This is a genomic window from Allosphingosinicella sp. (genome assembly GCF_059502505.1).
The window spans coordinates 164,793-222,463 of record NZ_JCACEU010000020.1; the positions used below are offsets into that span (position 1 = coordinate 164,793).

At 65.1% G+C, this 57,671-nt stretch carries 42 protein-coding genes (2 of these 42 cut by a window edge); 25 read left to right on the forward strand and 17 right to left on the reverse strand.

Annotated elements, in window-relative coordinates:
* From AC5JBD_RS16555 to AC5JBD_RS16570, 4 genes are all read left to right on the forward strand, one after another.
* On the forward strand, positions 1-688 hold the 3' portion of the coding sequence (locus AC5JBD_RS16555; protein WP_495722926.1) for a cysteine desulfurase. 527 nt of this gene lie to the left of the window's left edge; only the last 688 of its 1,215 coding nucleotides appear in the window; its start codon lies beyond the left edge, outside the window; it ends in the stop codon at positions 686-688.
* On the forward strand, positions 685-1,146 hold the full coding sequence (locus tag AC5JBD_RS16560; protein WP_495722927.1) for an SUF system Fe-S cluster assembly protein: 462 nt from the start codon (positions 685-687) through the stop codon (positions 1,144-1,146). Before AC5JBD_RS16555 ends, AC5JBD_RS16560 begins: the two co-directional genes overlap by 4 nt.
* Positions 1,146-1,508 (forward strand): HesB/IscA family protein, encoded by a 363-nt coding sequence (locus AC5JBD_RS16565; protein WP_495722928.1) that lies wholly within the window; start codon positions 1,146-1,148, stop codon positions 1,506-1,508. The genes AC5JBD_RS16560 and AC5JBD_RS16565 overlap by 1 nt, the downstream gene beginning before the upstream one ends.
* 133 nt (positions 1,509-1,641) lie before the next feature.
* The gene (locus AC5JBD_RS16570) at positions 1,642-2,196 is read left to right on the forward strand and encodes a hypothetical protein (protein ID WP_495722929.1); all 555 of its coding nucleotides are present in this window, start codon (positions 1,642-1,644) and stop codon (positions 2,194-2,196) included.
* A 34-nt stretch (positions 2,197-2,230) separates the two neighbouring features.
* Here the strand turns inward: AC5JBD_RS16570 and AC5JBD_RS16575 are convergent, their stop codons facing one another.
* Complete coding sequence (locus AC5JBD_RS16575) at positions 2,231-4,549, reverse strand: S8 family serine peptidase (protein WP_495722930.1); 2,319 nt, start codon at positions 4,547-4,549, stop codon at positions 2,231-2,233.
* Between the two features lie 104 nt (positions 4,550-4,653).
* On the opposite strand from AC5JBD_RS16575, the gene AC5JBD_RS16580 reads away from it, so the two are divergent.
* The 3 genes from AC5JBD_RS16580 to AC5JBD_RS16590 all read left to right on the forward strand — a co-directional run bounded on the left by AC5JBD_RS16580 (position 4,654) and on the right by AC5JBD_RS16590 (position 7,165).
* Positions 4,654-5,322, forward strand: a complete 669-nt coding sequence (locus AC5JBD_RS16580) for a pyrimidine 5'-nucleotidase (RefSeq protein WP_495722931.1) — start codon at positions 4,654-4,656, stop codon at positions 5,320-5,322.
* Positions 5,319-6,143 (forward strand): 2,3,4,5-tetrahydropyridine-2,6-dicarboxylate N-succinyltransferase, encoded by an 825-nt coding sequence (gene dapD / locus AC5JBD_RS16585; RefSeq protein ID WP_495722932.1) that lies wholly within the window; start codon positions 5,319-5,321, stop codon positions 6,141-6,143. Before AC5JBD_RS16580 ends, dapD begins: the two co-directional genes overlap by 4 nt.
* An 80-nt stretch (positions 6,144-6,223) precedes the next feature.
* Entirely contained in the window at positions 6,224-7,165 is a 942-nt protein-coding gene (locus AC5JBD_RS16590; RefSeq protein WP_495722933.1) for a DMT family transporter, read from the forward strand.
* On the opposite strand, the gene AC5JBD_RS16595 is transcribed toward AC5JBD_RS16590, so the two are convergent.
* On the reverse strand, positions 7,137-7,787 hold the full coding sequence (locus AC5JBD_RS16595) for a TlpA family protein disulfide reductase (protein WP_495722934.1): 651 nt from the start codon (positions 7,785-7,787) through the stop codon (positions 7,137-7,139). The genes AC5JBD_RS16590 and AC5JBD_RS16595 overlap by 29 nt on opposite strands.
* Before the next feature lie 23 nt (positions 7,788-7,810).
* On the opposite strand from AC5JBD_RS16595, the gene AC5JBD_RS16600 reads away from it, so the two are divergent.
* The 4 genes from AC5JBD_RS16600 to AC5JBD_RS16615 are packed head-to-tail and all read left to right on the forward strand — an operon-like array spanning position 7,811 to position 11,626.
* The gene (locus tag AC5JBD_RS16600) at positions 7,811-8,050 is read left to right on the forward strand and encodes a hypothetical protein (RefSeq protein WP_495722935.1); all 240 of its coding nucleotides are present in this window, start codon (positions 7,811-7,813) and stop codon (positions 8,048-8,050) included.
* A 28-nt stretch (positions 8,051-8,078) separates the two neighbouring features.
* Positions 8,079-8,939 carry a UTP--glucose-1-phosphate uridylyltransferase GalU gene (gene galU / locus AC5JBD_RS16605; protein ID WP_495722936.1) on the forward strand — a complete coding sequence of 287 codons (861 nt, stop codon included), beginning with the start codon at positions 8,079-8,081 and terminating at the stop codon, positions 8,937-8,939.
* 1 nt (position 8,940) lies between these two features.
* Positions 8,941-9,897: a zinc transporter ZntB gene (locus AC5JBD_RS16610; RefSeq protein ID WP_495722937.1), complete on the forward strand. Its 957-nt coding sequence runs from the start codon at positions 8,941-8,943 to the stop codon at positions 9,895-9,897.
* 46 nt (positions 9,898-9,943) lie between these two features.
* A complete protein-coding gene (locus tag AC5JBD_RS16615) occupies positions 9,944-11,626 on the forward strand; it encodes an MFS transporter (protein ID WP_495722938.1) in 1,683 nt (560 codons plus the stop codon).
* 194 nt (positions 11,627-11,820) lie between these two features.
* Here AC5JBD_RS16615 and AC5JBD_RS16620 read toward each other — a convergent pair whose 3' ends face one another.
* A complete protein-coding gene (locus AC5JBD_RS16620; protein ID WP_495722939.1) occupies positions 11,821-13,443 on the reverse strand; it encodes a hypothetical protein in 1,623 nt (540 codons plus the stop codon).
* 33 nt (positions 13,444-13,476) lie between these two features.
* Positions 13,477-13,701 (reverse strand): hypothetical protein, encoded by a 225-nt coding sequence (locus AC5JBD_RS16625; protein ID WP_495722940.1) that lies wholly within the window; start codon positions 13,699-13,701, stop codon positions 13,477-13,479.
* A 367-nt stretch (positions 13,702-14,068) separates the two neighbouring features.
* On the opposite strand from AC5JBD_RS16625, the gene AC5JBD_RS16630 reads away from it, so the two are divergent.
* From AC5JBD_RS16630 to AC5JBD_RS16650, 5 genes are all read left to right on the forward strand, one after another.
* On the forward strand, positions 14,069-15,253 hold the full coding sequence (locus AC5JBD_RS16630) for a caspase family protein (protein WP_495722941.1): 1,185 nt from the start codon (positions 14,069-14,071) through the stop codon (positions 15,251-15,253).
* A complete protein-coding gene (locus AC5JBD_RS16635; RefSeq protein ID WP_495722942.1) occupies positions 15,253-16,539 on the forward strand; it encodes a hypothetical protein in 1,287 nt (428 codons plus the stop codon). The genes AC5JBD_RS16630 and AC5JBD_RS16635 overlap by 1 nt, the downstream gene beginning before the upstream one ends.
* 82 nt (positions 16,540-16,621) lie before the next feature.
* Positions 16,622-17,659: a ComEC/Rec2 family competence protein gene (locus tag AC5JBD_RS16640; RefSeq protein WP_495722943.1), complete on the forward strand. Its 1,038-nt coding sequence runs from the start codon at positions 16,622-16,624 to the stop codon at positions 17,657-17,659.
* Positions 17,660-18,418: 759 nt separating this feature from the next.
* Positions 18,419-20,680 carry an AAA family ATPase gene (locus AC5JBD_RS16645; RefSeq protein ID WP_495722944.1) on the forward strand — a complete coding sequence of 754 codons (2,262 nt, stop codon included), beginning with the start codon at positions 18,419-18,421 and terminating at the stop codon, positions 20,678-20,680.
* On the forward strand, positions 20,677-21,534 hold the full coding sequence (locus tag AC5JBD_RS16650; protein WP_495722945.1) for an HNH endonuclease family protein: 858 nt from the start codon (positions 20,677-20,679) through the stop codon (positions 21,532-21,534). Before AC5JBD_RS16645 ends, AC5JBD_RS16650 begins: the two co-directional genes overlap by 4 nt.
* A gap of 93 nt (positions 21,535-21,627) precedes the next feature.
* On the opposite strand, the gene AC5JBD_RS16655 is transcribed toward AC5JBD_RS16650, so the two are convergent.
* The 4 genes from AC5JBD_RS16655 to AC5JBD_RS16670 all read right to left on the reverse strand — a co-directional run bounded on the left by AC5JBD_RS16655 (position 21,628) and on the right by AC5JBD_RS16670 (position 26,569).
* The gene (locus AC5JBD_RS16655) at positions 21,628-22,332 is read right to left on the reverse strand and encodes a hypothetical protein (protein ID WP_495722946.1); all 705 of its coding nucleotides are present in this window, start codon (positions 22,330-22,332) and stop codon (positions 21,628-21,630) included.
* An 87-nt stretch (positions 22,333-22,419) separates the two neighbouring features.
* Positions 22,420-23,193, reverse strand: coding sequence for a carboxymuconolactone decarboxylase family protein (locus AC5JBD_RS16660; protein WP_495722947.1), 774 nt, complete (start codon positions 23,191-23,193; stop codon positions 22,420-22,422).
* Positions 23,190-24,176, reverse strand: coding sequence for a hypothetical protein (locus tag AC5JBD_RS16665; protein ID WP_495722948.1), 987 nt, complete (start codon positions 24,174-24,176; stop codon positions 23,190-23,192). Before AC5JBD_RS16665 ends, AC5JBD_RS16660 begins: the two co-directional genes overlap by 4 nt.
* 59 nt (positions 24,177-24,235) lie before the next feature.
* Positions 24,236-26,569 carry a hypothetical protein gene (locus tag AC5JBD_RS16670; RefSeq protein ID WP_495722949.1) on the reverse strand — a complete coding sequence of 778 codons (2,334 nt, stop codon included), beginning with the start codon at positions 26,567-26,569 and terminating at the stop codon, positions 24,236-24,238.
* Positions 26,570-26,789: 220 nt separating this feature from the next.
* Between AC5JBD_RS16670 and AC5JBD_RS16675 the strand changes: the two genes are divergently transcribed.
* The 7 genes from AC5JBD_RS16675 (at position 26,790) to AC5JBD_RS16705 (ending at position 45,909) form a co-directional block, all read left to right on the forward strand.
* Positions 26,790-28,700 (forward strand): phospholipase D-like domain-containing protein, encoded by a 1,911-nt coding sequence (locus tag AC5JBD_RS16675; protein ID WP_495722950.1) that lies wholly within the window; start codon positions 26,790-26,792, stop codon positions 28,698-28,700.
* Positions 28,701-28,918: 218 nt separating this feature from the next.
* On the forward strand, positions 28,919-29,872 hold the full coding sequence (locus AC5JBD_RS16680) for a hypothetical protein (RefSeq protein ID WP_495722951.1): 954 nt from the start codon (positions 28,919-28,921) through the stop codon (positions 29,870-29,872).
* Between the two features lie 113 nt (positions 29,873-29,985).
* Positions 29,986-31,692 carry a phospholipase D-like domain-containing protein gene (locus AC5JBD_RS16685; RefSeq protein WP_495722952.1) on the forward strand — a complete coding sequence of 569 codons (1,707 nt, stop codon included), beginning with the start codon at positions 29,986-29,988 and terminating at the stop codon, positions 31,690-31,692.
* 610 nt (positions 31,693-32,302) lie between these two features.
* Complete coding sequence (locus tag AC5JBD_RS16690) at positions 32,303-34,495, forward strand: hypothetical protein (protein ID WP_495722953.1); 2,193 nt, start codon at positions 32,303-32,305, stop codon at positions 34,493-34,495.
* Positions 34,496-34,709: 214 nt separating this feature from the next.
* Positions 34,710-40,043: a phosphorylase family protein gene (locus AC5JBD_RS16695; RefSeq protein ID WP_495722954.1), complete on the forward strand. Its 5,334-nt coding sequence runs from the start codon at positions 34,710-34,712 to the stop codon at positions 40,041-40,043.
* The gene (locus tag AC5JBD_RS16700) at positions 40,040-40,678 is read left to right on the forward strand and encodes a hypothetical protein (protein ID WP_495722955.1); all 639 of its coding nucleotides are present in this window, start codon (positions 40,040-40,042) and stop codon (positions 40,676-40,678) included. Before AC5JBD_RS16695 ends, AC5JBD_RS16700 begins: the two co-directional genes overlap by 4 nt.
* A 122-nt stretch (positions 40,679-40,800) precedes the next feature.
* Entirely contained in the window at positions 40,801-45,909 is a 5,109-nt protein-coding gene (locus tag AC5JBD_RS16705; RefSeq protein WP_495722956.1) for a hypothetical protein, read from the forward strand.
* An 87-nt stretch (positions 45,910-45,996) separates the two neighbouring features.
* Here the strand turns inward: AC5JBD_RS16705 and AC5JBD_RS16710 are convergent, their stop codons facing one another.
* The 6 genes from AC5JBD_RS16710 to AC5JBD_RS16735 form a co-directional block, all read right to left on the reverse strand.
* Positions 45,997-46,353, reverse strand: a complete 357-nt coding sequence (locus tag AC5JBD_RS16710; RefSeq protein ID WP_495722957.1) for a hypothetical protein — start codon at positions 46,351-46,353, stop codon at positions 45,997-45,999.
* A 164-nt stretch (positions 46,354-46,517) separates the two neighbouring features.
* A complete protein-coding gene (locus AC5JBD_RS16715) occupies positions 46,518-48,557 on the reverse strand; it encodes a DUF3363 domain-containing protein (protein ID WP_495722958.1) in 2,040 nt (679 codons plus the stop codon).
* Positions 48,558-48,899: 342 nt separating this feature from the next.
* Entirely contained in the window at positions 48,900-49,418 is a 519-nt protein-coding gene (locus tag AC5JBD_RS16720) for a hypothetical protein (protein WP_495722959.1), read from the reverse strand.
* A 151-nt stretch (positions 49,419-49,569) separates the two neighbouring features.
* On the reverse strand, positions 49,570-49,983 hold the full coding sequence (locus AC5JBD_RS16725; protein WP_495722960.1) for a single-stranded DNA-binding protein: 414 nt from the start codon (positions 49,981-49,983) through the stop codon (positions 49,570-49,572).
* A 310-nt stretch (positions 49,984-50,293) separates the two neighbouring features.
* Entirely contained in the window at positions 50,294-51,220 is a 927-nt protein-coding gene (locus AC5JBD_RS16730) for a HEPN domain-containing protein (RefSeq protein ID WP_495722961.1), read from the reverse strand.
* Between the two features lie 55 nt (positions 51,221-51,275).
* Positions 51,276-51,590 carry a sigma-70 family RNA polymerase sigma factor gene (locus tag AC5JBD_RS16735; RefSeq protein ID WP_495722962.1) on the reverse strand — a complete coding sequence of 105 codons (315 nt, stop codon included), beginning with the start codon at positions 51,588-51,590 and terminating at the stop codon, positions 51,276-51,278.
* On the opposite strand from AC5JBD_RS16735, the gene AC5JBD_RS16740 reads away from it, so the two are divergent.
* Positions 51,589-51,717 (forward strand): hypothetical protein, encoded by a 129-nt coding sequence (locus AC5JBD_RS16740; protein ID WP_495722963.1) that lies wholly within the window; start codon positions 51,589-51,591, stop codon positions 51,715-51,717. The two genes, AC5JBD_RS16735 and AC5JBD_RS16740, sit on opposite strands and share 2 nt — an antisense overlap.
* A 181-nt stretch (positions 51,718-51,898) precedes the next feature.
* On the opposite strand, the gene AC5JBD_RS16745 is transcribed toward AC5JBD_RS16740, so the two are convergent.
* Entirely contained in the window at positions 51,899-52,861 is a 963-nt protein-coding gene (locus AC5JBD_RS16745) for a DUF2493 domain-containing protein (protein ID WP_495722964.1), read from the reverse strand.
* A 253-nt stretch (positions 52,862-53,114) separates the two neighbouring features.
* Positions 53,115-54,050: an ArdC family protein gene (locus AC5JBD_RS16750; RefSeq protein ID WP_495722965.1), complete on the reverse strand. Its 936-nt coding sequence runs from the start codon at positions 54,048-54,050 to the stop codon at positions 53,115-53,117.
* 803 nt (positions 54,051-54,853) lie between these two features.
* Between AC5JBD_RS16750 and AC5JBD_RS16755 the strand changes: the two genes are divergently transcribed.
* Positions 54,854-56,173: a serine hydrolase domain-containing protein gene (locus tag AC5JBD_RS16755; RefSeq protein ID WP_495722966.1), complete on the forward strand. Its 1,320-nt coding sequence runs from the start codon at positions 54,854-54,856 to the stop codon at positions 56,171-56,173.
* A gap of 229 nt (positions 56,174-56,402) precedes the next feature.
* Here the strand turns inward: AC5JBD_RS16755 and AC5JBD_RS16760 are convergent, their stop codons facing one another.
* Positions 56,403-57,671: the 3' portion of a serine hydrolase domain-containing protein gene (locus AC5JBD_RS16760; RefSeq protein ID WP_495722967.1), read on the reverse strand. Its footprint extends 78 nt past the window's final position; only the last 1,269 of its 1,347 coding nucleotides appear in the window; its start codon lies off the right edge, out of view; its stop codon occupies positions 56,403-56,405.

The following is a 57,671-nucleotide window of genomic DNA, read 5'->3' on the forward strand; positions in this document are numbered from 1 at the left end:
CGGCTCCGTCCTCGACGCCCGCCGCGCCGCCGATCTGGCGCACAAGGTCGGTGCGAAGCTCCTCCTCGACGGCTGCCAGGCGGTGCCGCGCATGCGCGTCGACGTCGCCGAGCTCGGCTGCGACTTCTACGTCTTCTCCGGCCACAAGCTCTACGGCCCCACCGGCATCGGCGTCCTCTGGGGCCGGGCGGAGCTGCTCGAGGCGATGCCGCCCATGCATGGCGGCGGCGCGATGATCGACAAGGTCTCGTTCAACGGCACGACCTACGCCCCGCCGCCGGCGCGCTTCGAGGCGGGCACGCCCCACGTCGTCGGCGTGCTCGGGCTGCACGCGGCGATCGACTATGTCGAGGCGATCGGGCTGGACGCCATCGCCGCGCACGAGGACGCGCTGGTGCGCGAGGCCCGCGCTGCCCTCTCGACCTTGAACAGCGTCACGCTGTTCGGCCCGGAGGACAGCGCGGGCATCGTCAGCTTCGCGATCCAGGGGGTGCATCCGCACGATGTCGGCACCATATTGGACGAGAGCCGGGTCGCGATCCGGGCGGGGCATCATTGCGCGCAGCCCTTGATGGAGCATCTCGGCGTCGATGCGACCGCGCGGGCGAGCTTCGGCGTCTATAATGGCAGGCAGGATGTCGAGGCGCTGCTTCGCGGCATCGAGCGGGTGACGAGAATTTTCGGATGAACGAAGAACGCAAGATCGAGATCGAGGAGGTCGATGCGGCCGCGCCGCCGCCGAGGGCGCGCGTGGATCTCGCCGAGACCTTCGGCCGCAAGAAGGATTATCTCGCCGGCTTTCTCGCGCAGCAGCCGGCCGAGCCGGCACCGGTCGAGCCGGGCGGCGACCTCTATGAGGCGGTGATTGACGCGCTGAAGGAGATTTACGACCCGGAGATCCCGGTCAACATCTACGACCTGGGGCTCATCTACGGCGTCGACATCTCGCCCGACAGCTCGGCCAAGGTGACGATGACCCTGACGACGCCGCACTGCCCGGTCGCGGAGTCGATGCCGGGCGAGGTGGAGCTGCGGGTGAGTGCAGTGCCGGGCATCCGGGATGCCGAAGTCGAGCTCGTCTGGGACCCGCCCTGGGACCCGCAGAAGATGAGCGACGAAGCCAAGCTCGAACTGGGGATGCTGTGATGAACGCCGAGACGAAGACCGTGCGCGCCCGCCCCGCCGCCCTCACCCTCACCCCGTCCGCCGAGGCGCGGATCACCGCGCTGATGGCGCGCGCACCCGAAGGCGCCGTGGGCGTCAAGCTCTCCACCCCCCGCCGCGGCTGCTCGGGCCTTGCCTATTCGGTCGACTATGTCACCGAAGAGAAGCCGTTCGACGAGAAGATCGTCACCCCCGGCGGCATCTTCTACGTGGACGGCGCTTCGATTCTCTATCTGATCGGCAGCCGGATGGACTGGGTGGAGGACGACTTCAGCGCCGGCTTCGTATTCCAGAATCCGAACGCCAAGGGCGCCTGCGGCTGCGGCGAGAGCTTCACCGTCTAAACGTCAAAAGGTTCCGGCCTGGGACGCGGTTCGGCGAATCGACGAACGGAAAGGCCACAGGGCAACCAAAAGAAGTCAAGCGGGTTCAGCATTTCAACAGAGGACGGGCGGCGGGCTGAGTTGGAGAGCCATGATGTTGAAGCCGTTGCTTGCCATTTCCCTCCTCGCCCTCCCGGTCGCTACAGCCACCGCGCAGACCCAGCCTGCCGCGCAATGGACCGTCGCCGGCGGCAACCAGGGTTGCGCCGTCCACACCTCCGCGCAGCAGGGCACCGTCGTCTCGATTCTCGCCGGACCGGGGCAGGACAGTCTGCTGTTTCTGATCCAGAACAATGCCTGGTCCTCGCTTGAGGACGGCGGCAGCTACGACATCGCCGTCGAGTTCGACGAGGCCGGCCCCTGGCAGCTGAAGGCAGTGGCCAAGACCGAGATCGACAAGGATGGCCCCGGCCTGATGTTCGCCGTGCCGCCCGGCCAGAAGCAGGGCTCCGACTTCATCACCGAGTTCGTCCAGGCGGCCGGCATGAAGATCGATGGCCAGGGCCAGCGCATGGGCTCGCTCCAGATCGGCAGCGGCCGCTCGGCGATGACCGCGCTCGCGCAATGCATCGGCCGCGTCTTCGCCAACCAACCCGTCACCACGGAAGAGCCGAAAGGCATCGGCGGCGCCCCGGCCATCACCATCTGAAGCTGAACCTCCTCCCCGCGCTGCGGGGAGGAATTCAGAAGCCGAGCGTGTAGCGCAGGGCGCCGCCGACGTCGCTCCGCATGGCCTCGATGTGGCCCGGATCGGTGCGCAGGAAGGCGTTCACGCCCAGCCGGCCGCCGAGCAGCCCGACGCTGTAGGCGAGCTCGTAATCGATCTCTCGCCCGGTCGGCGCGAGGCTGAGCTGCTGCGGCTCGAAGCCGACGGCGCCGCTGCCATAATCATATGACACGGGCACGTTGAGCGCGAAGCCGCCGGAGCTGACGCGGAGCGGCTGCATCACCCGGAAGGCAAACCTGTCACCCCCCGCGAAGGCGTTCGCCCTGGCAAGATCCAACGCCCAGGCGTCCGTCGAGAGACGCCCCTGATCGACCAGCGCGCCGCTTCCGGCCATCCGCGTCCAGCCGCGGCGATAGCTGGCGAAAGCGCCCCAGCCCCGGCCGAGATCGAAGGAGGCGGTGCCGTCGAGGAAGTAGCTGGTCGCGCCGCCGCTCGCGAAGGCGGAGCTGAAGCGGCTGCCGAGCATCGTCTCCTGCTCGTCGAGCCGAGACGCACCCAGCGACAGGTTTACCGGCCCGAACCGCCGGTCCGCGGTAACCGAGCTGATGCTGTAGGCGGGATCCTCGATCTGCTTCACCAGGCCCGGATTGTAGACCCTGCCGCGCTCGCTGGTGACGGTCAGCGCCACTGGCCCGACATCGTGGCGAACGCCGACGCTGCTCGAGGCATCGGCGAAGAAACCGCTGCGCGTCATCGGGTCCCGGGCGACCAGGAAGGCGTTGTTCTCATGTCCCGACAGGCGCTGCTGCAGCGTGCGGCCGCTCTCCGAGAAGCCGAACGCCACCGCCGTCCGCGGCGTCAGGCGGCCCAGCGCCATGCCGGCGATCGCTTTGGCCCTGCGGCTGTCGTCATAGGTGAGGCCCGCCTGCGCCAGCCCGACATGGGCCTGGCCAGTGAGGTTGCGATTGACGGTGATCGACACCGCCATCCGCCCCGCCGCAGCGCCGCCGGTGCGGTAGTCGCCGTGCAGCGACTGGGCGAGCGGCTGCTCCTGCGGCGCCCGCGCCAGCGAGTGGGCGAAGTTCATCGCAAAGGCGCGGGAATAGCCGTCCAGGATGACGGCGCCGACGACCGGTATCCTGGCATCGCCCATCGTCGTCGAGGTCTGGCCGCTGCCTGAGGAAGTCGGCGAGACCGGCGTGCCGCTGCCGGCGAGGCTGGTCTGGCCCATCGGCTGGAAGGCGCGCGCGATGTTGAGGATACCGTTGCCGAACACGCCGTCGCGGCCGGGCGCACCGGCGTCGTCGGCGCTTCTGAACAAAATGTCGACGATCTGAGCGCCGGTGAGGTTCGGGAAGGCGCTCGCCAGCAAGGCGGCCGCGCCGCTGATCACCGGCGCCGAGAAGGACGTGCCGCTCCACATCCCGGCGACGCCCTCGTGATCGAAGGTGCGCACGCGATAGCCGAGCGCGGCCAGATAGCTCGCGGCGCCGCTTCCCGCCCTGTTCGAAAAGTCCGAAATGCCGCGTGGATCGAACGCGCTCCCGTGGGAGCCCGCGATGATGACGAGACCGTTGCCGGCCCGCGCATTGTCGGTCGCGAAGCCGTCGGGATTGGCGCCTTCCGGCTCCTTGCCGTTATTGCCGGCGGAGACGACGACGACGATCCCGGCCTGGCTCGCGCGGCTGACGGAGTTGAGCACGGTCGTGCCCGCGCCCTCGCCCCCGAGCGAGACGTTGATCACGCGGGCGCCGTTGGTGCGCGCCAGATCGATGGCGCGCGCGATCGCGCTGTCGCTGTGCTTGCAGCCGTCATCCTCGTCGCAGTTGTTCGGATCGGCGGTATTGAACGACAGGATGGTGGATTCGAACGCGACACCGGAAATCTGCCCGCCGTCGCGGCCCGCCGCCGCCACCGCGGTCACGGCGGTGCCGTGGCCCTCCGTGTCGGTGATGCCGCGACTGGCGACCACGTCGGCGCTCGCCGGATCGATGCGGCCGGCAAAATCCGGCAGGTTCGGGTTGATGCCGCTGTCGACAATGGCGATCTTTACGCCCTGGCCGCGGCCGCCGGCATTGTAGGCGCTGATCGCGTTGGCCGCAACCGAGCCGCTGGAGCGCCGATATTCCGCATCGTCGAAGCTGGAGCCCGCCGGGCTGGGCGGCGGCGGAGGGGGTGGAGGCGGCGGCGGAGGAGGCGGAGGCGGCGGTGCGGGCGGCGCGATCGTGATCGGCGCAGGCCGGGCACCGCCGCCCCCGCCGCCGCAGCCGGAAAGCGCCAGCGCGACCACGCAGACCGAGAGCAGCAGCGCGTTCCTTCGGAGCCGATCGTTCATCGCAGCCTCGCCAAGCTATTCAGTTTCTTGGATGTTTTGTAGCTCAACATAGCCCGGAGATGCTTTCAATTTGCTGAAGGCTCAAAGCTGCTTAAGGGGCAGGCATGCTTCCCGCTCTGGCCCATATCGACAGCTGGATCTTCGATCTCGACAATTGCCTCTACCCCGCGTCCTGCAACCTGTTCGAGCTGATCGACGCGCGCATGACCGAGTTCGTCCAGCAACTTGTGGGATGCGGATTCGATGAAGCGCGCAAGATCCAGAAGGGCCATTTCCACGCTCACGGCACCACGCTCGCCGGCCTGATGGCGAGCCACGACATCGATCCGCACAGCTTCCTTGCCTTCGTCCACGACATCGACCTTGCCAGGATCTCTGCGGATCCCGATCTGGTGGCGGCAATCGATCGCCTGCCCGGGCGCAAGTTCGTGTTCACCAATGGCGATGCCGATCATGCCGCACGGGTGCTCGACAGGCTCGGCCTCGCCAACCTCTGGGACGGCCTCCACGATATACACGCAATGGGCTATGTCACCAAGCCGCATCCGAGCGCCTACCAGGCCTTGTGCGACCGGCACGGCATCGATCCAACCCGCGCGCTCTTCGCCGACGACATGGCCCGCAACCTGGCGCCCGCCAAGGCGCTCGGCATGACGACAGTGTGGATCGACAACGGATCCGAGCAGGGCGACCACGCCCATGATCCCTCCTTTATCGACCATCATGTCGGCGATATCGGCACCTGGCTCACCGAAATTACGAGGCCCCAATGACCGACGCGCTGCAATCGACGATCGAACGGGCCTGGGACGAACGCGAGAGCATCTCCGCTGCGACGGAAGGCGAGATCCGCGAAGCGGTGGACGCGGCGATCGAGGCCCTCGATTCGGGACGCGCCCGCGTCGCCGAAAAGGGGCCGGACGGCTGGCGCGTCAACCAATGGCTAAAGAAGGCGGTGCTGCTGAGCTTCCGCCTCAACCCGATGCGGGCCATCGCCGGCGGGCCAGGCGGCGCCAGTTGGTGGGACAAGGTGCCGTCCAAGTTCGAAGGCTGGGGCGAGAACCAGTTTGGCGAGGCAGGCTTCCGTGCCGTCCCCGGCGCGATCGTCCGCCGCGGCGCCTATGTAGCGCCCGGTGCCGTGCTGATGCCGAGCTTCGTCAATATCGGCGCGTTCGTCGGTGAAGGGACGATGGTCGACACCTGGGCCACCGTCGGCAGCTGCGCGCAGATCGGCCGCAACGTCCACATTTCCGGCGGCACCGGCATCGGCGGCGTGCTGGAGCCGCTCCAGGCGGGTCCGGTGATCATCGAGGATGATTGCTTCATCGGCGCCCGCTCCGAAGTCGCCGAGGGCGTGATCGTCGAGGAGGGTGCGGTGCTGTCGATGGGCGTCTTCATCGGCGCGTCGACGAAGATCGTCGATCGCGACACCGGAGAGACCTTCACCGGCCGCGTTCCCGCTTACTCCGTCGTCGTCCCCGGCACGCTCCCCGGAAAGGACGGCGGCCCGAGCCTCGCCTGTGCCGTCATCGTGAAGCGCGTCGATGCGCGGACACGCTCCAAGACCAGCATCAACGAGCTGCTGCGCGACTGATTTCGACGATAAGCGCTCCTTATCAGTTTGACCGCAGCTTTTAGAGTGCCGCGCCGCGACTATACCCTAAAGGGTCTCGCATGCGCGGACACGCGATCAGAACCCAGATGGGCACGGCCGAATGGCTGACCCTGATCGGCTTATCCGTGCTGTGGGGCGGCTCCTTCTTCTTCATCGACGTGGCGGTACGCTCAATACCGCCTTTCACGCTGGTGCTGGTCAGGGTTGCCCTCGCTGCCGCCGCTCTGCTGCTGTTCCTGAAACTCCGCCGCCAGACGCTCGGCTTCGACCGCTCCGTTCTGGCGGCATTCGTCATCATGGGGCTGCTCAACAACGCCGTTCCTTTCTCGCTGCTCGCCTGGGGCCAGACGCAGATCGGCGGCGGCCTCGCCTCAATCCTCAACGCGACCACGCCGATCTGGGGCGTGATCGTCGCCCATGCCTTTACGGAGGACGAGCGCATCACGCCCCTCAAGATGATCGGTGTGCTACTCGGCTTCGCGGGCGTGGCGGCGATGCTCGGTCCCGATCTGCTCGGTGAAATCGGCGGCAGCCTGCTTGCCCAGCTCGCCTGCATCGCCGCTGCGCTCTGCTATGCCCTCGCCGGAGTATATGGGCGTCGGTTCCGCAGGCTCGGCATCTCGCCGATCCACGTCTCGGCCGGTCAGCTCGCCGCCGCCGCCTTGCTGCTGCTCCCGGTCGCGCTCCTGGTCGAGCAACCGTGGCAGCTGCCGGCGCCGCCGGCCGAGGCTTGGGGCTCGCTGCTGGCCCTGGCGCTCTTCTCCACCACCTTCGCCTACGTCCTCTACTTTCGCCTGATTGCCACCGCCGGAGCCACCAACGCCTTGCTCGTAACCTTCCTGGTGCCGGTGACGGCGATCCTGCTCGGAGCGGTCATCCTCAGCGAGGTTCTCGAGCCGCGCCACGTCGCCGGTATGGCGCTGATCGGCCTCGGTCTCGCGGCCATCGACGGTCGCCTGCTGCGGCTTCGCTTCAGCTCTTCGCCGCAGCTTCCCCGATGAGCCCCGCGGCCCGGCTTGCCTCCCACTCCTCCATGCCGGTCATCCGCCAGACCTCGCGCCCCTCGGCGTCGTAGAGAATGGTGGTGGGGAGCGTATCGACCTTCAGCTCCTGCATCAGCGACAGGCGCGGATCGATATAGGGTTCGAGGTTGCGGAAGGCGCGCTGCGCGAAAAAGGCATCCACCTTCTCCTGCCCGTCCAGGTCCTGGCTGACGGCGAGCACCTGCAGCCCCTTTTCGCGTGCCGCGAGCGCGTCGAGCGTCGGCATCTCCGCGATGCAGGGCGCGCACCAGGTCGCCCACAGATTGACCAGCAACGGCCGGCCGCGGAAGTCGGCAAGGCTCACATTCTCGCCGCCGGGATCCTGGAAGCTGCTTCCCGGCGCCTGCGTTCCTGCAAAGGAGCGGTCGAGCCGGCCGGTGGGATTCTTCTGTACGGTCTTCGGCCCGGACCAGCCGCTCGGCGCAGGGCCGCCGCGCGGCGCGTCGCTGCCGCCGTCGCAGGCGGCGAGCACGATCGTGGCGAGGAAGGCGGGGAGGAGCCGCAATTGCTGTGTCTCCGGATGGGTGAAGGCGCTGGATAAATGGCGCTCGCCAGCCGGACAAGCGGCTTCGCTTTTCATGCGCCGCTGGCTAAGAGGGGCCGATGACGAGGCTCCTCACCGCTGCCGCCTTACTGGCGCTGCTCGCCGGCTGCGGCGGGCGCGAGCCGCTCCAGCCGGCAGCCGGTGAAAGCCTGCCGCCCGCGCCCGCCATGGCCGCCCGCGCGCCGACCACCGACGAGCTGCTGACGCCGCCGCCGATCGCCCGCCCGGAGCGGGTCGACGAGACGCTGCGCCGCTCCGAGGAGCGCGAGGACGACCGCTTCGACCTGCCCCCGCCGTAATCCGCGCACCTTCATCTTTGGAGTCCTGATGAAACCCGTCCGCCAGGCCGTCTTCCCCGTTGCCGGTCTCGGCACCCGCTTCCTCCCCGCCACCAAGGCCTTCGCCAAGGAGCTGCTGCCGGTCGTCGACCGGCCCCTCATCCAGTACGCTGTCGATGAGGCTAGGGAAGCTGGCATCGAGCAGATGATCTTCGTGACCGGCCGTGGGAAGGTGGGCCTGGAGGACTATTTCGACATCGGATTCGAGCTCGAGACGACGATGCGTGCCCGCGGCAAGCCGCTCGACCTGCTGGAGCCGACGCGTATGCCGCCCGGCGCCATCGCGTCCGTGCGCCAGCAGGAGCCGCTCGGGCTCGGCCACGCGGTCTGGTGCGCCCGCGAGATCGTCGGCGACGAGCCGTTCGCAGTCTTGCTCCCCGACGATCTGATGGTCGGCAGGCCCGGCTGCGTCGCCCAGATGGTCGACGCCTACAACAAGGTCGGCGGCAACATCGTCTGCGTGCAGGAAGTGCCGCGCGAGCGCACCGCCAGCTACGGCGTGATCACTCCGGGCGCCGCTGACGGCCGCCTCACGGAGGTAAAGGGCCTCGTCGAGAAGCCGAAGCCGGAGGACGCGCCGTCCAACCTCGCCGTGGTCGGCCGCTATATCCTCCAGCCCGAGATCATGCGCATCCTCGACGATCAGGAAACGGGCGCCGGCGGCGAGATCCAGCTCACCGACGCCATGGCCAAGCTGATCGGGCAGCAGCCCTTCCACGGCCTCACCTTCGACGGCGAGCGCCACGATTGCGGCGACAAGGTCGGCTTCGTCATCGCCAACATCGCGCTGGCGATGAAGCGCGACGACGTGGCGCCGGCGGTCCGCGCCTTCATCGCGGACCTGCAATAGCATGGAATGCGGCCTCCTCGTCGGCGACGGACCCGTCCGCCGCCTGACCGTAGAGGAGGCCGAAGCCTATCGCGGCCCCGGTTTCCTCTGGCTGCACCTGCACGGCTGGGACGAGGAGGATTTCGCGCTCCTCCGCCGGCAGGACACTATTCCCGACGTCGCCGCCAGCGCGCTGGTCGCCACCGAGACCCGGCCGCGCTGCGACCAGGTCGAGTTCGGCGCCATCGTCAATCTTCGCGGTCCCGGCGAGACCGACCCCAACGACAGCGACCGGCTCGTCTCGATCCGTCTCTGGGTGCACCATAATCGCGTCACGTCCGTGAGCCGTCGCCGGCTGAGCGCGACCAAGCGCGTCATGGAGCTGGTGGACGCCGGCAAGATTACCGATCCGGGCGACCTCGTCGCCGCCTTCGCCCGTCATATCAGCCTGGAGCTCGACCCGCAGGTTGCCGAACTCGGCGACTGTCTCGACGACATCGAGACCGGCCTCGAAGAGACCACCAGCCTCTACCGGCACCGGACGACGATCACGCGGGTGCGCGCCGACGCGATCGGCTTCCGCCGCTTCGTCGCGCCCGATCGGGACGCGCTCCTCACCTTGGCGGCGCTCGATTTCGACTGGCTGAGCCAGGACGACCGCCTCCACATCCGCGAGGCCGCCGACAAGTTCGCCCGCATGGCCGAGGAGCTGGAAGCCGTCCGAGAGCGCGCCGGGCTGCTGCACGAGCAGATCACCGACCTCCGCGCCGAGCAGCTCGACCAGCGTGCGCTGCTGCTGGCGATCGTCGCGCTCATCTTCCTGCCGCTGACCTTCATTACCGGCCTCCTCGGCATGAACGTCGAAGGCATACCTTATGCCAAGGAGCCCTGGGCCTTCTGGGGCGTAGTCGGCCTCTGCATCGTGCTCAGCCTGCTGGTCATCGGCTATTTCGCGCGCCTCCACTGGCTGAAGCGGTGAGCCTTCCGCCCCCGCAACTTCGGCAATCCTGATCCATTATCCGGGCATGGCCGACACCTCCCCGACGCGCTCCAAAGCGGCCTCCGCCTCCACCCTGTCCCCGCTTCGCAATCCCGTATTCCGGGCCGTCTGGCTGGCAAGCATGGCTTCCAATTTCGGCGGCATGATCCAGTCGGTCGGCGCCTCGTGGATGATGGTGTCGATCTCGGGATCGGCCGAGATGGTCGCGCTGGTGCAGGCGTCGGTCACGCTGCCGATCATGCTGCTGTCCCTCTTGGCCGGCGCGATGGCGGACAGCCTCGACCGGCGGCGGCTGATGATCGCGGCGCAGGTCTTCATGCTGCTCGTCTCGGTCACGCTCGCCGCCTGCGCCTGGCTTGGGCTGCTCTCGCCGTGGCTGCTCCTCGCCTTCACCTTCCTGATCGGCTGCGGCACCGCCTTCAACGGGCCCGCCTGGCAGGCATCGGTTGGCGAGATGGTCCCGCGCAGCGAACTTCCGGGCGCCGTCGCGCTCAACAGCATGGGCTTCAACATCGCCCGCAGCCTCGGTCCGGCGATCGGCGGCGCGATCGTGGCCGCGCTCAACGCTGCCGCCGCCTTCGCGATCAACGCCGTCAGCTATTTCGCCCTGATAACGGTGCTCGCTCGCTGGAGGCCGGTCGAGACCGAGGAGAAGCTGCCGCGCGAGCGGATCGGCGTCGCGATTGCCGCGGGCGTCCGCTACGTTCGCATGTCGCCCTCGGTGCGCGTCGTCCTCGGCCGCAGCCTCCTCTTCGGCCTCGGTGCCAGCGCGATACCCTCGCTGATGCCGCTGATCGCGCGGGACGTGATCGCCGGCGGGCCGCTCACCTACGGCCTCCTGCTCGGCGCATTCGGCGTCGGCGCCGTGGCGGGAGCGTTCACCAGCGCGCGCCTGCGGCAGCGTCTCTCGTCGGAAGCGATCGTGCGCTGGTCCTGCCTGGCATTCGCGATGGCGGCGGTGCTCGCCGGCCTCAGTCCGTACCTGCTCTCGACGATGGCGGTGCTGGTGGTCGCGGGCGGCGCCTGGGTGCTGGCGCTCTCGACCTTCAACGTCACGGTCCAGCTCCACTCGCCGCGCTGGGTCGTCGCCCGCGCCCTTTCGCTTTACCAGATGGCCGCGTTCGGGGGCATGGCCGCAGGCAGCTGGACCTGGGGCCGCACCGCCGAGGCCGAGGGGATCGCCTTCGCGCTCGGTGCCGCCGCGGTCGTGCAACTGCTCTGCGCGCTGCTCGGCTTCCGCCTGCCCCTGGCGCCCACGTCAGAGGTCGATCTCACCCCACTGCGCAGCTGGGCGCCGCCCGAGACGGCCGTGCCGGTCGAGGCGCGCAGCGGACCGGTGGTGATCACCATCGAATATGCGATCGCGCCGGAGAACCGGAAGGAATTCCTCGCCGCTATGGCTGAGCGCCGCCGCATCCGCCGCCGAGACGGGGCGCGGCACTGGACCTTGCTCAGGGACATCGCCGATCCCGACATCTGGATCGAGCGTTTCCATCTGCCGACCTGGGTCGACTATATCCGTCACAACAACCGGATCACTCATGACGATGCCGCCGTCCATGATCGGGTGAGGGCGCTGCACAAGGGTCCGGGCGCACCGCGCGTGCGCCGCATGCTGGAGCGCCAGACGGGGTCGCTGCCCGCCGGCCGCGAGCCAGGGCCGCGCGAGCTCGCGGAGCCGCTCACCGACGCGAGCCGCTCGGCCTGAGGGCGATCAATCAGGGAAGTAAAAGGATGGTGCCCAGGGGCGGAATCTCAGACCCGCGATATGCTTGCATTTCTGTGGGTTGTTGCGTCGGCGTCACGAGTTTGTACCCCCAGAAGTACCCCCAGCACCGGAAATGAACTGCGTTTGCGGCATCTCGTTTCACTGTTGCGCCAAGCAGCCTTCCTTCGAAAATCCTAGCCCCGTCGTGCTTTGGCGAAGTAGCGCTGCGGAGTACCCAGCGTCGCCTGCATCGCAGTGAACGGTGGGGCTCCGGGCTTATCCTGATCATATTCTACGGTCAGCATATGGCCCGGCACATGTGCCGCGATGGCGCTGTCGAGCGCGTCCAGTAGATGGCTGCTCGTGGGGTCCACAACGGCATGAGCCCGCACCCTCCGCTCCGGCTTCGTCGGCTCGATATCCTCGCGCAGTGAGAACTCCGTGACCCAGACCCATTTGGGAAACCCTATGCGCACCATGGCTTCCTTCAGCTCATCTGGTACGTCGTTGCGCAGAGCCCGCCAAGCGTGCTTCCAGCCATTACTGAGGTAGGTTCGGGCCACCAATTCGGCATCATCGGCGAAGAATTCGTCGTCGTTGCTCGTCTCCTCCTCCTCCGTTTTGGCCAGCTCGCCGCGGCTCTCCGTCATGAAGGCCACGATGCGCCGAGCAACGGTCTCTGCGCCTTCGGCTGGCATGAAGACAGTCTCGGGCAGGACCGGCAGAATGAAAGACGCATCTTCAAGGCAGGAGCCGTCGCCCTCCTCGGCACAGTCGGCACGACCGATGGCGAGGCGCCGGTACGGACCTGATTGGTCATCGTTGACCAGCAGGTAGGTGGCATAGTCCCAGATGTTAGGGCCAAGATCCAGCTCGGGCTCTGCGTCTTCGCCCGCCGCGGCCGAGGCGCCCCCAGGAGGATCGGTGACGCTTTGCTCCTTTGGCGGCGATCGATGTCCGACCGTGCCCACGGCCAGCACCGCGTGTTCGCCATTGTCGTCGTTGAGCCCGATGATCACGGGGATGCCGGAGTCCAGATATCGGCCAACGATCCGGTGAGCGGGCTCGTACCAGTCGCCTTCGCCGTTCGGTCGGTACACGAGAGGGTGGTAGCCCAATCCCTTCAAAGCTCGAACCATTGCGTCGGCAGTAAGTCGGCGAGACCCAGCTGGGAGCATGGCGGCAATGTCCACGTCGGTCGGAGTCAGAGCCGCAGCATTGACGTCGATGATGGAGAGCCAGGGTCCTTTGTGATGGTTGTGGAAGTGCCGGGCTAAACCCCAGATCACAGCCTGGGCACAGGAGCCGGTCCGTCCGTCCTGCTCCGTCGCAGCAGCCCCCGTAACCTTCAGTTCCGCGCCCAGCAAATGAACTGAATACTCTGAAGCCACGAGGAGTTCGCAGGGCTCCGAAAGCCCTGCCGGGACAGCGACAACTGCCCAGCTTACGGGCGCCCGCACCACGGGACGCAACACGAGAAAACCTAGATACGACTCCGCCCCTGCGGCTTCCAGCGCGGACGCAAGGTCCCCCGGCGCCAGGTCTTCGAGATCAGTCAGGTCTCGGTTAAAGACGTGCAGGCGCTTGCAGTGCTTGTTCGGTGCGGCGTAAACCCGGTGGTGAAACGCGGCGTAGGCACGTACATAATCGCGATCGAGGTAAGCACCCTCAAGGATGTAGTAGACGCCGCCCGCATTACGAAAAGCCTCTAGGATACCGTCGAGACAGTCACTTTCTCCCTCGGGATCCAGGCTGAGGCGGAGTTCGCGCCAGCCCTCGACACCCTCCAGGACGCCCGACTCATATGTGTTGATCATTGGCGGGCACCACCTTGCGCGAGCGAAGACGAGTTACGCTCGGCGAGTTCTCCCGACCAGCGCGGCGCAGGTGCCGGTCGCAGCTTCAGCGCGACGGATAAATTCCTTGTCGGTATCGGTGAGCCGCGAGCCAAACTTCTTACGGTGCACGGCAGTGATGATCACTGACGACTGGCTCTTTTTCGCGGTGAATCGATCCTTCGTGCCGCCGGCCTTGGCGCCGAACGGCTTGCTCTTGAGCTTGACGGTCTTTTTCATCGCAGAATCCTTGCGGCTCGTACGCCGTGGCCGGCGCACCTATCATCGACCCTCCGGAATCGCAAATGCCCTGGGGTGTCCTCCAGGTTAGGCGTCTCTCCGTCCAGACAACCCCCTTTGCGGGATCTTCGTTCCGGTTCGGGGTGGACCGCGCCGAAACCTGACCCTGCCGGATGTTGAATCAGCTTCCGCCCATATGCAAGAGTCTCTGTGAAGATGGGACGTACGAATATGGTGGATAACTTGTCACCGCCCCCCTCACAAAGGACGCAGTCACCAGGAACGGAGCTATCTTCACTTGCCGAAGGGGCGCTCGCCTGCTTGCTAGTGGAATGACAGTCGATCCGCTCCAGCGACCCCAGCTCTGATGTCGCACGACGCTGCCCTCATCCGTGAGGATCCGGACTCTGTTCCGGGGACACATGTGCTCATCGTGGGCATAGGGACCTACGACTACCTGCTCGACGGCGCTATGGCGGCTCCCGATATTGCTGCAGGTATGCGACAGATACCTGCAGCGGCTCGGTCAGCTCGCGCACTGGCCGACTTCTTTCTAGATGACTTCGACAATCCGGAGCGACCGCTCGGCAGCTTGGCGATGGTGCTCTCAGAGCCGGCCCCCGCTACGTACTCGCATCCGAAGGCGAACGTCACCGGCCCGCTCCCAAATGGTGATGTTGGGACCGTCGAGGACGCAATCCACCGGTGGGTTGAGCGCGGCACCGCTCGAGACGGGGATCTCCTCGTTCTCTATTTTGTAGGACATGGCGTTTCGGCAGGCACTCCGCTGCTGCTTTGTCGTGACTACGGGAAGAGCGCCTACAATCGCTTCGACGGCGCAGTGAACCTGACGACCTTACTTCTCGGCCTCGGAACTATGCAGAGCGGTGACCAACTCGTCATGATCGACGCGTGCCGAACCGATGATCGTGTCGCGAGATTGGTAGAGGGGGCGGCTGGCGCCCTCGGGCGGCCCGTGCTCACACCTTTGGCTCAATCAGACGACCGTTGGGGAAGGGCAGTGCAGAGCGTCCATTTCGCGACCTCGGCGCGCACGCAGGCATGGGCTGAGCCGGATGGCGAAACGCTCTACTCAGTGGTGCTATTAAAGGCTCTGCGCGGTTGGGGCGCCCAGCCCCGCTATGGCTATTGGGTGGGAACGGGCGGCTTGACTGAGGCCCTGGATGAGTTTGTCCCCCGCCTCGGCAGGTCAGGACGGGTGAAGCAGCAACCGGATTGGGTCCGCGTTGGTCAGTTCAAGATCTGCCTGCCTCGGGCGGCGATGGCGGATGCGTATGTTACGTGCGACCCCGACCAAGTTTGGACGACGCCGCTTCGTCTCACCGCCGATGGCACCGGCGTCGCCCTCTACCACCAGCATGAACCTTCGAGCTCGCTTCGTGAGTGGGCCGTTAGCGTACGGGCCGGGCAATATTCTTTCGGCGTCCATTTCGACGGCACCAGCGAATATGAGGATCTGCTGGTAGACAATCAGCTTGTGTCTCCTCCGGCCTATCCGGTACGCCTCAGGCCCTCGCGGAGAGCGAAGTGATGAGTTACAATCTCACCCTTAGCCTTGCTGATCCGGGCGGCTTCGACGTCATAGCTCGCATCATCGGCGGTGGCGCGTCCGCCGATACTCTGGGCCCACAGGTGCGCGAAATTGTCGTCCCTGCTCGGGGAACAATCGATGTGCCGCTCGAGACTGGGGCCTATTCGATCCAGCTGCTTCTCCCTTTCGGGCGCGTGTTCGTCGATTCCTTCGAGATCGCGCAGAGGGACCTAATGCTTCCAATCGACCTCCCGGAGGCGGCATTCACACCGAGTTCCTGGAACGAGGCATCGACGGAGGTAGACATCGCTGTAACAGCGGCCCTTCAAGCAAGCCCCAAACAGTTGAGCCCGCCCAGTCGATTGAAGCAGCTAGGTCGGCGAACCCGGCAGATGTTCGGTCGGGCTGGAAGGCCTCCGCAGCGGCCTTCCCGCGCCGCCGCGACTCTGCAGGTCTCGTCGCCGCAGAGCTTTTACCTTCTCGGCTGGCCGCACTCCGCAGAGACGTCGGAGTGGGACTTGCTCGCGGCTCCACCCTCGCAGTGGTCCTATACCAGGATGCTGCGCTCGGGGGTGCAGCGGATCGACCCAGAAGCCGACGCCGACGGAGCGGCATTGTTCGCCACTGACCAGGAGACAGGCCGAGCCTGGCTTTGGGCGGCAACCACATCAGCAGAGGAAGTCGCAAGCCTGCCGCGGCTGCGCGCTCGCGGCGGGCCCAGCGATCGCATCGCGGAAGTACTCGTGGACGTAGGAAGCGGAACTGAGGCGCTTCTAACCGTGGCGGCCCCGGACAGTGCCAACCGGGCGTTGCTCTCCTACTTCGGAGCCGCTCGCCTATCAGTCCTCACGACCCTGGTTGATGCGATGGAGCAGGATGGATCCATCGAGGCGGCAGTTGCCGGCCCCGAGGCGGACCCGCTTGCCGTTTGTGTTGCGGCTTACGTTCGACTCGCCACCTCGCGTGGGGCGCTTTCGCGGGAGTGGATGCACCGACTGGAAAAACTTGCGAAAGCGAACGCTGATATTCCCGACTGCCTGCTCGTCAATTGTCGAGCGTTGATGATGGATAAAGAACGGGATTCGGAGCTTGCCGCTCGCGAGCAGCTCAAGCAGGTCGTTGCAGCCGGTATCCCATACTTCTCCGCTGGGCTGCAGCTGCTCAGGGAGATGATTCTGCTTTCGGACCCAGACGAAGTGCATCCGCTGCAGGCGAAGGTCGAAGCGGTGGCTCGACGCTGCGACTTCACTCGATACGTCACAACGCTGCGCTACTCCGGAGGGTGACCTGTTCAGGCTGACAATGCTGCCCGCTTCCGACGGGGACTGCCTCATCCTCAGTTGGGGAGACGAGGGAACCGTGCGGCACATGGTAATCGATGGGGGACGCGCTGGGGCCTACCGCCACCTAAGGCCACGCTTGAACGATATGGCACGAGCGGGGGAGCCGCTCGCGCTTCTCGTCCTAACCCACATTGACGCCGATCACATTGCGGGTGCGCTCAAAATGATTGAGGATGATGCACCCCCGCTGACGCCCCGGCTGGTGTGGTACAACGGGTTCGATCAACTTGTACGGTACCAGCCGCTTGGGGAAAAGCAGGGCGACCAGTACTCCAAAGCGCTCCGGGGACGTAAATGGCCGTGGAACGAAGGGTTCGGGGACGGAATCATCTCCATTGAGACAGCGCCGGCGCGTATCGAAGTGGAGGGGCTGACCATCACGCTCCTCTCCCCCGACCTGGAACATCTCGCGGAGCTTCGGGAGCGATGGGAGGACTGGCGGGAGGAGCAGGCTGCGCTGGCGGCTCAGGAGGCGCTCGAGACCGAGGAGCGGGGAACTCACCTGGTTCCGCTTGGTCGCTCCCCCATGCCGGAGGTGCTGGACGTGGAGCTGCTAGCTGCGCCTGGGCCGACGGATCGCGAGCCCCCGAACGGCTCGAGCATTGCATTCCTCGCTGAGTGGAACGACTATCGCGTTCTCCTCGCGGGGGACGCTCATCCAGACCTGCTCGAAAGGGAACTTCGGCCGCTGGCGGAAAAAGAGGGCGGCCGATACCGGCTCGACCTCGTCAAGATCTCGCACCACGGCAGCAGAAAGAACACTACCCCTGACCTAGTCCGCCTGCTCGACTGTTGCAGCTTCGCGATCTCGAGCAACGGCAACCTTCACGGTCATCCCGATCCTCAAGCCATTTCGCGCTTGCTCCTTCATGCTCCTGAGAGACTGAAGTTTTTATATTTCAACTACGACACGGACCGGACGCGTCCCTGGGATAACCGGTCACTGCAGGCGCGATACGACTACCAATGCGTCTTTCCCGTGGACACGCCCGGGCTCGTGGAGATCGACATCGAGTCGGTGGGGCCGAGTCGGCGCAGCGGCGAGAACGATCAGTCTAATTAAGCTAGCTTCCGGGGCTGTATCAGGAAGGCTGCTTGGCGCGTCGCCGCGTTCACGTACAGTGGCCCCGTGTAGCGGCGCTATGGGCTCTCCTGGAACGTCACAGGGCCAAGGACGGAATTGCCGAGCCGCGATAATCTTGCATTTCTGCTGATTGTTGCCGGGCGGTGCGAGTTTGTACCCGCCAGAAGTGCCCCCGAGGCCGGGAAATAGGCTGCGTCTGCGGCATCTCGTTTGATCGCCGCGGCGAAGAGGGACGTTCCGACAGATTCTGGCCGCCGCGCGCTTTGCTAAGTAACGTAGTGGAATACGCAGCGTCCCTGCATTACAGTGCAGGGTGGGGCTCCGGGCTTATCCTGATCATATTCAATCGTCAGCATATGGCCCGGGACATGTGCTGCCACGGGCGCTGTCGACGCGGAGATCCAATGGACGCTACCCGCCTTGAGAACGCCGGCAGCTTTGTGCGGGTGCGCCCAAACGGGTTGAAGCGCGAATTGGATCTAGGGGGATGCGGTGAAGAGCCCAAGACTGCTTATTGCCGTTATCATCGCCGCCTCGGTCCACTCGAAGGCCCTGGCGGCTTCGCCGGCCCAATGGATCACCTCCTTCGCGACGGACAATACGGCACAGCTGCTTACACTGTTCATAGCGGCGGCTTCCGCGGTCGGGGTTCTCGCGACACTCCTGGGCAGGCGGTCCGCACGTGAGGCGCAGGCGCTTCGAGAGGCGCTTTCGCGGACCCGGGCGCAACTGGACCAGATGGCCGCCCGGCCGGAGCCGAACGAGTCTTCCTCCACCCAAAGCGACTCCACGACGGACGAGGCCACGGCTCAGCTGGACGTCGCCGCGCCGGATCAGCCGCGGCCTTCGCCGCCCCGAATCCCGCAGGGTCTTGCCGACGCGATCGTTCACGGAACGGCGATCCTGGTGGTCGGCGGCGGTGCCAGCGTTCGGCAGCAGGCGCCGAGTTGGAACGACTTCCTGGGATCGGTGGCGTCCGGCGATTCCGGCACTGGCTCCGAGCTGATCGCCGGTGCACCGGACCCGGTGTCGAGGCTGGCGCGCCTCCTCGAGCGCGGTGAGGTCGACGCCGCAGTGGATGTACTCGAGCAGAAGATCGGACGCGACGCGCTGGCTTCGCGTGCCCGCGATGCCTTCGCCGCGGCCGTTCCCAGTCCCGGGTTCGAGCGGCTTTGCCGCCTGCAGTGGAGCGGCTTCATTGCCACCACCATCGACGATTCCGTCGAACGCGCGGTCGGCGCCGCCAATGTGGTGACGGTGCGCTCCGGAATGGACTTCGAGCAGCTGGTTCGAACCGACAAGCAGTTCCTGCTGAAGCTGGGCGGCACTTTGTCGGAGCCGCAGACTCTCATCCTCACGCGCGCGCAGCTGAAGCAGACGCTCACCGAAGCGCCCGACCTGCGATCCCTGCTCTCTTCCTTCTTCACCGCCCGGCCGATCCTGTTCGTCGGACTGCCGTTCCTCGAGCTCGAGAGATTGTGGGACTCGGTCGGAATGTTCGGCCCTTCGTCGAGCGCGCATTACGCGCTGATCGAGCCCGACCCGGATTTCGATCTCCTCGCCGAGCGAGCCCGATCCAAGTACAATATCGAATTGCTGGAGGTCGGCACTCCGGGCGAGCTTGCCGATTTCGCCGACCGTCTCGCGGTGAAGGTCGAGGAGCGCGTGCGTTCGCTCAGGCACGCGCCGCGAGAGCTGAATGTCACCAGGAACTTCATCAGCGCAGTCAAGCTCGTCAACATCGGGCCCTTTTCGGAAGCCACCCTTCCGATCGCGTCGGAATGGACGGTCATCCTCGGCAACAACGGCGCCGGCAAATCCACGCTTCTTCGGGCGATCGCCCTGGTCCTCGCCGGCACTGCCGCGGAGGCGAGGCCCTATGCGCGTTCTCTCCTGAAGCGCGGGACCAAGAGCGGCTCGGTCGAACTCACTATCGACACGCTCCCGCAGCCCGTGACCTACCGGGCGCAGCTCTCGCTGGAAGGGGATCGGGTGAACGTCACCGCCGCCGTTTCCCCGCTCCAGGCCGGCGCCATATTGGCCTTCGGCTTTTCGGCGGTGCGGGGGATATCCGATCTCGGCACTGCGGAATCGGAAACGCTCCCCGACCAGCGGCTGCCGCGGGTAAGCGACATATTGCCGCTGCTGAGGGGAGGAGCCGACGGCCGGGCCCAGGATCTGCGGACCTGGATTCGCCAGAATTATTCGATCCAGCAGGACTCGTCCTTGCCGGTACAGGATCGCGAGCGCGCCCGGTCGCGGCTCGATACCTTGTTCTCGATCGTTGACCAGATGGCGCCGGGCTTCGACCTGCGCTTCTCGCGCTGCCATCCGACAACCGGTGAGATCCTCTTGTCGACGTCGGACGGCGAAATACCCCTGGAATATGTCAGTCAGGGGATGAGCTCGATGATCGGCTGGACGGGAACGCTGATCCAGAGGCTGTTCGAGATACAGGGCGACGACGACAATCCGGCCGACGCCCATGCGATCCTTCTCATCGACGAGATCGACAGCCATCTCCACCCGGAGTGGCAGCAGCGGCTGGTTCCGACGCTGCGCAACAGTTTCGCAAATCTTCAGGTTATTGCGACCACCCACTCGGCGTTGATGGTGGGCAGCCTCGGGCAGCAGGAAGTCGTCAAAGTCTCGCGCGACTCGCAAGGGCTTCACGTGGATCTGCTCGACAAGTCGTTCAAAGGCTATCGGGTCGACCAGATACTTACCGACCCCGCGTTCGACCTTGCCTCGGCTCGCGACCTGGACTGGGAAGCGCTGCGGGCGGAATATGCTGTTCTGCTGGGCAAGGACGACAGGACGGCGGACGAGGACGACCGTTACATGGAGCTCGATGCGCTCATGGACAGCGCGCCGCCGCCTTTCGAAGCGCATGCGCAGCGCGAGGCTTATGAGCTTTCCCGCCAGCGCGTCGACGCCGTCATAGAAGCGAGCAGCGCCGACCGCAGGCCGGCTCCGGGCGAGGCGGGAGGCGCGGGATGATCAGGGTCAGGTTCGATCCCGCAGCTCTGGACGGACCCGATCGCGCCTGGTGGGATGCCTGGGCCGAACGCGCCGAGGGCAAGACGCGCGACTATCTCGACAAGCGGTCAAGAGGCGAGAAGTGCGACTTCGACGGCAGCGTCTGGTCGGAACTGAAATCGTGGCTGCTTACCCGGGTCTTTCACGGCAAGTGCGCCTATTGCGAGACCAGGATCAGCGGCGGGTTCTTCGGCGACGCCGAGCATTTTCGGCCCAAGGGCAACGTCACCGTGCCGGGCGAGCAAGGCAAGCGCGATGCCCAGCTTGCGGACGGGAATGCTCATAGCGGCTATTACTGGCTCGCCTACGACTGGCAGAACCTGCTCCCTGCGTGCCAGCGGTGCAACAACTTCAAGTCGGACCAGTTTCCCGTCGAAGGCAGCTATGAGGCCGCACCCGCGCCGGCCACCCGCGATCTGAACGAAGCCGAAAGGCCGCTGCTGATCTATCCCTATGAGGAAGATCCTTCTCAATTCATCAGGTTCGGCAAGGGCGGCGTCGTGACGCCCGTCAACAATCATCCCAAAGGCGTTTACACCATCCGGGTCCTCGGGCTGGACCGCAAGGAGCTGATGGACGAGCGCTGGGAAGCGCAGGCGCAAGCGTTGCAGGCGCTTGAAGGTGAAATTGGCAGAATGCTGCACGAAGACGAACTCAGCTCCGAGCGGATCGAACGCTACATGGGTCCGGGAGCGCGCTTTTCGCGTGCAGTGCACGATTGGTTCGTCGAGCGCGTTCGACTGGTTTCGAAGCGAGCGCTGGACCTCGCCGATTCCGTTGCCCGGAATGCCAATGCCGGTGCGCTACGCGATTGATGCTCATCGCCGGCACCAGGGCGACTCACCAGCGGTAGGCAGATGTCCGGTTCCTGTTCGGCCGAGGAGTGTTTCAGCCGTTGGCGGGCCGGGTCAGCGGGCCACTGCCCCGGCAGCGGCGCTGTTCCGATCAGCGGCGGGGAGCGGCGGATTGGCGCCTTCGCAGAAGAACACGCTGATCGACTGCGGCGAAGGGTAGAATGTGGCCACCCGAGCGACTTCGATGCCGAGCGATTGCCGGATCATCTGCTCCAGCCGGGCAGCCGCAGCCCCCTCGCCCGGATTGTAGCGTATTTCGTTCCTGACGACTCGGAAGCTCGGCTGGGCATTGGTTTCCGGCTGCAGATAGCGGCGTTGCCAACCCCTCACCGCAGCAAGATGCCTGGTGCTGAACGCGATCGCGCGATCGCGATTGGCCGGTGCACTGCCGGCGCAGATCCACAGGTGAACGTCGAGCTGCTCCAACGGCATTTGCGCGACCTCGTCCTGAGGGAGCGCCGACGCTCCAAGATTCCGGGTCTGGCCCTGGGCGGATTGCAGCACTCGGTCGACGCGCGCCCGATCGCCCCGGCGAAGCGCTTCCTGGGCCTCGGTCAGGGCGTGCTGCAGATTGTCGGCCCTTTGCGTCTGCTCGCTAGCCGCTTCCTGCGCCGCCCGGTGCTGAAGTAGGAGCTGCCAGCACAGGAATGAGAAGCTGACGACGATTGCGATAACTCCGATCATCAGCTGGATTCGACGGCGGCGCGTTCCCGCTTCGAAGCGCGCCAGCGCCTCCAGTACGTCGGTGGCGGGGGTCACCACGGCGCGTCGGGGAGCGGCGGTCGCCCAGGGGTATTTCCCCCGGGCGGCCGCGGTGGAAGCCCCGAAGCCCGAAGGCCGTCCGGACTAGGCGGAGGCAGCGCTTGCAAGGACCGCCTCGTTCCGCTGACGAATGTCCTCCGGCACCATCGCCGCGTAGGCGCCCAGGAAATTGGCTTCATCCTCGGCGGTCTCGTCCGGCACCTGCAGAGCCGTGAACCACCTGTTGAGGAGGCAGAAATGGCCGATCAGCCAGGTGAGCTCGACGATCTGGGTCGACACGTGCCGGTCCATGGCCTCGGCGGCGAGCGCGGCGAGCCGCGAGTCCTGCTGATTGTGCGCCGCGAAGGCCGCCCTCAGCCGATCGAACAGCTCGTCGGTCACCTCGTGCGGATTGCGGGTGACCAGCACCGTATAATCCAGCACGACCTTCTCCAGGTCGGTGTATACGTCCGGGTGCTTCTCATGCTCATGGAGATGCAGAAGCTTTCGATGACCCTCTTCTTCCCGCCCGGCCCCCTTGAACAGCGCCATTCCGATGAAAGAATGGTGGGTGATGGAATAAAGCGCTTTGTTGACCAGCGAGGTGCGGGAGATCACCAGCTCGCGCAGGAAGCGGTCCAGGAACCCGGCCGTCTGCAGCTCCCCTTCGAACGTCTTGGGATCGAAGATGAAGGTGTTGGCATATTCCACTTCCGTCTGCGTCAGGCGGGGACAATAGCCCATGACCTTGATGAGATTGTTCGGGAAATGGCCCCACGTGAGCTCCGCTTGCTTGAAAGCGGCGGCGGTCTTGTCGTCGACCTCGTCGATCTGCAGCGGCCGGATTCGCGTCCAAGGTCCCTGGGTCATATTCGTCATTCCGTTCCTCCTGTTCTCGAAGATGCCGCCGCTGCGACGGAGATGAGCGTGAGCAGGCAATCGCATCCCCAGCCGACCAGCCAGACCTTGTCGATCTGCTGCGGTGACCCTTCCATGTCGCGGAAGCTTATCGAGCCGTCGGCATCCTGCCGCCGGGCCTGCCACTGGACCGTCTCCCGAGCCAAACAGACGAGCCTGTCGTCGCCGGTGTGCGCGTGGAGCATCAGCGAGGACCAGCCGATCTTCGTCGCCAGGGGCAGTGCGGCCGGACTGTCGTGCCTGAGGACAAGCTCCGAGTAGAGCGTGGAGGCCGCCAGATGCTCGGCCCGGCCAGTCAGCCGGTACAACCACAGGAGACCTGCCATGGGCGTGGCAAACATCGCCGGCCGGGCGAAGGGATCGGCGACGTCGAAATAGGTGTTCCGGTCGTTGGGATCGGCAAAGGGCCGTCCGTCATCGACAAGGGCACAGAAGCGGCTGCGGCCGGCCTGCTCCTCGATCGTGGTTCGAAGGAATGTCGCAGCCCGTTCCGCCGCAGCGATTTCGTTGTTCCACGCCAGGCCCATCAGCGCGGCGCCCGTCCGCTGCACGTCGGAGGGCGCTTCGCCGTCGGCTGCGCTTCGAAAGCCTCCGTCGGGAGCCTGGAAATGCATGACGGAGCCGATCACCGCACGGCCGATGTCGAAGCGGCCGAGGAGGGCAGCGCCCCACGCCGTCCAGCCGGCTATATACGGCGCCCAATCCTTGGCCATCGCATCTCCGGCCGTGTCGAGCACGCCGCTCGCGAAGAACCTTCGAACGAACTCGTCAAGAGTGGCGTTCGCGAGGTCCAGCCGTCCGGCAAGGGCGAAGGTCGCCGGCATTTTGTAATAATATTGAATCCCGTCGGGAGCGGATCTGCTGCTGCCGGTCTCGTCGAACTCCGCCGCCAGATAGTCGAGCAGTCGCTGCGCCGAGGAGCGAGTGACGTCCAGCGCGCTCACCGCGTCGCTCCGAGGATCCGGTCCGGGCTGCTCAAGCAAAGCGCGGCGCGGGGCACGGATCAGATCCGCGAAAATTGGAAGTTCAGGAAATCGCCGGCGCTCTCCAGCGACAGCCCGACGAAGGGCTCGGTGAGGTCCACCGGGATCCGCAGGCGGCGCGGCGCGGCGGCATAAGCGGGCTCGGCCAGGTCGCCGAAGTGGCTGACCGGCTCCTCGATCGCCTCGGCCGAATGATCCCACCACAGGATGCTCTCGCCGTTCGCCACGAATATGGCTCCGTCGATCCCGCCCGGCGCCTGCTGCACGCCCCGTGCGGCTGCGCCGATCCGCTGCAGGAAGTCGGACGAGGCTATGTCGCTCTTGCGTCGGCCGATGAAGAGCCGGGTGCTGCCCTGCTGCCAGTCCACCGACCGGTCGAACAGATGGTAGGGCCGCTCCGCTTCCACTTCACCCCCCGCCAGCAGGACCGGAAAACCGCTCCGGCTGGCCGGCATGTCGAATGCGAGCTCGTGAAGCTCGCTGTAGGCACGGCCGCCGATGCAGCGCTTGGCCTCGTTATAGGATTCCTGGGTCCTGTAGAAGACCAGCGCGACTTCGTCCGGAAGCAGTCCGTCGTCCGCGTTCGGGAGAACTGCCGGGAGATAGGCCGTCAGTCCATACAGGCGCTGCATCTGCACCGTCATCGGCATGAACACGGTTGCGAGGCGCTGGCGGAAATCCTCATGGGAAGCACCCGCGTGCTTGCGTCCGCGGAACACGCGCACGGCGCCGGCGGGAACGGGCAAATGCTTGTTGCCGCCGCTCGCCCGCGGCGGGGCTGTCGAAGAAGGCCCGATCCGCCGCCAGCCGTCGACGAGCAGCTCGTTCAACGTCGCCAGCGACGATGCCGCTGCCGGACCATCGGCCGGCGCTTGCACCAGCTGCTCTGCCGCCGAGTCCAGCCGTTGCGCCAGGTCCGGCACGGCTTCGCGCAGCCGAGTCGCCAGGAAGCCGGCCTGGATGGCAGCGTGCATCCGCCTGACTCCGAACTCCTGCGGCTCGTTCTCGGAAGCCATGCGATGGTCCCGGCTGAACGGTGCGGTGACTGCGATCTTCGATGATGCGCTGGACGTGCTGAAGATCGCGAACACCCGGCGCCGCGCGAGATCGAGCGCCTGGGGTGCGGTGACTCCGCCCGACCACATGATCTTGATCCCCAACAGCTCGCCGAACCTGGTCAGGCTTTCGATTTGGTCGAGGTTCAGGACGCCCTCGGGGCTCTTCTCGGACTTCACCAGCCGCCGCGGCGTGACCCGGTCCGGACCGTCGAACAAGGCCACGGTTGCGCCGGCGCCCCGGGCCATCTTGAGCCACCGCCGCGCTGCCTCTTCGCAGCGGTCGACGTCGAACACCTCCGTCGCGGTGACCAGCGGCGTATCCACGTAGAAGGCGGGGATCGCGGTCCAGCCGGCGGTCCAGCGGGTGATCATCTCGATCGCCTGCTCCTGCTCCTCGAGCGTGAGTGGGAACAGACCGTATTTGCCGCCGTCCAGCCCCTGGCCGCGGGCAGCTTCGAGGCCCGTCCAGATCGTCCTCGCGCTCGCCTCCACGTCGACGGCGAAGCGAGTCGTCAGAACCACGCGCAGCGGAACCGCAACTGCAAGCAGCCGATTGAGGTCCTCAAGGCGCAGCACCTCGAGCAGCCCGGCCGCGCTCAGTCGCCGCCTCGCATAGGGGAGCGGCACGGCATCGATCGCCACCTCGGGGACCTTGAGCTCGGCCGCGGTGCGGATGAAGCCTTCGATCTGGAGCAGCTGCTCCTCGGTAGCGATCCGCCCGTCGAATTCGACCAGCAGCGAAAGGCGGTGGAGCGGCGCGGCGCCGATCAGGCCGTCCTTCCTGCCCTGCTCCACCTGCCGGACAAGCTCGGCCACCTCGGCCGTGCCCGATCCGGGCGCCGCTCGAAGCCGGACCGTAAGGGGCCGCGGCCGGCCTCCCGGAGTGTTCAGAAAGGGCTGAAAGGCGGCGATCACCTGCTCAAGCGACGCCGGAACCGCCTCATATTCCGGCAGGTGCCCTGCCATTCGCACGTTGACGCGGGTGCCCACGTTGGTGGTCAGCAGCAACCGCCCCGCCGTGGCCGAGCTCAGCGTCCGATACTCCGGCGGCCCAATCGGCGTCTCGCCGGCACTCGTCATCCGTTCGCCGTCCAGGATCACGCCCAGACGCAACGGATCGGCGGCAAATTCCGCCCGCGCCGAAGCCTTCGCCGAAGAATAGGCGGCTTCGAGTACCGAGGTCGCGGCACTGCCCTCATCGCTGACGGCAAACAGCGGCCCGTCTTCGTTGCTGTCATAGTCTGCGAGGCGACCGCGCGCAGCCTCACGCCCAGTGTCGACCCACGCCCCCGCCATTCGCCTTCTCCCGCAGGCAATCGGCAATTAGTTGCTCCGGTTCTGAATATTCGCAAGCGTTATTTTTTGCCTGATCCCAATCTCCATGGCCAGACTTGGCATTGGCTCGCGTCGATTGTATTCTCGCTCGATCGAGCTGCCGCCCCTTGAGTTGTTTCTTTGGTGCAACCTCTGTGGCGGACAGCCAGGAGCCGCAGACAGCCGAAAGATCGGAGCCACAATGCGCAGTCGAAGCACAAACGGCGCGATCACCGCCACCGTTCTCGCCGGAACCGAGGTGGTGCTGATCGGGCTCGATGTGGATCCGGCGCAGCGCTCCGGCCTGCTCGGCTTCTCGATCTGGCGGCGGCCGGCCAGCGGCGGCGCTTTTGAGCCGCTGATCGGCGGGCGCCGGTTTCGGGATGCGCCGGTCCCCGAGCGTGGCGGCGTGCCGCTCAGCGAGGCGCCGGTGCAGGACTTTATGTGGGGCGACTATGTCGTCGAGAGCGGAACCGCCTATGTCTATCGGATCAGCGCCGCCTACGGCCGCCCCGGTGCACTGGAACATCGGCACGCGCTGGAGGTCGAAGTCCGGACCGAGGTTCCCGACGATGGCCGGCACGGAATCTACTTCAATCGCGGAGTCGCGGCCAGCCAGGGCTACATGCGCCGCTTCGGCGAACATGCCCGCTGGTATCGTACCGAGCAATTCGGCCGCACAGCCTGGAGCCGGTTCGTACCGCCGAAAGACGTCCCGGGCGGAGAAGCGTTCGGATGGCTCTCGCGCGGCCTGGGCGAGGCGATGGAAGAATTCGTGCGCCGGGCGGCGCTTGACGAAGGCCGGGACGGGCCGTCTCCCCGCTACGCCTTGAGAGCGGCCGTTTACGAATTCACCGATCCGGACCTGGTCCGCGCTTTCGTCGATGTCCTCGAAACGGGTGCCGACGTGAAGATCATCCATCATGCGGCCGAAGTAACGAGCCGCCGTCTTCAGCGCACCAGCGGGGTTACGACCACGGTCGACTACGACGACCCCGCCCGTGATCCGATCGCCTACAAGAACGCCGAAGTGGTACAGGCAAGCGCGCCGGACCCGATCTGCGCCGAGGCCCTTGCCGCGGTCAATGCGGTCGGCGTGCGCGAGCAGGAGAGTCAGCGCGCCCTCGAAGCCATGCTGATCCCGCGAACCAACACGACGATCCAGCACAACAAGTTCATCATCCTGCTCGAGGACGGCGATCCGGTCGCGGTGTGGACCGGATCGACCAATTTCACCAAGGGCGGCATCTACGGCCAGTCCAACGTCGGCCAGGTGGTACGCGATCGAACGGTCGCCCGTCAGTTCCTGGACTATTGGACAAGGCTTGCGGAGGACCCGGCCGAGCGCCGGTCCGGCGGCGCCGGGGCGGAAGGGGGCTTTGCGGACTGGGTCGGCTACCAATATCCCGACCCGCAGGGCCTTCCCGAGCGGGGCACGACGATGGCGCTGTTCAGCCCGCGGCCTTCGGAAGCCCTGCTCGACTGGTACGCGGAGCTGTTCGGGTCTGCGCGCCGGTCTGTCCATTTCACCACCGCCTTCACGGTGGCGGAACCGTTCCTTGCGCAGGCGGTGCTCCCGCCGCCGGAGGGGGCGCTGCGCTACCTGCTCATGGAAAGCGTCGGAGGCCGGCTTCGCGAGCCGTACGAGCGCATGCGGATTCTGCCGGCAAACCGGATTGCCTGGGGCGACCGGCTGGGAGCGCCGGTTGCTTCGGCCGCGGGCAGCTCGGGCCAGCTGGAGGAAGCACTCACCGGCCTGAACAGCCATGTGAACTACATGCACACCAAATTCATGCTGGTAGACCCGCTCGGCGACGATCCGGTGGTGATAAGCGGATCGGCGAACTTTTCCAAGGCGTCAATCGTGAGCAACGACGAGAATATGCTGGTCTATCGAGGCGACCTTCGGATCGCCGATATTTTCCTGTCAGAGTTCATGCGGATGTTCCGGCATTTCGAAAGCAGGAACCGCCGCAACGCCATGAGCCCAGAGGCAAGGGCGGGATCGGAGTTCCTCGCCGAGGACGACAGCTGGTCGGAGGAGGCTTTCACTCCGGGCCATGCCAACTTCCTGGAGCGCCAGCTCTTTTCGAGCGCGTCTGCTCCATCATGACCTTGAACCTCTCCAGTTCAGACTTTCGGTCCGCCAGATCGAGGCTTTTGCCTTCGGCTTCTCTTGCGTCCGCCGCAGTTTATCTCATCCTTATCGACGGCATTGACTTGGGAAGGACTCGCCGAGCCTTCATCTGCTCTTCTGCCGCACGTTCAACGCTGCATCGGCTAAGCTACTGGAACTGATTCTTCGTAAATCACGTCTGGAACGGAGAGAGCATGGCCCACGAAATCGAACGCGAAACCCGGACCGTCCAGCAATCGCTCGAGCGCCGGTCCGAGTCCTTGAAGCAGGATGCCGAAGCGAAGCAGGAGGACAGCGGCGGCGGCATTCTCGACCGCGCACGGGTCTATCTCTCGGGGCCCATGGACTTCGTCCCATCGCGTGAGGAGGAGAAAGCGAACGGCTGGAGAACCAGGGTCAGCGAGTTCCTGACCCAGCGCATGGGCACCACCGTCTTCGATCCCTGGAACAAGCCCGAAGTGTCGGGAATGCAGCATTACGGCAAGGAGGACGAATTCACCGTCAACCGCCGCGGCCTGTGGACCTATGACGACGACGTCGAAGGCCGCCGCTTGAGGGACAGCCTTTGCGAGGAATTCTGGCCGACCCTTCACATCGATCTCAGGATGACCGACCTCGCCGACTTCCTGATCGCCTACACCCCCACCAACGTCTACAGCGTCGGAACCGTTCATGAGATCGCAACCGCAAGGATGCAGCACAAGCCCGTGCTGATGGTCACGCCGCGGCTCGAGCCGACGCCGCAGCTGGCGGCACTCCAGTCCCACCTCCGCTCGCGCGACGACGTAGACGGAACCAGGCTTCTGGAAGAGATGCAGAAAGCCAGCTCGGACCGTCCCAACCCGACCGCCGCGCCAAGCCTGTGGTACATGGCCATGCTCGAGCATGAGGATTACTTCTTCGACGGCTTCGGTTTCGCCGAATATTTCGACGACATGAAATGGACCTGGTACGAGCCGCTCGACGGCCGCGAGCAGCGCAACCCGCCGAAACGGCCTCTCCTGCCCTATCTCGAAAGCCTCAACCGCGAGATCCCGAAGCGGTTCGACAATGCCCTCGGGCGCGAAATCGAAAATCCGGAGTGGCTGATATTCCAGGAGCCGGCAGTGGTTCGACGGCCGCCGGAGCGCGGCGGCACAGGAACGTGACGCGCTGACCGAAGCGGCGCCGTGACTTGCGCCGCTCCGGCACCTTCGGGCCGGGCCGCGGCCTGGTGCCGTCGCCGAGCCGAGCTGATCTCTTGCCATAGGAGGAGCCGCAGATGAGAAGGCAAAGCACGAACGGAGGGCTCGCTCTTCATGGCGTGAGCGGCAGCCATGTGGTGCTCCTCGGCTTCAGCATGGACCCGCGCGACTGTGAAGGGCTTGCGGGCTTCGCGATCGAACGCACCGACCTTACCGCCGGCGAGACGCAGTGGCTGATCGGGAACAAGGCCTTCCAGGCGACGGCGTCGCAGGGAAGGGTCGGCGGCGGCTTCTCAAGCCGGCAACATCCGATCCAGGGCTTCACCTGGTCGGACTACAATCTCGATCGCGCGCATCGTTACCAATATCGGGTGGTGGCGCTGAAAGGTCCGCCCGAGGATTTGCGCGAGTTTGCAGAGGCGTCGATCCGGATCGAAACGGAGACTCCGGAGAGCGGCGACCACGACGTCTACTTCAACCGCGGCGTTGCCGCATCTCAAGCCTATTCGCGCAGGTTCGGCACCCGCAGCCCCGACGCCGTCGGGGAGGAGGCCTATTCCTGGCTCTCTCGCGGCCTGGCCGAAGGGATCGATCAGTTCATCGGCAGAGCCGCCGACGACGGGTTCGGCCTTCGCGTCGCAGCCTATGAGTTCAGCGACGAAAAGGTTCTCGCGTCCCTGAAGGCCGCCATCGACCGCGGAGCCGATGTCAAAATCGTCTACGACCGCCGCAAAGCCGCGCCGGGGGACGGCAATGCCAAGGCCGTCCGGAGCGCGGGCCTGGAGCAGGTCTGCACTCCGCGCCAGCAGGGCCGAAGCCATATCTCCCACAACAAATTCATCATCCTGCTCCGCGACGGAGCGCCCCAGGCCGTCCTGACCGGCGGAACGAACTTCTCGAAGGGCGGCATCTATGGCCATTCCAACGTCGTCCACGTCGTGGAAGAGCCGTCCGTCGCCGCCCGCTACTTCGACTATTGGGAGCGCCTCCAGAAGGATCCGCGGGTGGCCCAGCTCGCCAGGGAATTGAGTGCGGATCTGGCCATCCCCGCCGGCGAGCCGCCGTCCGGGACCACGGCCATCTTCAGCCCGCGCCGGGAAACGGATGCGCTCGATTATTATGTCGGCCTGGCCAGAGGCGCTAAGGATGCGCTGTTCGTCACCTTCGCCTTTGGAATGAACCGGCTTTTCCAGGACGTCTTCGAAAGCGCCGAGACGCCGCTGCGCTACGCGACCATGGAGCGGGACGCACGGCCCCAGGCGGATCGGCAGGCCCATGAGGCCGAACGGGAACGCATCCGCCAGCTCCGGCTACTGCCGGAAAATCGATTTGCGATCGGCTCACACCTCACGCGCAGCGCGTTCGACCGCTGGCTGGGCGAGCACCTCAGCAACCTCAACCGCCACGTTCGCTACATCCACAACAAGTTCATGCTGATCGACCCGCTCGGGGAGGATCCGATCGTCGTCACGGGATCGGCGAATTTCAGCACTGCATCGTCGACGGGCAATGACGAGAATATGCTGGTCATCCGCGGCAACCGCCGTGTGGCCGACATTTACCTGGGCGAGTTCATGCGCATCTACGCGCATCATGCATTTCGCGAGTTCGCCCAAAGCCGGGGCCGAAGGCTAAGGCTGCAGGATCTGCGTACCGACGACTGGTGGCGAGCCTATTTCGGGGATACGCCGCAGTCGCGGCAACGCGCCTACTTCTCGCAGACGTTTCAGCCTGATGGTCGCACTCAGACCCGCAGCATCGGGGCAGGAACGATCGGCTTCTAAGTGGGTAGCTTCCGCTGCTGTACCGCAAATCCGGCTCGGCAACTCCCGGCGACCACGTGCAGCGGCAAAGGAGTAGCACCGCTATGCACTGGGACCTAGTGAGACCAGGGGCGGAATCGAAGAGCTTAGATAGCCGGCGGGCCGAGCCGATCGTTTCGACGGTGGCATAAGTTCGTACCCCCAGAACTACCCCCAATGTGGAATTTGACAGGGGTTGGATTCCTGCTTGAGACAGACCGAGCCTTGGCTGCGGCAGCGCGCTCAGGCGCGCATAATCATCAGTCCGGTAGGCGCGAAAGATGGCTCAGAGGGCAGGTAGGTAAGTCAATACTTGCGCTGCATCCCATAGCTTCTACTGCAAGCTAGCAGCACGAGAGTGGGTTGATTGATCGAAAGCGATCATCGCGTTTGCTCGCTGGCGCTGGGGGATTGAGCGAGGAAACCAGCTTCCCTAAGCCAACAGCAAAGCTGGTGAGACTGTCTCTTACGCCTCCGCCGGCATGTCGCTTGAAGGTCGGATGTGAGCAGCCTCTCAATCAGATGTCGATATCGACCCATCAGGATCGGCTGGTGCGTCGAACGAGGCGACTTCGACGCCTTCCGCCGGTCCATGCGAAGGTCTTTCTCGCTGTGGGGAGGCCGCTACAATCCGATCATTCCTATCGACGAGCCCAAAGAGGCACGCAGTCTAATCGATTTATTCCGGGTGGACTGCCTTTATCCGGCGTCGAACACGGATGCGGTGAAGGCATTCATCGACGCCCAAGTCCATTTGCCGTGGCCGGATTATCAGCGCGGGTTCGTTATGGACCGGGGCCAAGGTGGAAAGACGTCGACATTCGCCGACCTTGTCGCCCCCACACGAATGTTGTTCGAGGAGCATTTCAAGAACAATCCGCAGGCCGATCCGCTGGTCGTGCTGCATGAGTGGAGCGACGAGGATCCGCTCGCCGACCTCCTACTCGCGACGTTCGGGGCATTACCCGCCGTCGAAGAGACTGCGCAGGACTATGCCGGGCTAATGAAGCTACATCTTCGCGCGCCGGTCCAACGCGTGGCGCCCGACCAGCCTATCGCGCTGCTCGAAATGGGTCAGATGTCCCTTGCCGGCTTCAATGGCGTCGGTCTCCAGCAGCATTATGCCGTTCAATCCTCCTGGCGCCATGCCGGTTTCTACATGGGCGATGCAACGGACTTTGAGGACATAGTCACCTTTTGGAACCTGCGCGCGACAGACATTCCGCTGTTCTTCTACGATCCCGTCCATGCAGCCCGGCTTGGCCACCTCCGGGATCAATGGCTGAACCGCGTCCCGCAGTTAATCAATTCGGCCAGGCAGCGGGGAATGGCGATCTGGTCGCGCACCGAGCGCGCGCCGGAGGAACTCTCCGGCTTCGGGGAGACCCGGATGTTCTGCCGGGTCAGCCCAATGCTCTGGAACGGGCTCAATGTGAAGGCGCCGATTATGATATTCGCGGAGGAGAACGCGCTGGCTTCCGTCGACGACAGTACCGAGCCGCCCAGCATCTCCTTCGCCATCCCAAACTCGCCGTTAAAGGACGAAGGCGGTCTCTCGTCGCAGCAGTTTGTGGTTTCGGTAGAGCCCGGCATCGGGCTATTCGGCAATGAGCGGTTCACATTGCATCTGCCGTTCCTTCCCGCGCTCAACGGATTTTATGGGCGCAACGCCATCATTCACTGGAACAAGGCGAGAGCGGAACCGGGCTCGCTTGGCGCCATCGTCGGCGGATCGACCCACGATCTCAGGCTTCGAGCAATCGAGATCCGTCAGCTGTTCGAAGCTATCTTCGCGACCGTCGGTATTGCGGCGTCCCCAAGTTCTGCTGGACTCCTCTGCAATCGCCTTATTCGGCAAATGGGTGGGGTCGACGGCTGCCGTGTCTTCCGCATCGGCGGGGTCCGCGACCTAATCGAGGGATATTCGCCGGATCAGAGTTTCACTACGAGCGCGGCAAAGCAGGCGATCAGGGCCCAGGGCACTGATCACCCGCTTAGCAACTATGACGATCTGTACATCGAGCCGCGACCGCCCGGCTCACGGCTAACCAACGACGCAGTGCTCGCGCACCTGTTGCGTAAGGAGGTCTTCCGGCCGGGGCTCAAGCTCGACTGTCCGAGCTGCCAGCTCGATTTCTGGAGATCGCTCGACGATATCAGGACGAACGCGCAGTGCGAATATTGCGGACATACGTTCCATGTTGGGCCGCAACTGCGCGACCGTGACTGGGCCTATCGGCGGTCGGGCCTGTTCGGACGGAATGACAATCAGCAGGGCGCAATTCCGGTGGTCCTCACGCTCCTGCAATTGCACCACATGCACGAGCCAAACTCGTTCGCGATGACGACAGCGACGACGCTGGAGCCCAACGGGGCAGACATCCGGAAGTGCGAGACCGATTTCGTTTTCCTCGTCAATCGAGGCCGAGACCATCGGGTCCAGCTCGCGATCGGCGAATGCAAGACGCGCAAGCAGATCACGGAGGACGACGTCCAGAACCTCCTTCGGATCGCCCGCGCCTTCCCGACGGACCGGTTCGACGTGTTCCTGGTCTTCACGAAATTTGCAGATTTCAGCGAAGAAGAACTGGCGCTAATTGCAGCCGCCAATGAGGAATACGTGCGGCGCGTCATTATCCTCACGTCGCGAGAGCTCGATCACTGGCACCCTTATGAGCGCGCAGCCAAGCTGTTCGACATCGATCCGATCATCATCGATCTGGAAGGTATGGCGGAAGCGACACATCGAATCTCATTCGAGAAGACGCTCCGAAACACGGAGTAGGGTCGCGCGCAGACAGCTCCGCCGCATTCGCTTGATCTAGCGTGACATGTGCCGCCTCCCTATTATCAGGGAAAGCCGCTCACCGAGCAATCGTGCTCGCGGTGGGTGAATCGGGCATCGGTCGGGCTATCGGCTGAATTTGGAGCGGCGCAGGGCCGACTAGACGATGTACCGCAATGCGTCCGAAGTCTTAGAGGAAGCGAAGCAGCGCGGCATGCGTCGTGCTTTTTTTGTAACTGCGCTGCTTCTCGAAATGAAGGCCGTCCGGGCGCATCTCACCGACATGGGGTCTGTGCAGGGTCGCCACGGTACGATCTACGAATGCGGCAGCTTTTCCGACCGGGGACAGGAATGGCTCGTCGTTGTCGCTGAAACCGGCGCGGGCACCCACAACGCGCACAGCGTGGTGGCGGAAGCTCATATCCTGTTCGACGGCTTCGAGGTCCAGATCCTGGTCGGCGTCGGCGGATCGCGCAAAAAGGACGACGCGCCGCTTGGTTCAGTCGTCGCTTCCGAAAAGCTCTACTGGCCCTATGGCGGCAAGGCCGGAAAGGGCGGGTTCTCCTATCGACCAGCGGCCTATCCCCCCGATCTTCGGCTTGTCGGCATCGCCAAAAAGATCCGCCGCGAGGACGACTGGCTGACGCGCATTCGGCCGCCCCGCGGCGGGATGCTGCCTCCATTCGACGCCTATCCGGTCGACTATCCGCCGCTTGGGTTAGTCGCGCCGATTGCGTCGATAGAAGCGGTCCTCGACGACCCGAAAAGTGATCTCGAAGCACTCATCGCCCGCGGCTATGGCGATACCCACGTCGTCGAGATGGAAGGCTATGGCGCGGTCTATGCCGCGTTTGCCGAGAGAACGCCGAGCATCGTCATCCGCGGCGTCTCGGACATGACACAGAAGAAGTCCGGGCGACGGGACGCGCTGCTTCAGCCGATCGCCGCCAGCCACGCCGCCGCCTTCGGTTTCGAGTTGCTCAGCCATTGGGGCCAGCTTGAATCCGCGCCGGCCCCGGCGCCTACGAGCGGTCCTGCGACCGGCTCGTTCGAGCCGATCACGCCGCACCGGGACGTCGAAGGGGAAGCGGCCCTGCCAGGCGAGAGTTCGGGAGCCGAAGGTTCGACCACGCCGGCGAATGGATCCGGGAGCAAAGGCGCGGTCACCCCCGTCGAGAATTCGGGAACGCCAGCCCCTGTTCAGCCGCGCGTGTCGCTCGTGCTGAGCGTCTCCGCCGACTTCGGACCCGAAGACGGCGAACGGATCGCGCGACTCGAGGAGTCTTTGCGCGCGATCGCCGCCGACGCCGACATCGAGATCGTCCGGGCCGAAGCCGGCTCGCTTCACCTGTTCATCGCTGATCCCAACGCCGCGCTCGCCAAGGTCAACGCCGAGCGCTTGCGGAAGGAGCTGGCTGAACGCGAGGACGTCGACGTTCTCGGCATCGTGCCGCTCGCTCACTTCGAGACGCTGGCGCCGATCCGCGCCGCTTTCCGAGCCGCTTCGGGCGATCTCCTTGGTTGGCCTTCCACATTGCCTGACGGCGAGCGCATCGCGCGTCCCGAGCAAGACGCGCTCCGGGCACGGCTCGATGGCTACGCCTCGTCGACCACCGCACTTCTCGGCGATCCCGGCGCTGGGAAATCGGCGCTGCTCGCGACTTTGGGCAGCGAATATGCGGCGCGCGGATGGCCCGTTCTCGCTATCAAGGCCGATCTGCTTCAAGCCGATATCCAGACCGAGTCCAATCTTCAGGCCTGGCTCGGGCTCGATGACCTCCCCAGCACGCTGATCCGCAAGCTGGCCGACATCGGACCCGTGCTGCTGCTGATCGATCAGCTCGACGCGCTCGCCCAGCATCTCGACATCCGAGTCGGTCGCTTGAACGCGCTGCTCAACCTGGTCCGCAAGCTGGGCGGCACTGACAATGTCCACATCGTTCTTTCGTCGCGGACGTTCGAGTTCCAGCACGACGTCCGGCTGAAGTCGGTCACTGCGGAAAGCGTGATGCTCCAGCTCCCCGGTTGGAGCGACATCCTCGCCCTGCTGGAGGCGCGCGGAGTCAACGCCGCCGGCTGGCCGGCGGACGCACAAGACGTGATGCGGCGTCCGCAGGCCCTCGCCACCTATCTCCAGCTCAACGGCCGCTACAGCTCGGAACCCTTCGCGAGCTACCAGGGGATGCTCGAGCGCCTGTGGTCCGAGCGCGTACTGGTCGGCGACGCGGCCGCGGCGCGCGAGCAGCTCGCCGCCGACATCGCCAACCAAATGGCCGCGAAGGAAAGCCTGTGGCTGCCGGCCGCGCGGTTCGCGGAACGCACCGCCGATCTCCGCGGACTCGAAGCCGCCGGCATCTTGACCACTCTGGACGGGACGGTTGGCTTCTCCCACCAGACCTTGTTTGAGTTCGCGCTCGCCCGCGGCTTCGCTCGCGAGCCCGGCCGGCTCTCGACGTTCGTCTTGGAGCGGCAAAGCTCGCTCTTCCTACGCCCCAAGCTCTGGGCGGGACTGACCTATTTGCGTGCGGTCGATTGTGGTGGGTACCAAGAGGAAGTCGAGACGCTCTGGCGCACCGACACGCTGCGCCCGCACCTGCGCGTGTTGCTGATCGACTTCCTCGGCGCCCAGCAAAACCCAACCGATCGCGAGGCGCTGCTGATGGAAGATGCCTTGACGCGAGACAAGACGAGGCTCCGCGGTTTTCGCTCGTTGAGCGGCAGCGAAGGCTGGTTCTGCCGTTTCCACGCCAGCTTCATCGCGCAGGCGATGACCGCTTCGGAAGAAGCCGCCAATCTCCAGATCGAGATCCTCTCGCGCGCGATGACCTTCGCGCCCGAAGCGGCCTTGAAGCTGTTGCGGTCGCAATGGCTCCCCGACCCCCGCCATGACAGTCGCGCTTGGTGGGTGCTCCAGTCAGTCCCTCGGTGGACCCCAGAAATGCTGGACGTCGCGCTCGTTATCGTCGAGCGCACCGACATCGCCGCGACGATGATCGACCATGTCGCAGGAACGATAGGGGTGGAGCAGCCCGAGCTAGCGTTGAAGCTCGTCCGCGCGCGACTGAGCCGCGATCTGTCGGCCGCGGTCGCGGCGGCCGAGACCAAAGCGGCGACGCCCAAGCCGGAATTTTTGACCGAAGCGGACGAACTAACGTGGCGCATGCGCGAGGATCCGCGCGAGCCGATCAAGCGCCTAATCGAATACGGCGACGACTGGGACAGCCTGCCGGCGCTCGCCGAGGAAGCGCCGGCCACATTCCTCGACGAACTCTGGCCCTGGTATCTCGCCGCGTTCGAGTCGCTGGCGCGGGTGGCGGGCGAGCGTGACTCCCGTGTTGGCTATGCACTGACTTACGACGCCGACTACCGGTTCGAGGGCGAGGCCGACATTGGGTTGCCCCAGCATGCGCTGCTAAGCGCTGCACGCATCGCCGTCGAACAGGCCGCAGAACACGAGCCCGATCGATTCGCTCGCTGGGCGGCTGAAAACGCTGGCGTCGCGTTGACCCCTGTTCAGCGCCTGATCGCGCACGGCTTCGCACACGAAACCGAACGCTACGCCGACGCCGCGCTCGATTTTATTATGGGGGACGAGCGCCGCTACTATCTCGGCTCCATCCACGACCCCCACGGCACCGCCAAGGCGCTTGTTGCCGCGGTCGCGCCGCATTGGTCCGTCGAACAAGTTACGCGCTTCGAGGATCAGGTTCGCGCTTATGCGCCTCCGCCGCCAGAGGATATTAGTGATCCCAAGGGCAAGATGGTCTGGCGCCATTCCGCACGGCGGACCCAGCTCGACCTCCTGCGTTCGCTTCCCGCGCAACGGCTGTCCGCTGCCGCCCGCCGCCAAGTTGCGGAGGAGGAGCGCCGCTTCGGCACGCGCCGTTCAGGCGCCACCTTCACCGGACCGCAATGGATCGGATCGCCGCTCGAAGCGGATGGGATGGCCAAGGCGTCCGACGCTGACATCGTTAACGCCTTCCGGGCGCTGCCGGACGCAACGGGGTGGGATCATCCGCGCAACTGGATGACCGGCGGCAACATCCAGCTCTCGCGAGCTTTCGCGACATTCGCCAAGGACCATGCCGATCGCGCAATCCGCATTCTCGCCGAGCTCGACAAGGACAACGGCACGCGCGCGGCCGGCTATGTACTAGACGCGCTGTCTGAGGACGGCGAACCGGAGATGGTTTTCAGCCTGCTTCGCGACGTCGTAGGGCGCGGGTTCGACAGCAGCGAATTCCGCCAGTCGGCCGCGCGCGCTCTGGAGCGCCTGCAGCGACGTGGCGCCCGGGTGTCTGACGAATTTCTCGCGCTGCTCGAAAGGTGGATCGCGGTGCCGCCCGACGGCCCGGCCCCGGGCGACGATGCCGATGACGAGGAGAGCGGCCAGGTCGATGACGATGGTGACGAGGCAGAGCCCCCGTCTGGTGGCGAGGCCACCGGAGCCGCCGAGCCCGCTCGTGCGGACGAGCACGACACTGCGTTGGAGCGCAGTCTGCTGTGGGGCTATGGCGGCTACGCGGTCGTTCCCGGCGGCGAATATCCGGTTGTCGAGGCGCTGGTTCATCTCAGGCTGATGCGAGACGAACCAGCCGAGGCGCTCGCCACACTCTCCGCCTATCTGGCGCGTGAGAAGAGCCTCGAGATCTGGGACGGGCTGGCACGTTTCCTTCCCTATTTGCGTGACGACGATTCAGGCGGGCGCGACGCCTTTCTCGATCGACTCTTCGCCGACGTTCCTGGACTGGTTGGCAGCCGCTCGGTTTCGCACTTCCTCGCCAATGCGCGAAAGCAGGACCCCGCACTCGTTGATCGGCACCTCGACGCTTGGCGCACCGCGTCCAGCCGCCAAGCCCGACAAGCTTATGGCGAAATCGTTGGCTTGGCGGCGATCGTCGACGCCGATCTGCCGTGGGCGGAGGAGCGGCTGGAAGGCATCCTCGAGGACGACACCGCAACCGACGCGCGAGCCGGGGTTGCGCTCTCGGCCGCCAATCTGTTCGCCGAGGGGTCGGATCGCGCCCGCGCCACCCGTTTGCTCATCCGCCTGCTCGAACGGGGCGGTAAGGGCGTGTGGCAAGCGACGTTCGACATCTTCCGCGCTGTCGACGAGCTCGCTCCCGACGAGCCGACGGTCTCGCTCCTTCGCGCGATTTCCGAACGGATAGCCGAGGCTCCGCGCCTCGATGCGACGTTCGTCGTCGAGCGCCTATCGACGATGCTCCCACACCAGGCGCCGCTAGTCGCCGAGCTGGCGCTGGGGCTCGTCGGGAAATGGCGATCGGAGCTAGGAGATGTCCGCACGGCCACCGCGGTGGCGACCGCGCAGCTCGTCGACCTAGCGATCACGCTCCACCGGCTCGGGCCCGACACGCGCGAGATCGGCACCGGACTGATCGAAAAGCTGATCGACACCGACGCCTACGAGGCGCGACAGATGCTTGACGAGATCGACAGTCGCTTTCGCGAAACCGCGCCGGCCATGAATCGGCGGCGGCTTAGACGACGCGTCGCCGCATCCGCTCGGCGGCGGAACCGGTCATGAGCGATGCTGCTCGCCCGCCGCGCATTCGCGCAAAGGTAACGAACGACTTTGTCGATCATGTCCACAACGACCTCGCGAATGCCGCCTTCTACCTGCGCGAGCGCGTGAACGCGGCCCTCAACGGAGACGAACGGCGCGACGGAGTCTTTCTCGACATGATGGCGGCGGCGGCGATGATCGCGTTCACCCTCGAAGGTTATATGAACTTCCTCGGCGAGCGCGTGATTAAGGATTGGGACGAATGGCAGTCGCCTGTCGAGAAAGTGAAGGCGATCCGGAAGGCGCTCGCCATGGACGTGGACTGGAACAAGCGGCCTTATGCTACCGTCAAGCAGATTGTCGAGCTGCGCAAGCTTCTCGCCCATCCGCGATCGCACCGCGCACAGCCGCGCGAGTTCGAGGCGGTCGGTACAGACAGCGAGCTGCGCAAGATGTTGCGGGAATACAAGCCGCCCTATGAAAAGATGATCACACAGGCGTTCATCAACATCGCCTACGAGGATGTCGAGGCGATCTGGCATGAAATGCTCAAGGTGGCGAAGATCGACGTGCACGAAACATGGAGCGGAGGCGCACAAGGGTTCGAATATATTGAGCATGTCACGTCCGACGACGACGCGGGCGGCCGCCGCTAGACGATTTGGCATCGCAGATGTTGAGAGCCGTTGCGCCAGCGCTCATCCTGGTGACGTATCAGCGGTTCGCATTGCTCGAATAGAGCTGCGTGCAGGTCGAGAACTTTGAAGGATTCGACTTCATGGCCACCTACGCCTCTACCGGAGCAGCAGGTATCGATGTGGAGGTCGACTATGCTGCCTTGCTGGCGGTGTGCCTCATTGCCGAGCGTGGGGATCGGGCGCTTCCACCCGGCGCATCCCCTTGGAGCCTGTCGCTTCAGCGTCGCGATGGCCCCGCGGGCTTCGATGACATCGTTCTCGAATGGCGACGCGATATTGAAGTTGGCATCACCTTTGTCCAGTCGAAGCGGACATTCTCCGTTGGTGATAACGCCGAGTTCCGCGACCTTGCCCGAGCCTTGGCAGCCTTTGAAGACGAGCGAGACTGGTCCGCAGCCATCGTCACAAGCTCGCTCACGCCCGCGATAAGTGACGTTCAGTCACTGCTGGAATCGGCGCGCTCATCCACGAGCAAGGCAGACTTTGATCGGACATGGGCAGCGGAAGGCGCGCTTAATGCCGCCAAACGGCAGGTGCTGCGCGGCTTTGCCAAAGCAACAGAGGGGCTCGACGAGGATGCCGCGTGGAATGCCATGCGGCGATTGCGCCTGATCGAGCACGATCTGTCGCTGCCTCAATCGCGAGATCGGCAGTGGGCGATCAACCTCCTGAGTCAGCAGCTCATCGATCCTTCGACGGCGGACGCCGCATTTGGCTCGCTCCGATCCACCCTTCTTGCCGCCGCGCAGTTGGCGCCGACGTTTAACAGGGCAACGCTGCTTGCACGGGTTCCTGGTCTCGCTGCCAAGCCGACGGCTCGCCTCCGCCCGGCAATCGATCGGATCCTCGCGGAATCGAGCAGCGCTGCGCGCGCGATCAACGATCGCCTGCAAGGAGCAGGACACGCGGTCACCTTGCTTCGGCCGGACAGCTGGAGTTCGCTTCAAGAAGCGGCTGGCACGAGCCGCATCATCCGTCTGACCGGCGACGCCGGCTGCGGGAAGTCCTCACTGCTCAAGCGCTATTCCGCGACTTTCGGCGGCAACACTCTGGTGCTGAGCGAACGGCAGATCGCCGAGAGAAGCTGGTCGCAAGCCGCCGCCAACTGGGGCACTTTTATCAGCGCCGAGGAGATAATCGCGAGTTTGGCGTCCTCCGGGGCCTGCCTATTGGCTATTGACGGCGCAGATCGCATGCTACTCGATCCCCGTCGGGAATTGGTCTTGGAGCTCTTTAGCGCCATCGCCGCCTCCCCACTCGGTGAGCGCTGGTCGATCATCACGAGCGGGCGCGATTTCGGGCAGCGTGACCTTGTTCGCGACGCCTTACGGGAAGCAGGTCTCGAGGTCGGCGAACGCGTAAGCGTCGGATCGCTGGATGATGCGGATGCGGCTACGGTCGTATTGGCATTTCCCGCCGCGAGAGCCCTGCTGTCCCGGTCGGACCTGGCGGGGCTCAATCGCAATCCCTTCATGCTTCAGCAGCTGCTGGTGCCGAACGAGCTGCCGACTACTTTGACCGAGATCGGCTTGGCCGATGCGTGGGCGACACGCGGAGCGCGTACAACTCCCGCAGCACATGGACGCGATACGGTCGTCGCTCAGCTCGCGGCGGCACGCGTCGCGGCTCCCGCAGTTGTTCCGAGCATTGCGAACCTCGATCCCGAGGGCATTGCGCGCCTCGTCGAAGAGGGATCAGCGGCGCGGTTGCCGCTCCGGGACGGCATCGTCTTCACGCACGATGTACTCGAAGACTGGGCGCTTGCGCGCGAACTGCAGCGGGACTGGCGACGTATGGCGGACCGGCTGCGCTCTGCGGGCCAGCCCTTATGGTGGCAGCGCGCCGTCCGGCTCGCAGCGCAAATGCTGCTGGAGGCTGGGCGCGACGAGGATTGGCGTTCGCTGCTGGACGTGCTCGATCAGGATGATCTCGATGCCGCGTGGGGGCGTCTGGTGCTCGTTGCGCCTCTGCATTCGGAGAGTGCGGCGGATCTGCTGCCAAGGATCCAGCCCATCCTGCTTGCGGACAACGCGCGATTACTCGGCCGGCTGCTGGAAACGTTGCGGGTTGCCGAGACACGCATTCGGGAGGGCCTGCTGGACTCACCCCTCTTCGAGGGAATGTCCGAGGCCGAACGCTTCCGGTTGGCTGCGCAATTCAAGACACCGGTCTGGAGACCGTGGGTTGCTTTCATGCGCTGGGCATTGCCGCACTGGCAATCATGGCCGGACTCCTTATTGATGGGCCTCGTCGAACTGGCGGAGATTTGGACATCGGCTTTAGAGTGGACGCCGAGCTGGATATCGGCACACATCGCGGAGCACGTCACTGCCTGGCTGACAAAGGTCGAAGACTACCGTCATCCAGAGGGCTCGCGCCTCGGCCACGATGAGCGCGAGAGGCCCTTCGAACTTGAGCTCCGCTATCATGGCTGGGAGGAGCTTGAGGCCACGCTTCGTCGCGTACTGACCATGACGGTGGCCGCGGCGCCGCAGCTCGTCGAGAGCTATCTCGAGCGCGTCACGTCCAACTCCCGCCTGAGAGGTGCCCGCACATGGCTCCTGGAAAACCCACGTCAGGTGCCGGCTCACCTGCCTGGCCCATGGACGGTGATGATGCGGACCGAGCTACTGCGGCGGCGGCGGCAGCGTCGCGACGGCTTGCTGGGTCCGTCGAGCTGCTTCGATTCCCCGATGGCCTTCAACGAAGCTGGGATCAGCGACCATACCTCCTTCTATCCTAGCTCACCCCTGCAAGGTGGGTGGGATCAGCTGTTCGAGCACGATGCCGACGCAGCTCTGGCGATGATGCACCGGCTCGAAATGCGGGCGGCGGTGTTCTGGCGTAATTGGGCCAAGCGCTACGATGGTCGGCGCCCGCGCCCTTTGATTCTGCACTTGCCGTCGGGGCCCATCCAACTGTGGGGCGACGACACCGTCTACCGCTGGTCTCGGGCGACTCTTGGTCCAAACGCGCTGGGTTCCGCCTATCTCGCGCTCGATGACTGGCTGGAGAAGCAGCTGGGTGGCGACGCCCGATTGGCCGAGTTGCTGCCGCGGGTCTTGCAGAACAATGGCCTCGTGGCGACGGCCGCTCCGATCATCAATGTGGTGGCGCAGCGTCAGAATGACCGGCCAGCTCTGTCAGCGATCGCCCCGTTCCTCTCGGCACCGCGACTTTGGAGCTACGATGTCCGCCGTCATCTTGAGGATCAAACCCCGACGCATCGCATTCCGCTCGTCGGCGGCCCTCGGTATCGGCATCACGTCGATGCGGCGGAGGCAGTGTGGCAGCGATACCGGCAGCGCGGGCCGTTGCATCACCAACTGCTGCTCCCGTTTCACTTGCTGGCCGATCAAGAGGCGCAGGCCTTACTCCAGGAGCGCCGCGTTCGGTGGCAGCTCGACGACTTGGCCGACTATGATGACGAGCTCGGCAATGATGTATGGCGAGCCGAACATGAGGCCACGTTGGCGCGCTTCCAGAGTGACGCCGATCCCAGCTCGATGAAGATTGAAGAGGGGCCCGAGCCGAACCAGATTGCGGTGCGAATTGAGCCGCCGGAAGATAGCGCCGCAGAGGCCGAGGCGGTGAACCGCGAGCAGAGCCGCGCCGGAGCGCTCAGTAGTCTCGCCGTTTGGGCCCATCGTTCGCTCGAAGAAGGTGCGGTTGGCAGCGCCCATACCCTGACGACAGCCCTTGAGTCCTTGGTGGCGCTTGAGCGACCAGATGATGCCGAGAGCGCTGACATGCCCGGCCGCTTCTCTCGCGCGGCGGCGGCTGGTGTCGCAGCGGTGATCGCCCGTTTCGGCGCCGCCGCGATGATAGAAGAGCACGCCGATTGGCTTCGGCAATGCTTGTGGGCGGCTGTCACGCGCGAGCGAACTCAGGAAGAGGCGATGTTCCTGATTCCCGAGACTGTTCTCACCTTCGATCCCCAAATGCTCGCGGCGGGCGGATTGGCGGCATTGGCATCACGAGGGTTGATGCCCGAGTTCGAACAGCCGGTGGCGGAGCTCGTGACGAGTGAGTTGCACGCGGTGGAGGTGTCGACACTTCGTGGCCTGGACTGGGCAAACAGGCCCAACTTTGCATGGCGGTGCGCAGTCGCTGCGCTGGACATGTGCGTGATCGACTCCACGGCCGAGTGGCTTTCGCCGCGTGAGCGGGCGCGCGGTCAGCGGGCCTACATGCGGCGGCGACAGGCTGCAGTTGCGTATGCAACCGGCCGGGGCAAATCACGCCTCCCACTGCTCCCCCCGCGCCCCTATCGTGACCGCTGGCGTCGATCGGGGCGTCTTTGGCCGCCGATCGAGCGCGTTCGCCTTAGAGCCCTTCGCGGGCTCCACTGGGGCCGCGTCAAGAGCCTGCTTGATGCGCTTCCGTTTAGCCGTCTAACCGAGCCTGCTCAGAGGCAGCTGCGCAACTATCTGTTAGGACTGGCGGCCTGGGCAATGGATCATCGCGACGCCGACGAGCGTCGACTTGGTTATCATGACGAATTCCCACATGATCTGGCGAACACGCTTGCTCACGCACTCGGTCGCTTGGCCGCATTCACCGGCGACGGCGACTCGTGGCATTGCCTCAAATCAATGGATTTTTGGCACCGGGAAGGCGATTTGGTCAGCGTCTACCTGGACGAAGTCGTTCGCGAGCTGGTCGATAGCGGCCGTGCTCCCGATGAGCGGTTCTGGAATGCGTGGCGCCCCGCGGCGGAATGGGTAATGGCTACGCTGGTGCCGAAGCGGCCCGATGACGACTGGGACAATCTCGGCGAGGCGGTCCGGGCCGCCGGATTGGTGGGCCCCTATATGACCCCGCTGCCTCCGGATTGGCCGCATCTGGAATTGGTATTGCCGATGATCGATGCGTGGGTCGCAAAGACTGCCCATCATCCGTCGGCGGCGAGGGCCATGCTCGCGATCGGCGAGCGCATGCCCGTAGGGCAGCGCGAGCGCTGGCTGCTTCCGTGGCTAGAGAAGTATGCCGCCCTGCATGGACGGGATCCCGGTTTCTGGATGTATGGTGAGCTCGCCGATGGGGCGGCGGGATTGCTTCCGGCACTCGACGATAGGCCTGCCGAGTTGCGACAACGAGTGCGCCAGCTGCTTTCGATCATGGCCGACACGGGTTCACTATCAGCACGCGAATTGCTGCCGCGGTTCGCTCCCGGTCGCCAGGTTTGAACCCTTGAATGCGGGTCGCTTGATCGGAGTGCAACATTCCGAGGGTAAGCTTGGCAGGTTTGATTCTGCTCGGCGCGTGAGCCTTTTCTAGTGCAGCTTCCTAATCTTCTCCAGCGCCGGGTCTCCCGTTGGCTCAGCGTCCTGGCCCTCCAGACGCAAGGATAGCTGGTCCAATATTCGCTCGAACGCTTCGTTCGCCGCCGCCAGCTGAGAACGATCCGCACGCGGCAGCCCGGATGCAAACTGCATCTGGTGGCGCATGAGCCTCGCGAGGATCTCCCACTGGAGTCCCACATTGCGCTGCACCCGCTCGGCCCGCCGCTCGAGCCTCGCGAGCGCCGCTTCGAAACCGTTCTCCTTCGAGGGCGCGCTCCGCCGCAACAGATAGGCTGCGAACGCCTCCTGCAGGATGTCCGAGCGCGCGCGGCCGGTCGCCTCCGCCATCCGGGCGAGGCGAGCGCTGTCCTCCGCCGAGAGAAAAAGCTGGTGTCGTATCTTGCCCGGCTTCATCGCGGCGGCTCCTAGGAAGGGAGCGGAGGATAGGCCGGCGCCGACAGCCGCGAGAGTGCCTCTCCGCCGCATTCCGACGCTCAACGCTCACCTCGCTGTCACATGCCGATCTCCGGCCCGGAGCGCTCCCGCCCCAGCGTCCAGCTGATGCCGCCAGAGCTGCGTATCCTGCCGGTGATCTCGCGGCCAAGCGCTCGCTCCAGTTCCGGCCGCCACGGCACGAGGCTGAACTCCCGCGATCGCTCCACCAGCGCATAGCTTCCGGAGGAGGTGTCCACCCGGCGCCGGCAGATGCCCCATATCTGCTCCCCAGTCCCAGTCCAATCGAAGTCGAGACCGAGCTCCTTGCTGAACTGAGCCCCCAGCGCCCGAAGCTCGCGCTGCCGTAGCTTCGCATCCATGTTCGGGTCGAACTGCAGCATGCCGTCCTGCGCCTCCACCAGGCGCTGTTCGATCAGCCATTGCTGCCGCCGATGAAGCGCGTCGTGGACTTCCTGGCCGTACCCACGCCTCGGGATCTCCTTCCAGCTGGCCTGCCTCAGCTGGCCATCAAGCCAGCTCGGCCCGTTGTTGATCGCCTCGGCCTCCAGCTCGAGTCGCGCCAGCACCTGGACACGAACCGGCATGGCTCGTGCGGCTCGCCGCTCATGCTCAAGCACCTGGTCCGTGTAGTCGGACGGGATGCGCCATGTGCCCTCGGCGTCTCGCTCGACGCCGACACCGGCGCGCCGGAGCGCCTCGAGCCGCCGGATATGCGCCTCCGCGAAGGCGATGCTCGCGCTTTTGTCGTGGAGAAGGTGGCGCTCCAGCGAGTATTTCCCTTCCCACGCCCCTGCCACCGCCGCGATCGCCACATCCGCCTTTTGCAGCTGCGGCGTCACCGCCTCCACCCGAACCACGGTGCCAATCGGCGTCGGCTCCGCAGAGCGGCCGATATCGACATAGTGGGTACGCCCATCGATGCCATCGATGACGAGGCAGCGGCGGTCGTGGTCGTCGTCGGCAGGTCCGCGGTGCACGACCTTCCCGGCCACCGGAACCTGCTCGGCCTCCAGGCTGTCGATCACATACAGCTCCGGCCGCCGCGCCAGCTTCGCCGCCGTCATTGCCCGATGCATGGTCGCGATGATGTCGCGGCGCCGCCCGAGGTCGCGGAGCGTCTTCTCGGCGTCAGAGGACAGGCGCCAGGCAAGCGGCCCCTCCCGCCCCGCCAGCTCCATCCGCTCAAGCTTTCGGGCACGGCTGATCAGGAGCTGCTGATAGCTCCCATCTCCGTTCCAAGTGCCGGGCTCCTGCCGAAGATCGACGAGCCCGTCCTGCGCCCGACCCAGCAAGCTTCGGTCCAAAGAGGTCAGCCGATCGGCGTCCACCTCACGCGCGAGCTGCTCGTGCACCTCAAGCTCGCTCTGCGGCCCAAGCCAATGGGTCATGATTTCGGAGGCCCGGCCGCGGATCCCGCGGGCGATGTAGTCGCCAGCGATGTTGAGGGCCTTGCCGTCCTCCGTCACTCCGCGCACCAGGACGTGCGTGTGCGGGTGGCCGGTGTCGAAGTGGTCGGCCGCCACCCAGTCGAGATTGGTGCGGAGGTCCTCCTCCATCTTCCCCATAAGGTCGCGCGTGAAGCCGCGGAGGTTCTCAAGCGCTGCGCCATCCTCGGGCGAGACGATGAACCGGAACTGGTGGCGGTCGCCTTTTCCCCGCTCGAGGAAAGCCTTGGCGTCGGCATCGTCCGTAAAGGTTGAGTAGAGACGCCCCTGCTCGCCCTCCCGCGTCACCCCGTCGCGCTGCACGTAGCGGAGATGCGCGGCGGCGGCCGATATCGCCTTCGATCCACGCAGCTTCACCACCCGCGCCTTGACCATCACGCGCCGCGCCCGGACGCGCATCCCCGAAAATGGGTCACGCGACCAGCCGGAGCCCTGCCCCACTCGGGCTACGATTAGGCCGCCGCGTCCGCGCGCGTTGAACCGGCCGGAACTCGGCGTCCCGCTGCCGATCGCCGGCAGCTTCCGCGGATCGACGCCCCCGCGAGCCAAGCGCTCCATCACTTGGCCATGGAAGGAGCGGGCACTCCGCCGTCCCTTGGTGCTCCGCATCCGGCCGAGCCGCGGCTCGAACCTATTCTCGTCGTCAGCCATCTACGAGGATATGCTCCAGCCGCGACTCCGGCTAAAGTGTCTCTCCGGCGAACGGCGGGAATCTACCGTTTCCTGCGTCGAAAGAGGGGGGTAAGTCTCTCTGACCGCAGGCGCAGAGACAAACTGTCTCCCGAAAAAAGGATGTGCAGACAAATACATAGCGGCATTTCTGCGACGAGCTGAAATCCGCTTTATCTTGCCCTCACTATACTCTCTTTTGCCTCATCCCGACCATCTATCCCAAGACGTCTCAGCCAGGCGGTCAATCCAACTGGCGCGGCGAGCAAAAAGAAAGCGGGAGCGACGCTGCCGCGCCGCCCCCGCCGGTCGTTTCCTGATGCATTATCGAGCCTGAGCGAAGCCCAGCTCGGCTTCCGGACGGCTTCCAAACGGCCGCTTCCAGAGCAGATCAACGGCCGTTCCTTCGCCATCGACCAGGCACAATCCGACGTGCCAACGGCCCGCCAGATGGCTCAGAACCAGCATGCGAGAGAGCTCCTGGGATACATCCTCGTCATCCATTTCGTCGCCGACGTGCAGGCCTAGGTAGCGCTCCGCAATCCGCGCAACCCACAGGAAATCGACCGCTTCGGCCTCCAGAATGCGAGCCGCAAGGATGCCGCCGAACTCCGCCTGAAGCGCATCGACAAGCGCATCGCACCGGCCATATTTGTTCATGGAAGAAGTCATTGCCGTCCCCATCTTTTCTGTCTTCAGGATCGAAGACGGCGCTTGCGGAGCGGGCGGCGAGGCGGCTGTCAGGGCCGCCGCAGGCGCCGCGAAGCGGGGCGTGGGGGTGCCGATTTGCGCAGCAAATCGGGGGGACCGCGCAGCCTTGAGAGCCGTCTCGCCGGCCGCCACACTGGGCCTCAACGAAACGAAAACCTAACACTCCGCAGCCTCTCCTCTTGCGCCAAGATGCACGAGCCGAAGAGCTGCTCAGCGACGGACTTCATGAAAATGAGCACGAGAACAGCCCCGGCGACTGCAGCCGCCGGGGCCGTCGGCGGCCTCAGAAAGGCACGGCGTCGTCCAGGTCGGCCGGCGCCTCGGAGCCGCCGCTGGCGCCCGACTGGCGCGGCCCGCCGAGGAACTGGACCTCGTCGGCGATGATTTCGTAGCCGTAGCGCTCGATACCGTCTCGATCGGTCCACTTGCAGTTGTGGATGCGTCCGCGGACCGCGACGAGCATGCCCTTGGCCGCATACTGGGCGACGATTCTGCCGAGCCCGTTGAAGCAGGTGACGCGATGCCACTCGGTGTCCTTGGCCGTGAAGCCGCTCGCATCCTTGAAGGTCTTGCCCTCGCTGTCGCGCTTCGGGCGGCTGGTTCCGAGGCTGAAGGAGGCGATGTCGGTGCCGCTGTTCGCGGTGCGGAGCTCGGGGTCGGCGCCCAGGTTGCCCACGAGAAGAACGGTGTTGGTCATGTCGAAAATCTCCTGTTCCCGTCGCCGGGACCACCCCCGTCGACAGCCCGGAGAGAGGCGCGGCGAGTGCGGCGGAACGCACCAGAGGCGAAGCCACAGGGAAACCCCGGACCAAGGCGGCGCGGGCAGCCCGAAGGGCAACACGGGCCGAAGGGCAGCGGGTTGCGGACCGCCGCAGCCGCGCCATCAGGGCTGAAGAAAGGAGATGGGTGTGGTTTGGCCGACGTCTGAGGAGGAGATCCGAAGATGGCCAGAAGACAGTCCTTAGAGTGCTTCTAACGATCGACTCACTGCCGCTACCAGCAGGGGATCAAGCGGCCTTCGCCTGCGCCTCCAGCATAGCGATCCGCTCGGAACAGACCACGTGCACGACCTGCCCGAGCTCTTCCACGCGCTCTCCGAGCCAGGTCAGCTCGTCCTTGCTAATGCGATAGTGCTTCGAATAGCGCGCCTTCACATAGGCCGCCTTCAGCTTCTCGAAGAGCCGTCTGTCGCGGCGGCTATCCTGCGGCCAGATGTGCACCAAGCGGCGATCGATCCGCTCCGCCTGAGTGCGCAGAAACGCCAGATTGTGCACGTGCGGAGTGTAGAAGGTGCACACCAGCAAGACGCAGTGGTACAGGCTCTCAGCCGCCTGATGCATCACGAAAGCGGCCTGCTTGTACGAGCCGTCCTTCATTCCCTCCTTGGCCATTTTGTAGAAGGCGTTGGCCTGCGGCATCCACTCGCCGAAATACTCCTTCGCCATTGCCAGTGCCTGTTCGGGAGTCTTCGGCTTCGGCTCCGGAAGGTCGGTTTCGTCGCTCTGGTAGAGGGCGATTCCGTCCTTCGCGACGTCGATGAAGAAGTACCGCCCGTGCGCCAACCCGTCGTTCACCTCCTGGAGCGTGTGGACGATGAAATTGACCGGAGTGCGCAGCGTCTTCGTGATTGAAAGCTCGCGGATCAGGCGATCATCGGCCTTTGCCCAATATTCCACCCGGTCGGTGAGGCGCTTGTCGCTGACGATGATGAGGAGATCGAAATCGGATTGGTAGCCCTTCGCTGTGTGCGGCTCGTCGACCCAGTTTCCACGCGCGTAGGAGCCATAGAGGATGATCTTCTGAATGCGCCCCTTGCGCTTCCAGTCCTGGGTCCCGAGCGCGATCTTCTCCTCGAATTCCTCGAATAGGATTTGCACCACGCGCTCCAGCTCGCGCTGCTTTGCCGGCGGGAGATGGTCGAGATCGGTGCGCATCGGGATCGATCCTAAGAGGTTGAAGCGATGCTGGCGAGTGCGGCGGACCCGATGCTCAGAACCACCGCTCCCACCAGCTGAGCTTCTCTCCGTCCAGCTGCTTCACGAGCTTGTAGATTGCCTTTGCCATGTGGCGCTCAACCTGGCGCACAGTGAGGCCCGTCCGCTCGGCGATCTCCCCGTAGGACATGTCGTCCAGCCGGTGCGCCAGGAAGATCTCCCGCTGCATTTTCGGCATGGCGCGCATGGCATCTTCCATGCGGCGCAGAAGGTCGGGATCGGGCTTGTCGGTCATGTCCTCGTTCATCGCCATGGAGCGAAGGCGGGCCTCCTCAGCGCGGCGCCGGAGATCGTCGGGTGTGTCGGACATGGCGGCATTCCTCCTCGGCCTGGAGGCCGGCCGCGTCGAACGACGTGCCTTGCGCCTCCGCCCGCGCAACCGCGTCCTCTCCTCTGCCGCCGATGCTGAGGCGCATGCCGAAGCGCGGCCCCGGTGAGGACTGTGAGAACCATGTTTGGGAACATGTGCCGGCGCCTTGGCTATAGCGCTGGCCAGCCGCATCGGGCGCCGCAGCCGGCCGAAGCCGACGCAGCATGCTAAGCTGGAGAGGAGCGCTCCCGCAAGCATGTGCCGCGATGGGAGGCCTGGACCGGCGCCGGCCGGTCCAGGCCGAGCGGCTAGGCCGCTTGAGCGGCGCGCGCGGCGCCCTTGGGATTGGTGCCGAGTGGCCCGCGGCGGTCAACCACGGCGATGCCCTTCTCCTTCGCCTGGATGACCAGACGCTCGAGCACGCCGTTGCCGGCAAACGCGACGAGGCAGCGCGGCTTCAGGGAAAGCATCTGCTCGTTCCGCTTGAAACCCGCACGCTGGCCGAGCCGGCTGTCGAGCCCAAAGGCGAGCTGCGGGACATTGCGCCGCTCGGCCCAGGAGGCGGCCAGACGATCGACGCCCTTGCTGTCGCCGCCGTGGACGAGGACCATGTCCGCGACCCGGTCGCGAATCTTGTCGAGCGTGTCCCAGATGTTGGTCGCGAGCGTCTTCGCCTGCTCGTCCGTTTCGAAGGACAAGCGGCCTCCGGCGAACAGCACCGGCGTTCCCTCAGGCATCGCCGCACGGCGGCGGGTCTCGGCGCGCGCCCTGAGGAAGTCGCGTCCGTCGACCACGGCGGAGGTGCAGCCGGCCCCATGGTTGAGCCGGGAGCTTCCGGCCGGCCGCCAGCTATGGCCGGTCTCGCGCGTGTAGAGGAGCGCCGCGGTCTCGCGGAGCGCTTCCAGTCCAAGCATGGCCGACTCGGCAGCACGGGCGCGCTCGATCTCGGTTTCCAGCTGGCTGGAGTGCACCTCCGAGCCGTCTGCGGAGGCGAGGAGGCACCGGATCTCGTCCGTGGCGCGGTCCACCTGCGCCAGCCGCTTCGCGGCAGCACGGTGAAACAGATTCACGAAGGCCCAGGCGATCTCCTCGGCGTCGTCCTCCAGAGCGGTGTCCGGGAACAGGGCGAAGAGGTCGGACCAGACGGCGGCCAGCGTCTGCTCGGCAGCGTCAGGATCGAGGGCGTCGGTACAAGGTCCGGCGCGAAGCCGAGTTGCGTTGAGGTGGCCGAGCTCCAGCGCGGCGAGCTGGGCGGCAAGGGTGGTGTGCATGAGGGCCTCTCCTTTCACGCGCCGGGATCGGCGCCGGGAGCCCGAAGCCCCGGCTCAGGCGAGAGCCCGCACCGTCCCTGAGGGACGGGCACCCCGAAGCCGCGGCCGGCGCGGGCAGGCTGACGCGTCAGCGGCAAGCCAACACGGGCCACGGCGAAGCGGGTTGCGGGTGCTCGGCGCCGGGGCAGGGCCTCTCCCGGCCGCTCGTGCGCGTGACGGCGGATGCTCTCCGTGCTGCCTGATGCCGGCGCCCTCAGGCGGCGAGCAACTCCACATCCTCAGCGTCAGGCTCATGCATGGAGTCCGTCGGTGCCTGCCCTCGTCCCAGACGCAAGAGCAGCGAGGCGGCTTTCTCGGCCTTGGCCGCGACGGTTAGTATCGCGCGGCTGTCGGCCTTCAGCACCTTGAGCCACGAAGCGAGGTAGCTGGCATGGTGGTCGAGATGCTCCACCGGGAGTCCAAGCTCCGCCCCCAGCATCGCGGAGGACAGCTCCGCCACGAGCTCCTCCATCGCGTAAGCGTCGCTGCCGAAGCGGCCGCCCATCTGCCGGGCGAGCCGCCTTTCGTGCCCGGTCCAGTGCGACAGCTCGTGCGCGAGCGTGGCCCGGTAATGGTCTAGGTCACGGAACAGGCCGGGCTCCGGCATCGTCACCTGGTCTGACGCTGGAGTGTAGAAGGCCTCGGCGCCGAAGTGGCAAATACGCGCGGGAATGGCTGCAAAGAAGGCGTCGAGAACCCGGTCGCGCTCTGTCGCCGGCGGGAGCGGCTGCGGCTCCGGGAAGAAGCGGCTCGGCAGCCCGTCGACCTGGCAAGCGTTGAACACGGTAAAGCTCTTGAGGACGCGGCGCGTGCGGTCATCTTCCTCATCCTCTTCGCTGGCGTCTCGTGCCCGGCAGGCTCGATAGAAGATGGCAATGGTCCCCCGCTCGCCCTTTCGAACCTGGGCTCCAAGCACATGCGCCTGACGATATGTCATCCAGTAGGGCGAGGTGTGCCCGGCCGCCTCGGCCGCCATCCAGAGCCAGAGGACGTTGATGCCCTGATATGGCGTGCCGCAGGCGCGGAGCGGCCGCGAAACTGAGGTGCCGGTCCAAGGCTGGACCCAAGGTCGGGTGCCGGCCTCGAGCCGTTCAATGATGGCAGCAGTAATCGTCTCCGCCGGCGAAGGCCGACTGCTTGCATGTTTCATCGAAGCCTCCGTCTGTCCGGCTCCTGTCGAGCCGCTCTTCCGGAGCTTCCTCTCCTCTATTGTGCCGCCTTGGGGCGCTAAGCCATTCCCCCAGTTGGAGGAATTGCGCGACAGCGGCATGTCCTGCCATAGTGGCGACCTGGACGAGCTCGCCGGCTCAGCAGGCGAGAGCGGCCAGGGTCCATTAGCGGTCACGCTCCCGGATGGAGTTCGACAAACCGCTTGAGGTCGTCCGCCAGTTCAGCTCCCGCCGCCGGCTGCCCCCCCGAGAAAGCAGTGGCTGGATCATAGGTCTGACGAAGGTGGTCCGTGCCAGGAAGCAGGGGGCCGCAGGTCTCGCGATTACGGGGGATCCCGCTCACTGAGGTGCCTCCAAAGCTGCGCCTGGTAGGCACGCTCACGTCCGATCAGGCGAATGCGCGATCCACACCCGAGACCCTTTTGATGGGCGAGGGCAATTTTGTTGCGAGAGTGGCGAAGCATCTTTCGAACGGTCACCCGCAGATCCTCCGACGAATGCTGCTGGCTACCTCCGGCGCTAATTCCCGCCCTCTTTCCGACGTCGCAGGCGCGACGGCTTCGAACGCATCGGTCCAGGCGACGCAAGACGCTCGAAGCGCGCAGATGGCGTGATGATGCGACTTGCAGACCTGGTTCTAAGCTGCGCGACCGAACCTCCTCCTGGGAAGCAGCACACCGATCGTCGACTCGCTGATTCCGTGCTGATCGGTCCTTGAAACCTCATAAATAAAGTCTAACAGTGCTTATGTAACATCTGATCAGTAGGGTGGGGTGCTTCGATGATGTCCCGTGTTCTCCTAACACTAGCAACATTCATCCTGCTTGCGATTGGCCAACCTGCTGAGGCTCGTGACCGGCTGTCCGACGGGCTCCGAGCCTACATGGACGCGCAGGCCTCGATCCACGGCTTTAGCGGGGCCGTGCTAATCCTGAAAGGCGATCAGACGCTTCTGCGGAAAGCCTATGGATTGGCTGACCGGGAATGGGGGATCGCCAATACGGTCGATACCCGTTTCCGGATCGCGTCCATCTCGAAGACTTTCACGGCCGTCGGAATCATGAAGCTGGTCGAGTCGGGACGGCTGTCGCTCGACGACAAGCTGGAGCGCTATATTCCGGGATTTCCCCACGGCGGCGAGATCACGATCAGGATGCTTCTTAATCACAGCTCAGGGCTGGCCCGGGACCACGACGATCTCGCCATGGACATGACGATGTCTCGTGAGCGAGCGCTGCCCATCCTCAGGGCGAAAGCATTGCGGTTCATGCCGGGAACTCAGATCGCTTATAGCAACAGTGCCTACCTCCTTCTCTCGTACATCATCGAGGATGTCTCGGGCCAATCCTACCGCGAGTTTATGCATGCGAATGTTTTCAAGCCCGCCGGGCTCGACGCCACTGGCATAGTTGATCCCGAGAACCTGCTGAACAAGCGGGCACGCCACTACTGGTTCAGCGCGCGAGACGCAGGCGTCCACAATGAGGTGCCTGCAAACTACTCCATGTTCCAGGGTCATGGGAACCTTTACTCCACCGTCGATGACCTCGCCCGGTTTTTCAACGGGCTGCGCCGATCGTCTCTGCTGTCGGGCCCAACGCTCGAGAAGATGCTGACCCGGGGTAAGGACGGCGCGTTGGGGCTGGGTCTGATGTTCGACAAAGTGGCTGGCCGCGATGCGTTCGGCCACAATGGCGGGTCCAATGGTGCTCGGAATCAAGTTTTTGTATTCCCCGATGACGACCTTGTTACCGTCGTCAGCTCCAACAACTCAGCCGATGCCGTGGCGATGAGCCAAGCCTTGGCCGCAATGGCCTTCGGACAAGACGTTGAGTTGCCGACCCGGCATGTCAGGGCTCAGATCGACCCGAGGTTGTTTGAAGCGCATGTCGGACGCTACCGCCGCACGCGAATTCATATCAGCAATGGCAAGCTCATGGACGGGGACGTCGAACTCGTGCCGGAATCGCAGACGCGGTTTTTCGCACGGTCCAATCACCAGTACATTTATGAGTTCATTCCGGCGGCAAACGGACGCTCCGGCGCTCTTGTCTTCAGCGATCACGGGGTGAAGATCACCATTCCTCGAAATGTCTCTGAGTGATTAGAGCCTCACGGCATCGGCGGTAAGATGGGTTTCGCCGGAGCGCGACCCTGTCCGAGTTCAACGCGATCCGGCCTGATGAGCGGATAGTGCCATTCTTACGGGCGCTCAAATCCAACCACCTCGTCCGCCTCTCACCCATTGCGGACATTCCGCATCGCGAGTTCACCGCCGCCGGCGACCTCTCCGATCATCGCCCGCTCTCTTTAGCTTTGCCGGCGTATAAACCTCAGGCGGTCGCGATGGCCGCCGCGAGCGCGTCGATTTGAACAGCAGCTTCAACATTCCCCCGGTGACGGGCCTTCCCGGCCTCGACTTCGAGGACAGCTGCTTCGACCCGCACTCCGTCCCCGGCCTGTTTGTGGAACTGCGTCGCCGATCCGATCCCTTGACTGACAGCCTTCCGCACCAGTTCCATAGTGTACCGGTAAGGCGCGGTGGTCGGACTTTCGCCGCACAGAAGGTCCCGAATGAAGGCGCTGAGCCTCCAATATCCGTCAACGTCCCCGTTGGTGAGGATGACCGAAGTGAGCCCGAAATCCTCGAACAGGAGGACCTCGTTTGCGATGCCGGCTCCGCCGCCGCTGTGCCCGACTATGCGATGGCCGTTAATCGTCTCCTCCGCAAAGCCGAGACCTCGTCGTCCTTTCGAGAAAGCGATCCTGCCTCGCGTCGCATTTGCGCGGGTGGCAGGGCTGAAAAGCCTGTCCTCGGCCAACGCCGTCATGAACCGCGTCAGATCGGGCGCGGTTGAGAAGCCGGCGCCGGCAGAGTTGCCCCGGTAGGCCGGAACGATGAACAGGTTGCTGCGCCAGGCTCCTGAGAGCCGTTCGTCGCGGAAGTAGCCCGTTGCCCGGTTGGGAACGACCATGTCGAGAGGCCAGGATTCGGTATCGATCATCCCAAGTGGACGGAAGATCTCGGTCCGGACGTACTCGAAGTAGTTGCGAGCAGTCACAGCCTCGATGATCAGGCCAAGGATGACATAGCCGACGTTGGAATAACCGTATTGCTCGCCCGGCGTGGATTGCAGCGGAACGCCCGCAAACAACGGAATGAAATCGCCCAGCTCGACATAGTTGTGCGCCGCACGCGAGGCTATCGCTTCCCAGTAGCTCCCGAGGCCCGACGTATGAGTCAGCAGATGCTCGATCGTGATCCGTCGGGCGATATCGGCGTCAGGGTAGGAAGGAAGATAGGCGACGATCGGAATGTCGAGCTTCACACGGCCCTGCTCCAAAAGCCGCAAAATGGCAGCGGCCGTGAAGAGCTTATTGATCGAGCCCAAGTTGAACTTGGTGCGGATGTCGTTGGGAATGGCGAAATCCCGGTTAGCGGCACCGACCGCGCGACTGAAGACGCTGTTTCCGCGGCGGGCCAGAAGCACTACGCCACTGAAATCCGCCTCGCGCACGGCGGAGCTGATCTCGCGATCCAGTCGCGAAACCAGCGAACGGTCCCGAGCCGGAGGCGACCTCGTTTCGCCATCGCCATGCGG

Excerpts from the sequence above, each read along its gene's own strand:
- AC5JBD_RS16620 (WP_495722939.1), bottom strand. The coding sequence starts at position 13,443 with ATGATCAACACATATGAGTCGGGCGTCCTGGAGGGTGTCGAGGGCTGG.
- AC5JBD_RS16700 (WP_495722955.1), top strand. The coding sequence starts at position 40,040 with ATGAGCGATGCTGCTCGCCCGCCGCGCATTCGCGCAAAGGTAACGAAC.
- AC5JBD_RS16570 (WP_495722929.1), top strand. The coding sequence starts at position 1,642 with ATGTTGAAGCCGTTGCTTGCCATTTCCCTCCTCGCCCTCCCGGTCGCT.
- AC5JBD_RS16745 (WP_495722964.1), bottom strand. The coding sequence starts at position 52,861 with ATGCACACCACCCTTGCCGCCCAGCTCGCCGCGCTGGAGCTCGGCCAC.
- AC5JBD_RS16730 (WP_495722961.1), bottom strand. The coding sequence starts at position 51,220 with ATGCGCACCGATCTCGACCATCTCCCGCCGGCAAAGCAGCGCGAGCTG.
- AC5JBD_RS16685 (WP_495722952.1), top strand. The coding sequence starts at position 29,986 with ATGAGAAGGCAAAGCACGAACGGAGGGCTCGCTCTTCATGGCGTGAGC.
- AC5JBD_RS16600 (WP_495722935.1), top strand. The coding sequence starts at position 7,811 with ATGACGAGGCTCCTCACCGCTGCCGCCTTACTGGCGCTGCTCGCCGGC.
- AC5JBD_RS16680 (WP_495722951.1), top strand. The coding sequence starts at position 28,919 with ATGGCCCACGAAATCGAACGCGAAACCCGGACCGTCCAGCAATCGCTC.
- AC5JBD_RS16630 (WP_495722941.1), top strand. The coding sequence starts at position 14,069 with ATGTCGCACGACGCTGCCCTCATCCGTGAGGATCCGGACTCTGTTCCG.
- AC5JBD_RS16660 (WP_495722947.1), bottom strand. The coding sequence starts at position 23,193 with ATGACGAATATGACCCAGGGACCTTGGACGCGAATCCGGCCGCTGCAG.
- AC5JBD_RS16595 (WP_495722934.1), bottom strand. The coding sequence starts at position 7,787 with ATGAAAAGCGAAGCCGCTTGTCCGGCTGGCGAGCGCCATTTATCCAGC.
- AC5JBD_RS16565 (WP_495722928.1), top strand. The coding sequence starts at position 1,146 with ATGAACGCCGAGACGAAGACCGTGCGCGCCCGCCCCGCCGCCCTCACC.
- AC5JBD_RS16610 (WP_495722937.1), top strand. The coding sequence starts at position 8,941 with ATGGAATGCGGCCTCCTCGTCGGCGACGGACCCGTCCGCCGCCTGACC.
- AC5JBD_RS16560 (WP_495722927.1), top strand. The coding sequence starts at position 685 with ATGAACGAAGAACGCAAGATCGAGATCGAGGAGGTCGATGCGGCCGCG.
- AC5JBD_RS16590 (WP_495722933.1), top strand. The coding sequence starts at position 6,224 with ATGCGCGGACACGCGATCAGAACCCAGATGGGCACGGCCGAATGGCTG.
- AC5JBD_RS16750 (WP_495722965.1), bottom strand. The coding sequence starts at position 54,050 with ATGAAACATGCAAGCAGTCGGCCTTCGCCGGCGGAGACGATTACTGCT.
- AC5JBD_RS16740 (WP_495722963.1), top strand. The coding sequence starts at position 51,589 with ATGGCGGCATTCCTCCTCGGCCTGGAGGCCGGCCGCGTCGAACGACGT.
- AC5JBD_RS16675 (WP_495722950.1), top strand. The coding sequence starts at position 26,790 with ATGCGCAGTCGAAGCACAAACGGCGCGATCACCGCCACCGTTCTCGCC.
- AC5JBD_RS16690 (WP_495722953.1), top strand. The coding sequence starts at position 32,303 with ATGCGAAGGTCTTTCTCGCTGTGGGGAGGCCGCTACAATCCGATCATT.
- AC5JBD_RS16580 (WP_495722931.1), top strand. The coding sequence starts at position 4,654 with ATGCTTCCCGCTCTGGCCCATATCGACAGCTGGATCTTCGATCTCGAC.
- AC5JBD_RS16615 (WP_495722938.1), top strand. The coding sequence starts at position 9,944 with ATGGCCGACACCTCCCCGACGCGCTCCAAAGCGGCCTCCGCCTCCACC.
- AC5JBD_RS16640 (WP_495722943.1), top strand. The coding sequence starts at position 16,622 with ATGGTAATCGATGGGGGACGCGCTGGGGCCTACCGCCACCTAAGGCCA.
- AC5JBD_RS16735 (WP_495722962.1), bottom strand. The coding sequence starts at position 51,590 with ATGTCCGACACACCCGACGATCTCCGGCGCCGCGCTGAGGAGGCCCGC.
- AC5JBD_RS16645 (WP_495722944.1), top strand. The coding sequence starts at position 18,419 with ATGGCCGCCCGGCCGGAGCCGAACGAGTCTTCCTCCACCCAAAGCGAC.
- AC5JBD_RS16635 (WP_495722942.1), top strand. The coding sequence starts at position 15,253 with ATGAGTTACAATCTCACCCTTAGCCTTGCTGATCCGGGCGGCTTCGAC.
- AC5JBD_RS16755 (WP_495722966.1), top strand. The coding sequence starts at position 54,854 with ATGTCCCGTGTTCTCCTAACACTAGCAACATTCATCCTGCTTGCGATT.
- AC5JBD_RS16725 (WP_495722960.1), bottom strand. The coding sequence starts at position 49,983 with ATGACCAACACCGTTCTTCTCGTGGGCAACCTGGGCGCCGACCCCGAG.
- AC5JBD_RS16715 (WP_495722958.1), bottom strand. The coding sequence starts at position 48,557 with ATGGCTGACGACGAGAATAGGTTCGAGCCGCGGCTCGGCCGGATGCGG.
- AC5JBD_RS16670 (WP_495722949.1), bottom strand. The coding sequence starts at position 26,569 with ATGGCGGGGGCGTGGGTCGACACTGGGCGTGAGGCTGCGCGCGGTCGC.
- AC5JBD_RS16710 (WP_495722957.1), bottom strand. The coding sequence starts at position 46,353 with ATGGCGGAGGCGACCGGCCGCGCGCGCTCGGACATCCTGCAGGAGGCG.
- dapD (WP_495722932.1), top strand. The coding sequence starts at position 5,319 with ATGACCGACGCGCTGCAATCGACGATCGAACGGGCCTGGGACGAACGC.
- galU (WP_495722936.1), top strand. The coding sequence starts at position 8,079 with ATGAAACCCGTCCGCCAGGCCGTCTTCCCCGTTGCCGGTCTCGGCACC.
- AC5JBD_RS16650 (WP_495722945.1), top strand. The coding sequence starts at position 20,677 with ATGATCAGGGTCAGGTTCGATCCCGCAGCTCTGGACGGACCCGATCGC.
- AC5JBD_RS16575 (WP_495722930.1), bottom strand. The coding sequence starts at position 4,549 with ATGAACGATCGGCTCCGAAGGAACGCGCTGCTGCTCTCGGTCTGCGTG.
- AC5JBD_RS16625 (WP_495722940.1), bottom strand. The coding sequence starts at position 13,701 with ATGAAAAAGACCGTCAAGCTCAAGAGCAAGCCGTTCGGCGCCAAGGCC.
- AC5JBD_RS16705 (WP_495722956.1), top strand. The coding sequence starts at position 40,801 with ATGGCCACCTACGCCTCTACCGGAGCAGCAGGTATCGATGTGGAGGTC.
- AC5JBD_RS16695 (WP_495722954.1), top strand. The coding sequence starts at position 34,710 with ATGCGTCGTGCTTTTTTTGTAACTGCGCTGCTTCTCGAAATGAAGGCC.